At 36.5% G+C, this 57,671-nt stretch carries 57 protein-coding genes and 2 pseudogenes; 21 read left to right on the top strand and 38 right to left on the bottom strand.

The window, feature by feature from the left end; genetic code table 11:
* Positions 1–13: 13 nt before the first annotated feature.
* From FHL06_RS06440 to FHL06_RS06410, 7 genes are all read right to left on the bottom strand, one after another.
* Positions 14–1,006 carry an SIS domain-containing protein gene (locus FHL06_RS06440; RefSeq protein ID WP_153385407.1) on the bottom strand — a complete coding sequence of 331 codons (993 nt, stop codon included), beginning with the start codon at positions 1,004–1,006 and terminating at the stop codon, positions 14–16.
* 28 nt (positions 1,007–1,034) lie between these two features.
* Positions 1,035–1,859 carry a PfkB family carbohydrate kinase gene (locus FHL06_RS06435; protein ID WP_153385406.1) on the bottom strand — a complete coding sequence of 275 codons (825 nt, stop codon included), beginning with the start codon at positions 1,857–1,859 and terminating at the stop codon, positions 1,035–1,037.
* Between the two features lie 11 nt (positions 1,860–1,870).
* Complete coding sequence (locus FHL06_RS06430; RefSeq protein WP_153385405.1) at positions 1,871–2,593, bottom strand: GntR family transcriptional regulator; 723 nt, start codon at positions 2,591–2,593, stop codon at positions 1,871–1,873.
* Between the two features lie 43 nt (positions 2,594–2,636).
* Complete coding sequence (locus FHL06_RS06425; RefSeq protein ID WP_162000150.1) at positions 2,637–3,371, bottom strand: ATP-binding cassette domain-containing protein; 735 nt, start codon at positions 3,369–3,371, stop codon at positions 2,637–2,639.
* Positions 3,358–4,020 carry an amino acid ABC transporter permease gene (locus tag FHL06_RS06420; RefSeq protein WP_153385404.1) on the bottom strand — a complete coding sequence of 221 codons (663 nt, stop codon included), beginning with the start codon at positions 4,018–4,020 and terminating at the stop codon, positions 3,358–3,360. The genes FHL06_RS06425 and FHL06_RS06420 overlap by 14 nt, the downstream gene beginning before the upstream one ends.
* 24 nt (positions 4,021–4,044) lie before the next feature.
* Positions 4,045–4,854 (bottom strand): transporter substrate-binding domain-containing protein, encoded by an 810-nt coding sequence (locus tag FHL06_RS06415; protein ID WP_153385403.1) that lies wholly within the window; start codon positions 4,852–4,854, stop codon positions 4,045–4,047.
* A gap of 525 nt (positions 4,855–5,379) precedes the next feature.
* The gene (locus FHL06_RS06410) at positions 5,380–6,369 is read right to left on the bottom strand and encodes a choloylglycine hydrolase family protein (protein WP_153385402.1); all 990 of its coding nucleotides are present in this window, start codon (positions 6,367–6,369) and stop codon (positions 5,380–5,382) included.
* Between the two features lie 165 nt (positions 6,370–6,534).
* On the opposite strand from FHL06_RS06410, the gene FHL06_RS06405 reads away from it, so the two are divergent.
* Complete coding sequence (locus FHL06_RS06405; RefSeq protein WP_153385401.1) at positions 6,535–7,479, top strand: Dyp-type peroxidase; 945 nt, start codon at positions 6,535–6,537, stop codon at positions 7,477–7,479.
* Positions 7,480–7,815: 336 nt separating this feature from the next.
* On the opposite strand, the gene FHL06_RS15115 is transcribed toward FHL06_RS06405, so the two are convergent.
* On the bottom strand, positions 7,816–7,968 hold the full coding sequence (locus FHL06_RS15115; RefSeq protein WP_420360960.1) for a DUF6095 family protein: 153 nt from the start codon (positions 7,966–7,968) through the stop codon (positions 7,816–7,818).
* Between the two features lie 189 nt (positions 7,969–8,157).
* Between FHL06_RS15115 and FHL06_RS06400 the strand changes: the two genes are divergently transcribed.
* Positions 8,158–9,267, top strand: a complete 1,110-nt coding sequence (locus FHL06_RS06400; RefSeq protein WP_153385400.1) for an SLC13 family permease — start codon at positions 8,158–8,160, stop codon at positions 9,265–9,267.
* Positions 9,268–9,400: 133 nt separating this feature from the next.
* Positions 9,401–9,703 (top strand): hypothetical protein, encoded by a 303-nt coding sequence (locus FHL06_RS06395; RefSeq protein WP_153385399.1) that lies wholly within the window; start codon positions 9,401–9,403, stop codon positions 9,701–9,703.
* Between the two features lie 340 nt (positions 9,704–10,043).
* Here the strand turns inward: FHL06_RS06395 and FHL06_RS06390 are convergent, their stop codons facing one another.
* The 10 genes and pseudogenes from FHL06_RS06390 to FHL06_RS06345 form a co-directional block, all read right to left on the bottom strand.
* Positions 10,044–10,598, bottom strand: coding sequence for a ClbS/DfsB family four-helix bundle protein (locus tag FHL06_RS06390; RefSeq protein WP_153385398.1), 555 nt, complete (start codon positions 10,596–10,598; stop codon positions 10,044–10,046).
* 146 nt (positions 10,599–10,744) lie between these two features.
* The gene (locus FHL06_RS06385) at positions 10,745–12,154 is read right to left on the bottom strand and encodes a C69 family dipeptidase (RefSeq protein ID WP_153385397.1); all 1,410 of its coding nucleotides are present in this window, start codon (positions 12,152–12,154) and stop codon (positions 10,745–10,747) included.
* A gap of 30 nt (positions 12,155–12,184) precedes the next feature.
* A pseudogene (gene sdaAA / locus FHL06_RS06380) lies at positions 12,185–13,050 on the bottom strand (L-serine ammonia-lyase, iron-sulfur-dependent, subunit alpha).
* Between the two features lie 11 nt (positions 13,051–13,061).
* The gene (gene sdaAB / locus FHL06_RS06375; protein ID WP_153385396.1) at positions 13,062–13,733 is read right to left on the bottom strand and encodes an L-serine ammonia-lyase, iron-sulfur-dependent subunit beta; all 672 of its coding nucleotides are present in this window, start codon (positions 13,731–13,733) and stop codon (positions 13,062–13,064) included.
* 551 nt (positions 13,734–14,284) lie between these two features.
* A complete protein-coding gene (locus FHL06_RS06370; protein ID WP_153385395.1) occupies positions 14,285–15,712 on the bottom strand; it encodes a C69 family dipeptidase in 1,428 nt (475 codons plus the stop codon).
* 36 nt (positions 15,713–15,748) lie between these two features.
* Positions 15,749–16,108 (bottom strand): PqqD family peptide modification chaperone, encoded by a 360-nt coding sequence (locus FHL06_RS06365; RefSeq protein ID WP_153385394.1) that lies wholly within the window; start codon positions 16,106–16,108, stop codon positions 15,749–15,751.
* Positions 16,109–16,120: 12 nt separating this feature from the next.
* Positions 16,121–18,034: an OPT/YSL family transporter gene (locus FHL06_RS06360; protein ID WP_153385393.1), complete on the bottom strand. Its 1,914-nt coding sequence runs from the start codon at positions 18,032–18,034 to the stop codon at positions 16,121–16,123.
* A gap of 459 nt (positions 18,035–18,493) precedes the next feature.
* Complete coding sequence (locus tag FHL06_RS06355; protein ID WP_153385392.1) at positions 18,494–18,673, bottom strand: hypothetical protein; 180 nt, start codon at positions 18,671–18,673, stop codon at positions 18,494–18,496.
* Between the two features lie 2 nt (positions 18,674–18,675).
* Positions 18,676–20,016: a PTS sugar transporter subunit IIC gene (locus FHL06_RS06350; protein ID WP_153385391.1), complete on the bottom strand. Its 1,341-nt coding sequence runs from the start codon at positions 20,014–20,016 to the stop codon at positions 18,676–18,678.
* 27 nt (positions 20,017–20,043) lie between these two features.
* Positions 20,044–21,426, bottom strand: a complete 1,383-nt coding sequence (locus FHL06_RS06345) for a glycoside hydrolase family 1 protein (RefSeq protein ID WP_153385390.1) — start codon at positions 21,424–21,426, stop codon at positions 20,044–20,046.
* A 174-nt stretch (positions 21,427–21,600) separates the two neighbouring features.
* Here FHL06_RS06345 and FHL06_RS06340 point away from each other — a divergent pair, with 174 nt between their 5' ends.
* Positions 21,601–22,320: a GntR family transcriptional regulator gene (locus FHL06_RS06340; protein WP_153385389.1), complete on the top strand. Its 720-nt coding sequence runs from the start codon at positions 21,601–21,603 to the stop codon at positions 22,318–22,320.
* Between the two features lie 50 nt (positions 22,321–22,370).
* On the opposite strand, the gene FHL06_RS06335 is transcribed toward FHL06_RS06340, so the two are convergent.
* The gene (locus tag FHL06_RS06335; protein ID WP_153385388.1) at positions 22,371–23,393 is read right to left on the bottom strand and encodes an LCP family protein; all 1,023 of its coding nucleotides are present in this window, start codon (positions 23,391–23,393) and stop codon (positions 22,371–22,373) included.
* A gap of 152 nt (positions 23,394–23,545) precedes the next feature.
* Between FHL06_RS06335 and FHL06_RS06330 the strand changes: the two genes are divergently transcribed.
* Positions 23,546–24,034: an isochorismatase family protein gene (locus tag FHL06_RS06330; protein ID WP_153385387.1), complete on the top strand. Its 489-nt coding sequence runs from the start codon at positions 23,546–23,548 to the stop codon at positions 24,032–24,034.
* A gap of 38 nt (positions 24,035–24,072) precedes the next feature.
* On the opposite strand, the gene FHL06_RS06325 is transcribed toward FHL06_RS06330, so the two are convergent.
* Both FHL06_RS06325 and FHL06_RS06320 read right to left on the bottom strand, forming a co-directional pair.
* Positions 24,073–24,342, bottom strand: a complete 270-nt coding sequence (locus tag FHL06_RS06325; protein ID WP_153385386.1) for a hypothetical protein — start codon at positions 24,340–24,342, stop codon at positions 24,073–24,075.
* Positions 24,343–24,454: 112 nt separating this feature from the next.
* Positions 24,455–24,778 (bottom strand): thioredoxin family protein, encoded by a 324-nt coding sequence (locus tag FHL06_RS06320; protein WP_153385385.1) that lies wholly within the window; start codon positions 24,776–24,778, stop codon positions 24,455–24,457.
* A gap of 166 nt (positions 24,779–24,944) precedes the next feature.
* Here FHL06_RS06320 and FHL06_RS06315 point away from each other — a divergent pair, with 166 nt between their 5' ends.
* Positions 24,945–25,214, top strand: a complete 270-nt coding sequence (locus FHL06_RS06315) for a metal-sensing transcriptional repressor (protein ID WP_153385384.1) — start codon at positions 24,945–24,947, stop codon at positions 25,212–25,214.
* Between the two features lie 252 nt (positions 25,215–25,466).
* Here the strand turns inward: FHL06_RS06315 and FHL06_RS06310 are convergent, their stop codons facing one another.
* Positions 25,467–26,744 (bottom strand): L-cysteine desulfidase family protein, encoded by a 1,278-nt coding sequence (locus FHL06_RS06310; protein WP_153385383.1) that lies wholly within the window; start codon positions 26,742–26,744, stop codon positions 25,467–25,469.
* 162 nt (positions 26,745–26,906) lie between these two features.
* A complete protein-coding gene (locus FHL06_RS06305; protein ID WP_153385382.1) occupies positions 26,907–27,416 on the bottom strand; it encodes a MerR family transcriptional regulator in 510 nt (169 codons plus the stop codon).
* A gap of 98 nt (positions 27,417–27,514) precedes the next feature.
* On the opposite strand from FHL06_RS06305, the gene FHL06_RS06300 reads away from it, so the two are divergent.
* On the top strand, positions 27,515–28,354 hold the full coding sequence (locus tag FHL06_RS06300) for an oxidoreductase (RefSeq protein WP_153385381.1): 840 nt from the start codon (positions 27,515–27,517) through the stop codon (positions 28,352–28,354).
* 61 nt (positions 28,355–28,415) lie between these two features.
* Complete coding sequence (locus FHL06_RS06295; RefSeq protein WP_153385380.1) at positions 28,416–28,979, top strand: sugar O-acetyltransferase; 564 nt, start codon at positions 28,416–28,418, stop codon at positions 28,977–28,979.
* Positions 28,980–29,269: 290 nt separating this feature from the next.
* Here FHL06_RS06295 and FHL06_RS06290 read toward each other — a convergent pair whose 3' ends face one another.
* A complete protein-coding gene (locus FHL06_RS06290) occupies positions 29,270–29,971 on the bottom strand; it encodes a VIT1/CCC1 transporter family protein (protein WP_153385379.1) in 702 nt (233 codons plus the stop codon).
* Positions 29,972–29,986: 15 nt separating this feature from the next.
* Positions 29,987–30,676 (bottom strand): VIT1/CCC1 transporter family protein, encoded by a 690-nt coding sequence (locus tag FHL06_RS06285; protein ID WP_153385378.1) that lies wholly within the window; start codon positions 30,674–30,676, stop codon positions 29,987–29,989.
* 201 nt (positions 30,677–30,877) lie between these two features.
* On the opposite strand from FHL06_RS06285, the gene FHL06_RS06280 reads away from it, so the two are divergent.
* The 5 genes from FHL06_RS06280 to FHL06_RS06260 all read left to right on the top strand — a co-directional run bounded on the left by FHL06_RS06280 (position 30,878) and on the right by FHL06_RS06260 (position 34,262).
* Positions 30,878–31,336 (top strand): Fur family transcriptional regulator, encoded by a 459-nt coding sequence (locus tag FHL06_RS06280; RefSeq protein ID WP_153385377.1) that lies wholly within the window; start codon positions 30,878–30,880, stop codon positions 31,334–31,336.
* Positions 31,336–31,755 (top strand): arsenate reductase/protein-tyrosine-phosphatase family protein, encoded by a 420-nt coding sequence (locus tag FHL06_RS06275; protein ID WP_162000149.1) that lies wholly within the window; start codon positions 31,336–31,338, stop codon positions 31,753–31,755. Before FHL06_RS06280 ends, FHL06_RS06275 begins: the two co-directional genes overlap by 1 nt.
* Before the next feature lie 127 nt (positions 31,756–31,882).
* Complete coding sequence (locus FHL06_RS06270; protein WP_153385376.1) at positions 31,883–32,788, top strand: metal ABC transporter solute-binding protein; 906 nt, start codon at positions 31,883–31,885, stop codon at positions 32,786–32,788.
* Between the two features lie 5 nt (positions 32,789–32,793).
* On the top strand, positions 32,794–33,462 hold the full coding sequence (locus tag FHL06_RS06265) for a metal ABC transporter ATP-binding protein (protein ID WP_153385375.1): 669 nt from the start codon (positions 32,794–32,796) through the stop codon (positions 33,460–33,462).
* A gap of 2 nt (positions 33,463–33,464) precedes the next feature.
* A complete protein-coding gene (locus FHL06_RS06260) occupies positions 33,465–34,262 on the top strand; it encodes a metal ABC transporter permease (RefSeq protein WP_153385374.1) in 798 nt (265 codons plus the stop codon).
* A 231-nt stretch (positions 34,263–34,493) separates the two neighbouring features.
* Here FHL06_RS06260 and FHL06_RS06255 read toward each other — a convergent pair whose 3' ends face one another.
* The 3 genes from FHL06_RS06255 to FHL06_RS06245 form a co-directional block, all read right to left on the bottom strand.
* Positions 34,494–34,772: a helix-turn-helix domain-containing protein gene (locus FHL06_RS06255; RefSeq protein ID WP_153385373.1), complete on the bottom strand. Its 279-nt coding sequence runs from the start codon at positions 34,770–34,772 to the stop codon at positions 34,494–34,496.
* The gene (locus FHL06_RS06250; RefSeq protein ID WP_153385372.1) at positions 34,762–35,145 is read right to left on the bottom strand and encodes a type II toxin-antitoxin system RelE/ParE family toxin; all 384 of its coding nucleotides are present in this window, start codon (positions 35,143–35,145) and stop codon (positions 34,762–34,764) included. The genes FHL06_RS06255 and FHL06_RS06250 overlap by 11 nt, the downstream gene beginning before the upstream one ends.
* 169 nt (positions 35,146–35,314) lie before the next feature.
* Positions 35,315–35,752: a Fur family transcriptional regulator gene (locus FHL06_RS06245; protein WP_153385371.1), complete on the bottom strand. Its 438-nt coding sequence runs from the start codon at positions 35,750–35,752 to the stop codon at positions 35,315–35,317.
* 140 nt (positions 35,753–35,892) lie between these two features.
* On the opposite strand from FHL06_RS06245, the gene FHL06_RS06240 reads away from it, so the two are divergent.
* From FHL06_RS06240 to FHL06_RS14675, 8 genes are all read left to right on the top strand, one after another.
* Positions 35,893–36,585, top strand: a complete 693-nt coding sequence (locus FHL06_RS06240) for a response regulator transcription factor (RefSeq protein ID WP_153385370.1) — start codon at positions 35,893–35,895, stop codon at positions 36,583–36,585.
* Positions 36,582–37,958 (top strand): sensor histidine kinase, encoded by a 1,377-nt coding sequence (locus tag FHL06_RS06235; protein ID WP_153385369.1) that lies wholly within the window; start codon positions 36,582–36,584, stop codon positions 37,956–37,958. The genes FHL06_RS06240 and FHL06_RS06235 overlap by 4 nt, the downstream gene beginning before the upstream one ends.
* Before the next feature lie 390 nt (positions 37,959–38,348).
* Positions 38,349–39,851 (top strand): AMP-binding protein, encoded by a 1,503-nt coding sequence (locus FHL06_RS06230; protein ID WP_153385368.1) that lies wholly within the window; start codon positions 38,349–38,351, stop codon positions 39,849–39,851.
* A 2-nt stretch (positions 39,852–39,853) separates the two neighbouring features.
* Positions 39,854–40,660 carry an ABC transporter permease subunit gene (locus tag FHL06_RS06225; RefSeq protein WP_153385367.1) on the top strand — a complete coding sequence of 269 codons (807 nt, stop codon included), beginning with the start codon at positions 39,854–39,856 and terminating at the stop codon, positions 40,658–40,660.
* Between the two features lie 11 nt (positions 40,661–40,671).
* On the top strand, positions 40,672–41,382 hold the full coding sequence (locus tag FHL06_RS06220) for an ABC transporter ATP-binding protein (RefSeq protein WP_153385366.1): 711 nt from the start codon (positions 40,672–40,674) through the stop codon (positions 41,380–41,382).
* A gap of 343 nt (positions 41,383–41,725) precedes the next feature.
* The gene (locus FHL06_RS06215) at positions 41,726–41,956 is read left to right on the top strand and encodes a hypothetical protein (RefSeq protein ID WP_153385365.1); all 231 of its coding nucleotides are present in this window, start codon (positions 41,726–41,728) and stop codon (positions 41,954–41,956) included.
* A gap of 97 nt (positions 41,957–42,053) precedes the next feature.
* Entirely contained in the window at positions 42,054–42,869 is an 816-nt protein-coding gene (locus tag FHL06_RS06210) for a MerR family transcriptional regulator (protein WP_153385364.1), read from the top strand.
* Between the two features lie 91 nt (positions 42,870–42,960).
* The gene (locus FHL06_RS14675; RefSeq protein WP_162000148.1) at positions 42,961–43,869 is read left to right on the top strand and encodes an alpha/beta fold hydrolase; all 909 of its coding nucleotides are present in this window, start codon (positions 42,961–42,963) and stop codon (positions 43,867–43,869) included.
* Between the two features lie 52 nt (positions 43,870–43,921).
* On the opposite strand, the gene FHL06_RS06200 is transcribed toward FHL06_RS14675, so the two are convergent.
* The 10 genes and pseudogenes from FHL06_RS06200 to FHL06_RS06155 form a co-directional block, all read right to left on the bottom strand.
* Positions 43,922–44,905 (bottom strand): aliphatic sulfonate ABC transporter substrate-binding protein, encoded by a 984-nt coding sequence (locus FHL06_RS06200; RefSeq protein ID WP_153385363.1) that lies wholly within the window; start codon positions 44,903–44,905, stop codon positions 43,922–43,924.
* Positions 44,902–46,419 (bottom strand): AMP-binding protein, encoded by a 1,518-nt coding sequence (locus FHL06_RS06195; RefSeq protein ID WP_153385362.1) that lies wholly within the window; start codon positions 46,417–46,419, stop codon positions 44,902–44,904. Before FHL06_RS06195 ends, FHL06_RS06200 begins: the two co-directional genes overlap by 4 nt.
* Entirely contained in the window at positions 46,376–47,578 is a 1,203-nt protein-coding gene (locus tag FHL06_RS06190) for an acyltransferase (RefSeq protein WP_153385361.1), read from the bottom strand. The genes FHL06_RS06195 and FHL06_RS06190 overlap by 44 nt, the downstream gene beginning before the upstream one ends.
* Before the next feature lie 117 nt (positions 47,579–47,695).
* Positions 47,696–47,893: a hypothetical protein gene (locus FHL06_RS06185; RefSeq protein WP_153385360.1), complete on the bottom strand. Its 198-nt coding sequence runs from the start codon at positions 47,891–47,893 to the stop codon at positions 47,696–47,698.
* Positions 47,894–48,430: 537 nt separating this feature from the next.
* A complete protein-coding gene (argH, locus tag FHL06_RS06180; RefSeq protein WP_153385359.1) occupies positions 48,431–49,813 on the bottom strand; it encodes an argininosuccinate lyase in 1,383 nt (460 codons plus the stop codon).
* Positions 49,810–51,050 (bottom strand): annotated as a pseudogene (locus tag FHL06_RS06175) (argininosuccinate synthase). Before FHL06_RS06175 ends, argH begins: the two are co-directional and overlap by 4 nt.
* A gap of 131 nt (positions 51,051–51,181) precedes the next feature.
* Positions 51,182–53,488 (bottom strand): glycoside hydrolase family 65 protein, encoded by a 2,307-nt coding sequence (locus FHL06_RS06170; protein WP_162000147.1) that lies wholly within the window; start codon positions 53,486–53,488, stop codon positions 51,182–51,184.
* 196 nt (positions 53,489–53,684) lie between these two features.
* Positions 53,685–54,494: an SDR family NAD(P)-dependent oxidoreductase gene (locus FHL06_RS06165; RefSeq protein WP_153385357.1), complete on the bottom strand. Its 810-nt coding sequence runs from the start codon at positions 54,492–54,494 to the stop codon at positions 53,685–53,687.
* A gap of 16 nt (positions 54,495–54,510) precedes the next feature.
* On the bottom strand, positions 54,511–56,841 hold the full coding sequence (locus FHL06_RS06160; protein ID WP_153385356.1) for a glycoside hydrolase family 65 protein: 2,331 nt from the start codon (positions 56,839–56,841) through the stop codon (positions 54,511–54,513).
* 222 nt (positions 56,842–57,063) lie between these two features.
* Positions 57,064–57,258 carry a RodZ family helix-turn-helix domain-containing protein gene (locus tag FHL06_RS06155; RefSeq protein WP_153385355.1) on the bottom strand — a complete coding sequence of 65 codons (195 nt, stop codon included), beginning with the start codon at positions 57,256–57,258 and terminating at the stop codon, positions 57,064–57,066.
* Positions 57,259–57,671 lie beyond the last annotated feature (413 nt).

Raw genomic sequence — 57,671 nt, 5'->3', positions numbered from 1 at the left:
TATTTTTGTACTTCTAATAATTTTCTAGTTTCCACATATATCTTCTTTTACTCAAGGGATGCTTTCTAGCTTTACTCAATTCTTCAGCATAGACACGCATTGCTCCCGTCAAAACTAAAGGATCGAAGTAATCGACTACTTCAGAATCGATTTTGCTGTCCAACCAGAAATCTTTTGCATCGATAACGGTATATTTGGCATCGAATTTTTGGAAAAACTCTAAAGCTCTGGCAACCAAGTGTCGAGTCTTGCCATCGGACATAAATAGTAAATATGGGGCATCTTTTACTGTCAATTCAAAGGGACCATGGAAATATTCGCCACTGTCTAAGATTGGACTTGCAATCCATTGCATTTCCATGAAAATGAAATTAGCTGTTGAATAGCCAACTCCAAAATTAGGGCCACTGGCCAATATAAAAATTGTTTTCTCATTTTTATACTTCTCACCAAAGTCTTTTGCGGATTCTTTAACATTGTCAGCTGCAAAATTAGTAATACTATCGACGACCTTTAATCCATCAAGCATTTTTTGATATTGATTGAATCCTTCGACAGCTTCCAAAATCTCCACTGCAAATCCTAAAGCATCCTTTTGCTTGGCTGCTTTAGAAGCATAGTCTTCAAAGAAAGCATGTACGATTGTAAAATCAGCATCTTTAGTCAAGGAAGAATCGGCCAGATGAGTGAGGGCCACTGTTTGACAGCCCCATTTTTTAGCATTTGAAACAGCGTTAACGGATTCTTTAGTAGTTCCACTTAAAGATGCAACGACTACGACTGCCGTTTTATCTGCCAAATTAGGTCTTGCATAATTGAACTCATTAGCTTGGATTGACTGAACTTTTAATTTATGAGCATTTTGCTTCAAAAAATAAGTTGCTCCGTAAAGTTCTGAAAATGATGCTCCACATCCAACAAAGAAAATACTCTCCAATTCAGGACTCTTACTCATTATTTTATTTACCATTTCTTTTAAATCTTTTTGTGATGTATATTCAGTCATTATCTTCCTCCATCTAATATGTAATATGTTATATAACGTTATATTTAAGCGGCAAATCTCGAGCATTTCCAAACGAACCTGCCCTTTGAACTTGCTTAGCTGCATAATCAGTTGCCATTTCTAAACAACTGTCTATATCTTTATTACTAAAGTACCCAATACTAAAAGCTGTGATAAATGCATCCCCTGCACCCATCGTATCGATTGCTTTTACTTGTTTTGCTGCTTGCTCAAAAGCATGCCCATTATGATAAAAAATTGCCCCAAGGTTTCCTCTCGTTATCAAAATATCGGTCATTTCAAATTTTTGAAACATTTGAACCTTTTCTTCAATAGTTGTCCTTGCTAAATCTCCAACTGAAAAACAGGCTAAATCAATATTCTTAGCAACTTTTTTATAGGCTTCAAAATCAGAAAAGTCTGAAAAATCATAAACAACTTGTGCTCGAGTAATCATTGGCAAGTATTGGTCTGATTGTCCATTGATATTAAAATGGGCCACATCGAATCGATTAATATATTTAATATCAGCTGGGCTTAAATCTAAGCCGTTCTTCAAAACTCCCCCACGATTGCTGTCGATAAAAACGCGATCATTATCCTTCAATGTGACACGCGAATGGCCATTTTCACCAATAATCGTTTTACTATGAGAGAAATCAACATTTAATTTTTTTAAAACAGATTTCGCATATTCAGCAATTTCGTCTGTTCCAAACACGTCTACAAAGGCTGACTCAATGCCAAAATCAGTCGCGAAGTTAGCAAAATTTAGCGCATTCCCTCCAAGATACATTTTTTTCTGGTCTAAATACATATCTACTACATTATCGCCAACGCCAATCACTCTCATATTTTCACCTTCTATTTGGAATCAACTGTAAAGCTGACTTTATTCGGGTCGTAATACATAACTGAATAATAAATTGGAATATCTTGGTCATCATATGCAATGCGTTCCAATTGATATAGCGGTATTCCTAAATTACCGTGAATCAATTGAGCAACTTTTTTTGTTGCAAAGGTAACGTTAATTATTTGATGACTCCGATTTTCAAAAACTCTGTAATCATTTCTCAACAAATTACTTATTGAGGTTTTATCAGAAATTTTCGTCTTCAAGTCCGGATATTTAGAAACGTCATAATAAGCAATTTCATATCCTTCATTGTTCTTTTCAAAATGCATCACTCGTTCAACTTTTAAAACAGCTTCATCTTTTTCAATCCCTAAGTTATGGGCAATTTTTGAATTAGCTTTTACAAAGTTCAAATCAACAACTTTTATTGATGGAGCAATGTGATTTCGTAACATAAAGTTCGTATAACTATTCAGTGATAATAGATTGCGTTTAACTTTATGAATGTTAACAAAGGTCCCTTTGCCTTGTTTTTTCGTCAAATAATTTTCATCAACTAATTCATCTACTGCCCGCCGAATTGTAATTCTGCTAGTGTTAAACTCTTTTTCCAATTCGTGTTCAGCAGGAATTTTACTTCCTACTTCATAAATACCATTAGATATTTTTTTGATTATTTCATTTTTTACTTGTTCGTATAACGGAATAATGCTTTCTTTATTAACCATTTATATCACCATTTATTTAATATATTTTTCACAATCATTCCGGTTAAGTATACAAAATTTTAGAAAGAAAATCCTGTGTCCGAGGATTTTTAGGTGAATTAAAAACTTTCTCAGGCGTGTCGTCTTCTAGGATTTTGCCATCATTTACAAAAATCACTCTATCGCCAACTTGACGCGCAAACCCCATTTCATGCGTGACAACTACCATGGTCATTCCAGTTTTAGTCAAACCTTTCATAACTTCTAGAACTTCTTCGACCATTTCTGGATCAAGAGCTGAAGTTGGCTCATCAAAGAGCAAAGTATCAGGTTCCATAGCTAATGCTCGAGCAATTGCAATTCTTTGTTCTTGTCCACCTGATAGGGATGAAGGATAAGCATCGATTTTATTCACTAAATCTACTTTTTGCAAAAGCTCTTTTGCTTTCTCAACTGCTTGTTCTTTGCTTTGCTTTTTTACGACCATTGGTGCATGGATGATATTATTCAAAACTGTATAATGTGGAAAAAGATTGAAGTGTTGAAAAACCATGCCGATGTTTTCTCTCGTTTTTCTGACAATTTCTGGTTTGATTTTCCCAGATACCGACTGACCATTTACTAGAACCTCGCCACTAGTCGGTTGTTCCAACAAATTCAAGCACCGTAATAAAGTACTCTTGCCTGATCCTGATGGTCCGATAATTACAACCACTTCACCATCATTAATTTTTAGATTAATATCTTTTAAGACTGCATTGCTTCCATATGATTTGTTTAAATGTTTAAGTTCGATCACTGACCTTCATCCTCCTTTCAATCATGCTCAAAACTCGATTCAAGCTCCAAGTTAAAGCTAAATATAATAATGATGCGACAATCATTGGCTCCAATCCTAAGGCTGTTGACCCTCTGACGGTTTGTGCTTCAAACATTAAATCAGCAATTCCTAAGACTGAAACCAATGACGAATCTTTGACGTTACCAATAAATTGATTTCCTAAAGCTGGCAAAATATTTTTGAAAGCTTGAGGTAGGATAATATCTTTCATCGTCTGCCATTGAGACATTCCTAAACTAAGGGATGCTTCCATTTGACCGATTGGCAATGATTCGATTCCAGAACGAATGATTTCTGCTATATAGGCTGCTGAGTAAAGTGTTAGAACCACGACTCCAGTCATAAAATCTGGAATTTGTAATCCTGTGACGATTGGTAGGCCAATATAAACAATGTAAATTTGAATCAATAGTGGCGTATCTCTGATGAATCCAATATATGCTTTAGCTAATAATGAGATAATCCAAATTTTTGAACGTTTCATAATCGCCAAGATAATTCCTAAGAGAAAACCTAAAATAATTGAAATGATGGCTAATTCAACCGTGACTACAACGCCTCTAACGAATAATTGCCAATAGTTTCCTAAAAATGAATAATTACCCATAATTGATACACCTCGCTTAGCTGTCTAATTGGTAGGTACGTTTTTGGCAGCTTGTTGAACCCATTTTTCATAATTCGATTTGTTACTGGAAACGACCTGATTGACTTTCTTGATTAAATCCTTTGTAGTGCTCTTTGACATTGCCACCGCAGCTCCTGAGCTTGCATCTTTATGACGCCAACTAGTCATGGCCAATTTCGGATTTTGTCGTAGAGGAATAGTAGCCGTTGGTACATCGATTGAAAAAGCATCCACCTTGTTATTATTGAGTGCTAAAGCTAAATCCGTTACTTTTGAGAATTTCGTCAATTTTGCATTGGGGAACTTCTTTTCAATCATTGGCTGCTGCGTAGAGTTATTAACGACGGCAATACTAGACTCGGATAAATTATTAATGTTCTTATTATATTTATTCAAATCACTCTTCCTAACTACCAAAGTATTCGTACTACGGAAATAAACTTTTGAAAATGTTGCACCTTTCTTACGTTCTGCTGTAGGACTTAAGGAAGTTACCAACATATCAACCTTTCCAGATTGAACTGCTGGCAAGAGGCCATCCATATCCATTGTTTTGATTTTATATTTAACGCCTAGTTTTTTCGCAATCTTTTTAATCAATTTAACATCGGCACCTTTAGTCTCTTGCTTGCCATCTTTATTAACTTGATATTCATATGGTGGATTGGAACTGATCATTCCGACCGTTAAAGTACCTTTATTTTGAATCTTCTTTAATGATGAACTGCTGCTATTTGAATTGCTTCCACAGGCTGTCATGAAAACTAACATTACCAATAAAATAGAACCAAGATACCAAAACCTTTTTTTCATACTTTAAATCTCCCTTCCAACTAACATAACGTTATATAACGTTATTTATATTGTGGATTATATTCTAATTATTTTTTAATGTCAATCTAATTTTAAATTTCAACAATTATTCTTGTAATCACCGAAGAATAGGCGTTTATAGCCTTGTCAATTTTAAGCCAGCTTCAAATAAGATTAGCCAAAAATTAGACTAATTATCTTAAATTAGATATTTTTTAATTTAAAGAGTATAAAAAAAGGAACCTCAACTTTTACGATGAGGTCCCTTCATCAAGCCCTCATTTGATAAGCAAAAATAGGGCTTGACATATCAATTGTCTAAGTCCTACTTCAAATCAAAATGACGAGCAAGGTTACTAATACATTACAACTACTTTGATTTTCATTAAACATAATTAATAACCTCCTTATTGAATTGTGATTATAGTAGCACTTATTTTTTTATCTTCAAAATCTTTTTGGCACAAAAAAGCGTCATATCAATTCAGATTACACTGATATCACGCTTTCTTAATTATTATTTTTTTAATTCAATGCCTTAAATTCTTGATTCATATCTACTGGGAATTCTTTTGGTTCCTTTTGATTCTTGATCAAGTTATCAGTTAATTCAATCGAATAAACTGTTCTATTGCCATATGGCACGAAGTACATAACTTTGTTCGTCAAATCAAGCACTGTTTGATATTGAGTGTAGCTGGCTTCCCCATCTTCTTTGAGGTTAACGCCACGAGGAATAGTTACGCTATCGAGCATATGTAAAATTGTATTTACCGCTTGCTTGGCATCTTTTGGTTCTTCAGTTGCATTGCGAATAAATGCTGTTCGAACAAAACGGTCAACTGCAGTGAAGCCTCCGGGCAATCTGAACGTACCATTTTGTCCTAAAGGAATAACTTCTTGGTCGCCAAATGTTTTAGCACCAAAGTTAGTTGTTTGAGCACCTAAATAGTTAGCCAAGTTAGTCTTATGCCAATTGTAATCAGGTGTATTCGTCATCACGCCTACTTTATCTTCTTGAAGAGTCAAGCCATTTCCTTCTGGTTCAAGAATATAGGTGGCTCCTGTAGCATCGCTGAAAATCCAGTGAAGTGGTTGATTTTGTCCCATAACGCCACTATTTGATTCAATCAAGTGAACTTGTTTGAGATTTTCTTTCAAATCTTCAATTGACTTGTTATTACCCAAGGCCCAAAGAATAAATTCTTCAGCAACTAAATTGATTTCACCATCTGTTGGTTCTGTTTCATATTTAGCAGCGTGAGAGAAGTATAATTCTGCAGCAGACAATCCGTATTCATTGAATCCATCAGCTACCATATAGTTATTGCCGTATTTAGCACCGGTTCCCATAACGGCGTAATCTGCGGTATATGTTTTATTATCATAGGAAGAAATCCATTGATATTGTTCTGGCAAAAAAGTTGGTCTGCCATTTAATTCAAAGGCAAAATCCATTGTTCTTGCCAAAAATTTTGAGCCGTCTAAAGCTCCTAAACTAAGACTAGTACACATATTTCTGTACTTCCTTTCAGGAATTATCAAAAAGCAATTATTAATTTAATTATTCGCCAATTTAGGAACATAATCAAGAATTTTATTTTGCAGATTTTAATTATAACAATTGAATTTATAGTATGATAAGCTAACTGTGTATACAAATATTCTGGAGGTAAATTCATGACAGTCGACATAAAAAAAGCTCAAGATGTTTACAAAGATGCCGGTGAAAGTGTCATCTTCACAACATTGATGCTAAACCATAAAGATTTGCAAAAAGAAAAAGATGCTATCGCAGAATTTTCCGATATGTCTAATTCGATTATTAATAGTATGAGAATTCGTGACCCCGAAGCTCAAGCTCACATTGCTTGGGGATTTGGATCAGATGCTTGGGATTATCTTTTCCCAGACGCTCCAAAGCCAAAAGAACTAGAAAACTTTAAAGAAATAAAAGGCCCTAAATATACAGCTGTTTCTACACCTGGCGACATCTTCATTCACGTACGTTCCAAGAAAATGGCCGTCTGTTATGAATTAATGGACCAATTTATGGGTATTTTACGCCCTATCACTTCAGTTGAAGATGAAACTCACGGTTTCCGTTATATTGAAGGTCGTGCCATTATCGGTTTTATTGATGGAACTGAAAATCCAGCTGGTATCGAATCAATGGATTACACTTTGATCGATGATGATGAAGACCCAGAATTCGTGAATGGTTCTTATGCTTTTGCTCAAAAATATACCCATAACATGGATGCTTGGAAAAAACTTAAAACTGAAGATCAAGAAAAAGCCATCGGACGTCACAAATTTTCTGACCGCGAACTAGATGATGATGAAAAATTACCAAATGCCCACAATGTTGTTTCTAAAGATGAAGAAGGCGGCGTTGAACATAAAATTGTCAGAATGAACGTGCCATTTTCAGACCCTGCAAAGGATATCACCGGTACTTACTTCATTGGCTACTCAAAAGGTTTTGCTATTACTAACCGTATGTTGAAAAACATGTTCACTCAAAGTGACCGTTTGTTAGATTTCAGTACGCCAATTACCGGTAACCTGTTCTTTATCCCATCTAAGACAACTTTAGAAAAAATTGCTGATGGCGATTATTAATTAAATAATAAATGTTTCCTGTGAAACATTGTTTCATACAAAAAAATAGGAGAAATATGTCAAACAATGACATGTCTCTCCTATTTTTACGATTCATTACTTTTTATTTGGACTAAATCGCCACAAACTCTTTACAAATAGCAGTGATAATAAAACTAGCAACGCTCCCGAAAAGACCAAGGATATGCGTCCTAGGAAAAATCCGGGATCTACGGTCATCTCGACTACACTTAAGAGCATTGAGACTAAAACCAAAAGAGATGTACGTTTCAAAATCATGGAAATCCCTCCCCTATTTGATAGTTCGATTATACCAATTACAAAATAAATTGACCATTATTTAGGAAAAATTAGGTAAATTCCTGCAAAAAAGACAGCTACTCCAATTATTAGAGTTATGTAATAAATTAACTCTTTTTTAGCTTTGAATGAGATACTCATAATTGCTATTCCTAAGATAAACATTATTATCGATAAAATAATTTGCATTTATAATCCTCGCTTGTGATTGAAATTTAGTATACTATGGTTGCAGTATAATGGACTTTTTATAAAAATATTTTTTGAAATTAATAAGTTTTAGAAGTTTATTTTGATTTTTTTGTATAATTATCTTTTTTAACAGTACTTTTATCTTTATACTATATAAGGTACTTCTTTTTTGTAGGGGAAACGTAAATGGCTGTATTAAAACGAGTATTTTCTGATAAAGTATTATGGATTGCCGGGGCAGCAGCAATCATTACTTCTATCTTCATAAGTCCACCGCAATTGATGGACATTAACTGGAAAACATTGGCATCGATACTTTCTATGATGATTATAATCCAAATTTACGATTATTTGGACTTTCTAAAATATTATGCCGCGTACATGACACATAAAGCCAAGACCACGCGACAAATGATCTTCATGCTAGCTTCCTTATCTTTTTTTGGAGCGATGTTCTTAACTAATGATGTTACAATTTTAACCTTAGTTCCACTGTTTTACCAACTTTCTAAACGAATAAAAGTTAATCCTATTCTACCAGTAATTATCATTGCAATGGCAGCAAATTTAGGAAGTATTTTTACTCCGTTCGGAAACACGCACAACTTGTTCTTATTGACACATTTCAACCTTGGCATTAAACAATTCTTTATTATGTCGACTCCAATCACAATCGTAACTTTTTTGGCGGTATTTCTGATTACCAGATTTTTCCCCAAAGATCCAATTGAATTGACTGAATTGCCTGCTGTCGAGTTGAATATTCCTAGTTTGGCTTTAACGGTTGCCGTAACAATCGTAATTTTCTTAGGGATATTCTCCGTTATTCCAATGTGGGGATCTTTGATTGCAGCTTTATTGTTAGTAATCTTCATTAATCCTCATATTTTGCAGTCGGTTGACTATTCGATTGTACTGATTTTCATGTGTTTCTTTATTGCCGTTGGTAATATCAACCGTGAACCAGCAATCGTCAATCACTTGCAACAATTTATTCAAACAAGAACTAGCACTTATTTGACTTCAATTATCACTAGTCAATTTATCAGTAACGTTCCTACGACTATCTTAGTTTCTAAGTTCTCAAAATATGTTCATGCCATCTTCTTAGGCTCGAACATTGGTGGGCTTGGTTCTGTTGTAGCTTCACTTGCTAACTTGCTAGCTTTTAAACAATATCGTTTCTTCTTTAAGAAAAATCCTGGTAAGTATCTCGCAATGTTTGCCATTATTAATTTCACGATGTTAATCATTATCGGTACTATTGGATTCTTCTTAATTGATTTTGGACTATAAACTACCCACTCTTATTTTAAAGAGTGGTTTTTTTTCAAGCTAATTTTTAAAAAAAGTATATACTTTTACTGAGAAAAACGTTTACATAGTCTAAATATTGTTGGATAATTGTTTTAAAAGGAGTTAATTTATTATGAAATTATTATCTTCCATTGTAATTAATTTGATTGGTATTCTAATCATTCTCGTCCCATTATGGTTGATTGGACGCAAGAATACTTCTATTTCGATGAAACCATTTAAAGATGGCTTTTACACTTATGCTTGGGCGTTTGAAAGCAATAAATTAAAACTTTTGCACAGCTCTACTTATGCTAAGGGGTCTTTGATTGGTACGCCTCAGGGGCAGAGATTTGAGATTAAGGATGTTTCTTCTTCTAAGTTTTTGTTTGGGTTTCAGGAGAGGTTTGATTTTGTTACTGAGAGGGTTCAATAGGTTTTTGGGGTTATTTCAAGGTTAGAAGCTTTGAAATGGCCTTATTTTTTTGTGGAATAACCATGGGCCTATTTTTAGATAACCATGGTTTTTCTGCTGCATAGTGGAAACGAGCTCCACAAGCCAGCTACTTCCGGTTAAGCCTATTTCCCAAACTGCTCGCACAGTACGCGAGCACTTCGTGAAATTGTCTTAATCCTCGGTAGCTCCCGGGCTTGCTGCGCTCTCTTAATAACAAAAACCCCAATCAACTTGCCTATATATACTACAAGCAAATCAATTGAGGTTTAATGTTAAAGCCTGAAATTTAAGTCCGTATTCCTCTACCTTCATTTCAGTCCTATGAATTAACAGCATTTTTCTTGTCTCTAAGATTAAAGTTCTTCCACTTGCGAACTTGGCGGCTGTAATTATTGAATGGTGATACTGCATTGATTCTGATCCATTTTGCTACTGGCCACATGGCTTTGGTCGTTGCCCATTTACGCTCTCCGGGTTTGAATAATTCATCATGTGACATATCGGAAATCCAGGAAATCAATTCGGCTACTACGCTTCCAAGTTCTGCTTTCTCATTTTCAATACCGTTGGAACCGTATTTAATATTAAAATCGTGGTACAACTGACGCATTTGATCCCACTTGTATCCGGGAGTTGGGGTTGTAATCTTTTCCCCACCTGCTTCGGCTTTTTCCCATGATAAAATCATATTAATCCAACCAACTTGATATGAGAGCATCTCTCTTGGTGTTTTATCTACTTGATCAATTCTTTCATCAGCGACATCATCGCCAATACCCTCATACTCATCAATGAATTTATGATAACTCTCTTTAATCTGGTCTATCAATTCTTCTGAATTTTTATATACCTGCATGCCTTCGCTACCTTTCATCGATTTTGTTCCCACAACGGGGAAGTCCCAATATCTATTATAGACTCGAAACTGTCACTTTGGGGAAAAAAAGCTCATGATATATCAAAAAAGTAGTGAGAAAGCGTTTTAATTGTGTTATATTAGTTGGTTATGCAAAAAAATCTTTATAAATTGGGGTCCATTTTGAAAGTTAATCGGGATAATTCTGTCCCTTTCGTCACTAAATCAGCTAGATGATTTTGAGTTGCTTTGTCAAAATGTTCAATGATTTCTTTATTTTTGCTCGTCAAATATTCAGTTAATTGCTCCACTGAATATTTTGGTGCTTCATTCTCTACTGAATGAATTTTTGCTCGAGCCCACTTTGACAGTTTGATTTGATAATCCAAATTGTCTTCAACGAAAGCTTGATAATGGCTCTCAACTACAAAAGCTAAAGTTTCGTACAACCAATAGGCACTTTTCAAATCTAATTTTTCTGGTACTATGCGATATGATTCGTCAGTATCATTAGCATTGGTAAAGAACGGTACATAAGCAGAAAAACTTGGAATACCATAAGCTTTCCATTCGATGGCTCGAGAATCTTTTAACTGTAAGATATGAGAATTAGCTGTTCTTGATAAGGAAATGGCCCGATAGCGATTTTTATCTTCCTCATTACCACTGCCTAGAGGATCAAATTTCGTTTCGTTATAATGCGATTTCAAAATTCTTTGGATATCTTCCAATGAAATTTTCTTTTCAGGCTTTCTTATAAATGGCAAGTCTGATGATTCCGGGTCTTGTTCAATTGAAGGATTCAATAATTTTTGACCGTACCAAACACGTGGCGTGTTGTAATGGCGGTCTTTTTTAGTATCTGTTCCGAATATATGACGAAAATTCCAGCCAGAGAAATCAGGGTTCAAATTATACTTTTCGACAAATTCTTCAATTCCAGACGACCAGATATAATTCTTCGAGTCGTCGAAATCAATGTCTTCAATTCCAATCTGATTAGCCGCTACTGCATAACAGTCATCCGGAATTCGAATTGCTACAAAATGGTGCCCTGTGGCAATTTCCATGTACCAAACTTCATTTTTATCGCTGAATAAGACGCCATTTCCTTCAGCCGAACCAAATTTAGCAATCAATTTGCCTAAATACTCCACGCCAGCTCTAGCAGAATCGATATAAGGCAAAACTAAGGTCGTGATTGAATCTTCTGCCACGCCATTTTCAACCAATGGATCATAGGCGAGAACTTTTTCGTTGGCAAACACGCTTTCAGTTGCGCTCATCGCCACATTTTTTTCGTTGATACCATCTTCTTCATACAGGCCTTCGTCTTGATTAGCATCGGGAGACGAAGTGTAACGCAAGCCCTCACTTGGCAATTGAACCGTTAAATTATTGTATGGCGAGACATATGTTTCTTTTCGATTATGAACTTGTGGCTGGACAAAAAATTTCTTAGGCCAATTGGCAACGTAATTATCCTCATTTCTAGCTATGTAGGTTGCTCCATCTAATGAAGCTTTCTTACCTACTAAGATAGAAGTACAAGCAGCGTGTTTGTGTTGTTTCATAGTGCATCCCTCTTTTAAAATTAAAAAATATTATTCACCGAAAATATCTTTTTTCAGTTTCAAAGCTGTTGGCGTAGTAGCTAAACCACCTTCAGCTGTTTCCTTAAAAATAGATGGCATCTGTTGTCCAACTTTGTGCATTGCTTCGACTACTTCATCAGTTGGTATAACACTTGTGATTCCTGCTAAAGCCATATCGGCTGAAATCATCGCTTGAGAAGAACCCAAAGCATTACGCTTTACGCAAGGAACTTCTACCAAGCCAGCCACAGGATCACAAACTAGTCCCATCATATTTTGCAAAGTAATTGAAACTGCTTCAGCTGCTTGTTGAGCACTGCCGCCTTTAGCACAAACTAAAGCAGCTGACGCCATAGCTGAAGCTGAGCCGACTTCTGCTTGGCATCCACCTTCTGCTCCAGCAATTGAAGAATTATTGGCAATCACTAAACCAAAAGCTCCAGCTGTAAACAAAAAGTCAACTTGTTGTTCGCGAGTCATTTTTAAGCGGTCTCTGACAGCTACTAAAACTCCAGCTAAGACCCAGCACTACCTGCAGTCGGCGTCGCACAAATCAAGCCCATCTTAGCGTTGACTTCATTGACCGCTACAGCATTTCTGGCTGCTTCAAGAATCGGTTGTCCGCTTAAAAAGTCGCCTTTTTTGATATAAGCATCCATTTTTTTAGCATCGCCACCAGTTAAACCAGTTACTGATCTAACGCCAGCAATTCCTTCCGCAATCGACTGTTCCATAACTTTTAAATTGCGTTCCATTTGTGAACGAATAAATTCTTTTGAACGGTTTGTATTTTCCATTTCCGTTTGAACCATCAAGTCGGCAACAGAATCATAATCAGCACTCTTTTTAACTAACTCTTTAATTGTATAAAACATTGTCTCATCCCCTATTCAAAGTAAGTGGCATTATCCACGTTGGGCAATGCTTGGAGTTTTTTCAAAATATTTTCCTTGTCATAGCGTTCATCGACTTCAAGTATCATCAAAGCCTTTTCGCCCTTGGCTGTTCTGGTAACGGTCATCGTACCGATATTGATATCGAATTCGGAGAACACTTCCGTTACTTTGGCAATCATCCCAGCAATATCTTTATGGACAGTAATGTATGTTGGCGTGCCTAAACTCAAAGACATCTTAAAACCATTGATTTCAGAAATTTGGATATTTCCGCCACCAATGGAGATTCCGGTAACTGATAATTGATGGTCTCCTTTGACCAAATTGATTTTAGCGGTATTAGGATGATCGACTTTATCGCTTTTAGGTACGAAAGCTACCTTGATTCCTTCTTCATAAGCAATCTTCAAGGAATCGGATAATCTTCTATCGTCTGGTTCCATTCCTAATAAACCGCCGACAATGGCTACATCGGTTCCATGACCGCGATAAGTTTTAGCAAAGGATTCGTAAAGATCGATAGTGATTTTTTCTGGCTTTTCGCCAAAGATATCGTGAACAACTTTGCCAATTCTGGCTGCTCCGGCAGTATGGGAACTGCTGGGTCCTATCATAACTGGACCAATGATATCGAAGACACTTTTGAAACGGATATCTTTCATGATTATTTACCTCGGTTTTTCTTGTTTTAGTGATTTTTTTATATATTATTTATAAGTTTACAATTTTTTTGGTTTGAGGTCATTGTTATTAGTTGGAGTTTTATGGACATTTTAGATAGTTGGAATTGTCTTATGGACGTGTTTTATTATGGGCTTTGTGGAGATTTTTAGACATAGAAAAAACACCTAATCTGGATTTATCTCTGTTATTTTTGGAGATTTTTTGGGATTGGGTGTTTTTTTTGGTTTGGTTTGGTATTTTTTGGTTGGAGATTCGTTTCGTTTTGCTGATTTTTGGTGAAGCGTTTTGAAGTTATCAAGTCTTATTATGTCTAAAATTCCTGATTTTTTGCTTATTAACGGAAATTTGCTTTGGAATTTTGAATTTTTAATAGCTCTAAACTGATTCGCTTCTTTGCAGCATAGTGGAAACGAGTTACACAGGGGCAACTCATTGCGGCTAAGCCTATTTCCCAAACTGCTCGCAAAATGCGCGAGCACTTCGTGAAATTGTCTTAGTCCTCGTGAGCTGGGCGCCCCTGTTTCACTCTCTAGAGATTTGGATCCATCTTAAATGTCAACTTGGACAGCTCCGTTCCTTGTGTTACCAAATCTGCTAGGTGTTTCTTTGTTTCTTCATTATAATGTTTAACTATTTCATGATTTTGCTCTGTTAGGTATTCTGTTAATTCTTTACCTTCCATTTTCACTGCTTTTTGGTCGACTGCATCGATTTTTCTTCTGGCCCATTCTGATAAGGCTTTTTGATAGTCTAGGTTTGGTTCTACGAATTCTTTGTAGTGTGATTCTACTACCATTGCTAAGGCTTCATATAACCAATAGGCGCTCTTTAGGTCCATCTTTTCTGGTGTATAGCTGTATGATTCGTCGATGTCGTTGGCGTTTGTAAAGAATGGTACTTGTGGGCAGAAGCTTGGGATTCCAAAGCCTGTCCATTCTACTCCGGCAGCTCCATTCTTGTCTGAGTCTCTCATTTGCAAGATGTGTGAGTTGGCTGTTCTTGATAGTGAGATTGAACGATATGTTTTCTTGTCGTGCTCGCTGCCGTTTCCTAGTGGGTCATACTTTGTTTCATTGTAGTGTGACTTCAATAGGTATTGAATATCCTCAACTGAAATTTTCTTTTCAGCTTTTCTGATAAATGGCAATTCAGCTGATTCTGGGTCTTGTTCAATCGATGGGTTCAAATAGCGTTGTGCAAACCAAACACGTGGCGTGTTGTAGTGGTGGTCTTTTTCAGTATCTGTGCCAAAGATATGTCTGAAGTCCCAACGGTCGAAGTCTGGGTTCAAGTCATGCTTTTCTACGAAGTCTTGGATGCCATCAGCCCACATGAAGTTTTCGGGGTCGTTGAAGTCAATGTCTTGAATGGCAACTTGATTAGCAGCTACGGCATAGCTGTCATCTGGAATACGTACGGCTACCCATTGGTGTCCAGTAACTACTTCCATGTACCAAACTTCGTCTTTGTCGTTGAATTGCAAGCCATTTCCTTCGGCTGAACCATATTTAGCAACTAACTTACCTAAATACTTTACTCCATCGCGAGCGGAATCGATGTATGGCAAGACTAAGGTTGCTAAGGAATCTTCAGCTAAACCATTTTTAACATATGGATCAAAGGCTAAAACTTTTTCATTGGCATAAACACTTTCGGTAGCACTGACACCAACATTTTTTTCGTTAAAGCCATCCTCTTCGTTTGGTCCAGTACTTTGGTCAGCGTCAAGCGTTGATGTATAACGATAGCCACTTTCTGGATAAGGTGCTGTCATCTTATTATATGGTGAAACATAAGTTTCTTTACGGCCTGAAACAGCAGGTTGAACGATAATTCTTTTTCTATAAATAGCATTCAAACGGTCTTCATTTCTGGAGATGTAAGTTGCTCCATCCATTGAGGCCTTTTTACCTACCATGATTGATGTACATGCTGATAATTCGATGCGATCTGTCATTTTTAAATCCCCCAGTAAATTTTTATTCTTATTTCATTATGAAACTCGTTCAATTAAATGGTCAACGTCTTCTATTTGTTGTAAGAAAAGTATCAATCTGGTATAGCGATACTTATCGGTGTCAGGAAACTTTTCGGCTAGTTCCTTGCCAATCTCATAAGCATTTCGATGTCCATTAACCTTGGTGAAGACGTAGCTTCCATATTCATCCATCTCTAAATAAGATTTTTCAGGAATGTGAACGTGTAATTTCCGGAAAAATTTTTGAATGGGATGATCTTGTTTTCTCACAATGGTAATGATGCCTGCTTTTCTTTGATAAGTTACTTCAGGGTTCTTCTTAAATACCATGTGCTTTAAATCTTCTTCAGTTAATTTAGGACGACGCTTTGCCATTTAACTTACCTCCTACTTGGCTTCTTTTTTAATATTGACCAAAGGTAGAATAATTGAAACGATTAAAACTGCCAGTAATATTAAACCAACGGCGTTGCTGCCAGCAAATCCTGTTGGCGTCTTGTCGCCTAATACGTTGGTTACGTGCAAGATTATTCCGATGAGTCCAATGATTGAACCTCCGGCGATTAATCCTGATGAAAGACTGATACCGCTTTGAACTCTTTTATCTTGTAATTGTTTATCTTTAGTAATTTTTTCAATCAACATTTTAATCAAAGCACCGACTAAAATAATTGAAGTAGTCGAGATTGGTAGATAAAATCCTAAAGCGACAGTCATAATTGATAGTCCCAGCATCCAACAAACGACCGCAATAACGACACCGATAATAATCATAATCCAAGGAAGATTTCCTGACATGATTCCGGTTGTCAATGTTGCAATCAAGTTAGCTTGTGGCATACCAAATGGTGGATTTGAACCGGTAATCTTCAATTGTGGTTCGAGAATTACAGTCATTCCGACCACGATAATGACACCGATCATAGCGGCAATCATGAAATACTTCATCATTTCATTTTTATTGCCACCGATAACGTAATTTACTTTTTGAGTCTGCATGTAGGCACCACCAACAGAGATGGCTGTAACGATGAAGACTCCAAATAATAATAGAATTTGATTATTAGCATTGCTAGTCCAGCCAAAGATGACGAAGACTAAAGTCATAATAACTAAAGAAGCAATAGTCATACCAGATACAGGCGCATTGGAACACCCAATAGTACCAGCTAATCTGGCAGATACGATAACGAATAACAAGGCCAAGATAATTGAAAGGATTCCACCAACGATTGCCATGGCAATGTTACCAGAGATAAAGAAACCTACGACAAAAATTGCAATAACAGCAATCAATAATGACCAAATTCCTAAGAGATTACGATCATCATTGTTGCCATTTCTAGCATTTAAAGTCTTCTTGATTGAAGTAATGATAACTGGAATCAACTTAACGGCACCAACAATTCCACCGCAAAGCATCATACCAGCACCAATATATTTCGAATATGATCCTGCGACTTGGTCGACGCCCATTTGATTGACGGCAACACTGACATCGTTCCAATCCTTAGCATGATTGCCAGCCATTTGGGTAAAGTTAGCAATCAGTGGCGTGATACCAAAATTCGATAGCACTGAACCAGCAAACATTGTCAAAGCAACATCTAAACCAACAACGAATCCGATTCCGGCTAACATTGGATTAACTTCAGTCGACATCTTCCAGCGATAAAACGAATTACCAACATAGGTGATGGTACTGTTAATCCAACCGAACACTTGGGTCGTGAACAGAGTCAAGACTCCACCGATACCAAAGCCGATTCCCATAAATTTCAAGGAATCCCCTCCGGCTTCGGACGCTACTAAAGCTTCTGAAATGGCCATTGATTCAGGGTAGACCAATTTTCCATGCTCTTCGACGACTAAATAATTTTGAACTAATGAAGACGTTCCAATCGCAAAGAGTACAGCCAAGGCCCCAACTAAAACCCCAGCAATGAAATTGATTCGACCACCGATAACAATAATGGCGGGCAAGACGTAAATCATTCCACTGGCAATTGATTCACCACCACTGGACATCCCTTGGAGAAGGTTCTTGCCGAGGATTCCCTTCTTTTTTGCAAAAGCAGCAACTAATCCTGAACCAATAATTGATCCTGGTATCCCTGCAGCAACTGTCAATCCAGCTTTCATCCCTGAATAAGCAGTCGATGCGGCGAAAATCACTGCCAAGATGGCACCCATAATCATAATAATCGAGTTGCCACCATGATTATCTTTATCAGTCACATATGGAACGTATTTCTCCCCAGAAATTCCTCCATATGCTGACTTAGACAGGCTCTTTTTCATACAAAATGCCTCCTACTTATACTTAAAAAGTAAGCATTAATTTAATCGAATAAATTAAAATTCTTTAGAAATTACGCCCTCCTTTTCTCTTTTTCATTCCAATTCCAATGTTAACGGTTGCAATAATTAAAAACAATATCTTTTTGTGACCTTTGTCACATTATTTCGACTAATTTCCTTAAAATATCATTTTTGTTTAATTACCGTAAACACCTGTCTTTGAATAGTATAACAGATTGCCTTTATATCAATCATTAAGAGCTTTCTAATCTAATTAGTAATTCCAATCAATTTCTTAAAACTTGTGAGATAATTTACAAACGTCATCGATTTTTACTAAATATTTAGTTCAAAGTTTTACTCTTTTACTCTCAAAAATTATTTTTTATTGATTAAAACTCATTTTTTAATTAAGTATCAAAAAATGGCAAAATTCTATATAGAATTTTGCCATTTTTATTATTTAATTTTTTTACTCTGCATCTTTTTATTTTGCAATGAATTGTACAAAGAAATAATAAAGAGGATTGCAATTGCAAAGGTGCTTACGGTTGTGATGCTCAACCCAAAATTTACTAGGTCAAATAATCCTAAAAGAATCAAACCAGCAATGGCGAGATAACTGAACCAAACTTTCATAATTAAGCCTTAGGGTCCAAATTCATTTCAGCTTGCTTTGCAGCAACACGTTCACTGATCTTCATAAATGGAAGATATAAGAAAACACCAATTGCTAGGATAATGACTTGTAGGATAACGGCCCGCCAATCACCGGCTGTCGATAGATATGGACCAATCAAAGGCGGCGTTGTCCATGGTACTAAGACGACTGTTCTTGATACCCAACCTAGAAGCGTTGCGTAGTATCCCATCAAAGCACCAATAACTGGGAATAATACGAATGGAATCATCAATGGTAAGTTGAAGACGATAGGATAACCAAAAATCATAGGTTCGTTGATATTGAAAATACCAGGTGCCAACGATAGTTTAGCAACATCTCTACCAGCTTTAACTTTACTGAAGAGAAGAATAGCGATAATTAAAGAAATTGTTGAACCAGAACCACCAACTAAAACGTAGTTTGATACGAAAGAAGTAGTGATGATGTTAGGAATTTGTGCATGGTGAGCATAAGCTAACATATTTTGGTTCATATTGATCAATACCAGTGGATCCATCAAAGAACCTGAAATAACTGTTTGGTGAATACCCAAAGTAAAGAGGAAGTTAGCACAGAAGTAAATGACACAAAAGCCAACAATACTTGTGTTAAATCCACGAAGTGGTTCTTGAATCCAATCCTTGATTAAATTGATCAAATCGGCGTTGAACAAACCAGCTAATAATGCAGCAATCAAAGCAAAGATTGACATCAAAATCAAAGCAGGAATCAAAACGCTGAATGATTGACTAACTGCAGGTGGAACATTTTCACCTAAATTAATCTGTAATTTTTTGATACCAGCTAATTTGATAAAAATAGCCGTAGCCACAAGTCCGACGATGATACCACCGAACATACCTTGTGTACCAGTATTTAGATAACTCATACCACCAGTAACAGTGTGCATGGTCTTACCGTTCATACCAGCTAAAGAAATAGAACCAGGCATCATGATGAATAGACATGCCAAAGACATGGCAGAAGCCGCAATCGGATTATTGAATCCTTTATTACGAGCCAACATGAAGCCAATCATAGGTGCAACTAAGACACCGGCAACGTTCAAAGTACCATTTGATATGGCATTACCAAAAACTTGAACTTTTGCTAAAGTAGCACCCTTGAATAACCAAACGAAAACCGTGTTATTAAGCAATGTACCTAAACCAGCGATAATAAAGACTGGCAAGATAACAGCGAAAGCATCACGTAACGATCTTAGATAAACCCAATTACCAACTGTGACAGAAACCTTAGTGAATTTATCTAAGAAAGAATCATGTTCTAGTTTTTCTGATGTTGATTCACTAGCCATAAAATTCGCCCCCAGAATATTTTTTTACTACTTTAAATCTGATAAATCTGAGCCATTAGTTTTAATAACGTGTTGCAACCACCAATAGCTCTTCTTTGGAACACGTTTCATATCTTTCAAGTCATGGTTAGTTCGGTTGACATAAACCGTTCCATAGTGCTTGTCCATATTGCCGCTGGAACTTGGGATATCAATTAGGCCCCATCCTAAATAACCGATAACTTCGACGCCATCCTCAAAAATAGCATCTTTCATAGCTTGAATATGCTCACGATGGTATTCAATGCGCTCATCGTCTTGAATCTCACTACCATCGAATTCTTCACGTAAACCAATTCCATTTTCAATTGGAAACATTGGGACACCGTACTCGTTGTAAACCTTAGTTAAAATATCTCTAAATCCTAAGGGATCGATTTGCCAACCAAATTCCGATGATTTCAGATATGGATTCTTTTTTACGCCCTTATCAAGGTAATAATTAGGAATAGTTCCTTCTGGAACAAGATCTGAACTAATCGTATCGCTCCTATAATAGCTAAATGCAATAAAATCTGACGTCACTTTTACAAGCGCCTCATCATCATTCAACTGATAATCCATATCAATCTGATGGTTTTTAACAAAGGTCAAAACTTCCTTTGAATAACGTCCAAAGACAAAGACATCCAACAAGTCGCGATTCAAAAATTCATTGATTTGACGAGCGTATAAGATATCTTTGGGCTTTGGAGAAGCTGGATACACTTCGCTATAAGCTAACATCCCCCCAGTCTTGCAATCAGTTTGTTCGTGAATATAGTTAACAACGCCAGCATGAGCCAACATAACGTGATGACTGATTTGATACAATTCATCAATTGTTTTATCACCCTTCAAATAACCAGCAATCCTAAATGCGCCGCTAGTGTGATAGAGGTTTCGTTCGTTAAAAGTAATCCAATACTTGACTCGGTCACCAAAACGCTTAACCATTTCAATTCCGTAACGAACAAAAGCGTCCACCACATGACGTGATAAAAAGCCGTTATATTCTTCTGCTAAGTGCAGTGGCATATCGAAGTGATACAGGCAAATCATTGGCGTGATGCCACGTTTTAGTAACGCAGTAATCAGCTTGTCATAAAACTTGATTCCTTCCTCATTGAAATCCCCATCACCCATTGGATTAACGCGACTCCATGATATTTGGAAACGATAGAAATTCATCCCTTCTTTTGCCATCAAATCGAAATCTTCGTTGTAACGATGATATTCATCAATAGCATCATGCCAATCTGACGCATCCTTTGTGGCGGGTCTGACATCGTAAACCGACTTGCCTTTTCCTCCGATATCAAAAGCACCTTCAGTTTGCATGCTGGAACTCGAGTTGCCCCAAGCAAAATCCTCTGGTAATTCTTCCGTCATATTACACCGTCCTTTCGTTTATTTATCTTTTGAATACGCTTTCATTATACATCGCTTTCGACCTATGTAAATACTTATTTTATAAAAAGTATATACTTTTATTTAAGGGCAGAAAAAGACTAATAAAAATGCTAAACTTAGTAGGAAAAACTATCGAGAAAAAAGAGAACAATTATGGCATATAAATATAAAGAGGTCGCTGACAAATTACGCCAGCAAATAAAGACTGGCAAATATGCGCCTGGGGAGCTGATGCCAGATCAAAATCAAATGGCTCGAAATTTCGGTACTACCCGCATTACTGTCCACAAAGCTATTCAACAGCTAGTCGTTGAAGGGATGGTTTACTCAAAGCGTGGTGCTGGTACTTTTGTTCGCAAAGATTATAAAATCGATAAAAGCGAATTTGGAGTTGTTTCCCCAATCGACAAACCTTTGGGAGCTACCAGAACCAATGAGGGCAAAAAAGTTACCAGTAAAATCGTTGAATTATCAGCCCGCATCCCTACTAAAAAAGAAGCTGAACAACTATTGATTCCAGACACCGAACCAGTTTATGTGATTCGAAGAGTCCGTTACGTCAACAAAGAAGTTTTTGCTTATGAGCACACTATCATGCCCACTTCTATCACGACCTTAACCGACGATATTTTGAAAAAATCGATTTATGGACATTTACAAAGCGAAGGCCTAAGCATTGAGGGCTCTCATCGAGTGGTCAGTGCCAAAAAAGCTGATCAAGATGACATTAAAACTGGCATTGCAAAAGAAATTGGCGAACCCGTTTTAGTCATCAATCAATTAAGCTATCTTGATGATGGTCAACCATTTGAAATTTCTGAATCGCATTTCCCTTATGAGCACAGTCAAATAATCGCTGATGTCACATTATAAAAAATACTCCACAACACTTAGATTCTTCATCTAAATGTTATGGAGTATTTTTAATATGTATTGTTGCTGTAATAAGTCTTATCTAATCCATAAGTCTTATAATCAGTATTATCTTCATCATTGAAGAACGATTTATTTTTCGCATTCAATTTGGTTTCCGTGTTGTCTAATGTAGCTGAATCAAGTCCTAAATTAGCACGTAACTTATCTGAAGCCTGTTGGAGCGTTTGCGTAGGCAAAACTTGATACGAACTTTGATTGATCCAAGCCGTCTGTCCTTGCAGCTGATTGAAGCTCATCGATTTAGAAGCATTATGATACTTCAAAATAATCTGGTCGATTTGACTAGTCGTTAAATCAGTATTGATATCTGAACCTAACGATTTAATCAAATCAGGCAATTTAGCAAGATACTTAGGCTGCTCAAGTTTTTTGACGACCGCCTTTAAAATTTGTTGCTGACGAATTTGACGACCATAATCTCCACGTGGGTCTTGATACCTCATCCGTGCATAAGTTAAAGCTTGTTTGCCATTTAAGTGATGCGTTCCTTTAGGAATCGTTATCCCATCAAATGACACATTGAGATCACTCTTGACAGTCACGCCACCGACGAAGTCAACTGTTTTTTCTAAGGCTTTCATATTGATGGCTACATGATAATCAACTGGAACGCCTAAGAAACTGCCCACTGTCTTTTTAGCCATCGTTGCCAAACCAATATTATAAGCAGCATTGATTTTTTGAACATTCTTTTCCTTATCTCCGACCATTTCAGCTAGAGCATCACGAGGAATCGAATAGGCAACAGTCTTTTTCTTAGCTGGATTCAAGGTCAAAAGCATCATCGTATCAGAATTCCCTCGATCGACTCGGCCATCAGTTCCTGTATCGGCCCCCAATAAAAGAATTGAAAAAGGCTTACCCTGATTGATTTTCTTGGAAACACTGGAGTTAGCTGTATTCAATGAATTTAGCGATTGTTGGGTTTTATAAACAAAAACTCCACCAATTGCTAAAGCCACTAAAACAACTGCTCCGAATAATATAGAAATAATTTTTAATTTTTTCATATTGTTTTCCTTATATTTTAGTAAACTTCATTATAAATCACACCCTTCTATATCGGCAAATTTCAAAAAGAGACATTTTGCCATAATATCGCTTTCATATAATAAATAGCAATGTTACGCTCGCTTTAGGAAAAATTTAAGGAAGTGAGCTCATGTCAAAATTAGCACAAGCACTGATTGTTCTCGATTTTCAAAAAGCACTTCAATATAGTTATGACTTTAAAGGATTGCTCAAAAAAGTTAATGACCGTATTACTTTATATCGACAAGCTAATTTACCAATTATTTTTGTACAACATCATGATCAAAACGTTGTTCATGACAGTGATCTATGGAAGTTCCCCAAAGAATTGGACAAACAAAAAGAAGACCTAATCGTAGAAAAATCTCACGACAATGCCTTCTTTAAAACGAATTTGAATGAACTGTTGATGCAAAATAGTATTCGGACCCTTGAAATTTGTGGTGCACAGACAGAATATACCTGTAATGCCACTATCGTCATGGCACATGGATTAGGTTACAAGATTTTAATGGAGCACGATATGACGACAACTTTTGACAACGATTATTTAACAGCTGAAGATACGATTTCATTTTTTGAAGAACTTTGGAGCAAGCGTTTTGTTGAGTTCCAATAAAAAGTAAAAAAGCCGCTCAATTCGGCTTTTTTGACTCGTTATGCATAAGTTGCTCCACTGTGAATCAGTTCGTAACCATTCAAATTCAAATCGCCTAAAATTTGATTGATTACTCTGTCAGGAAATTCTGCTCGGTCTTTATGAACTAAATAGAATTTGGATAAGTCATCTGAAATAATCCAATGTCCAATCTCGGTTAGCTCTGGATAGTCGTTAGGATTGAAGTCGACTGACCGGTCGAAATCGATTGTGATTATCTCACCGTCGTCCCATCTAAAAAATTTACTCGTCACTGGTAAATTTATCATCATCACGCACCCTTTCATCTTAATGTAACCGTTTCCATGAACCATATTAACACCTTTTGAGCAGAAAAAAAGCGTGAATCTTATTTTGCAGATTCACGCCAAAAATAATTTTTTACATAAACTTCTCTAAAGCCATGCGGAACTTAGCTTCTGGTTGGTAACCAACGAGACGTCCGACAACATTGCCGTCTTTTTTAACGATAAATGTTGGGATTCCTTGAATACCGAAATTATTAGGAGTATCAGGGTTGTGATCAACGTTCATAGAAGTGAACTTAATCTTATCCCCTAACTCATCTTTTGAAGATAGCTTCTCCAGAATTGGGTTCATCATTTTACATGGAGGACACCAATCAGCATTAAAATCAGTGATTACAAGTCCCTCTTTTGTCTCGTCATTGAATGTCTTATCAGATAATTCTGTAATATTAGCCATCATTCAATCTCCTTCTCATATCTTTATACTGATAATATACCCCCTAGGGTAAAATGACGCAACTATTTTGATTTTATAGGACCCTGTGGAAAAATAAAGCAATTATTTGCTACCCGTTACCCATATGGGTATAATTGTAACAACAAATCAAATTGGGAGGTTAATTATGGCACAAACACAAGAAGAAATCGCAAGCAAAAAAATCGTCAGTCGTCTAAAAAGATCCCGCGGCCAATTAGACGCCGTATTAAGAATGATGGACGAAGAAAAACCCTGTACCGACGTTTTAATGCAATTATCAGCAGTTAAATCAAGCGTTGATAAAGCGATGAAGTTAGTGATCGCCCAAAATATTAGGAAGAACTCAAATTGTCATGATGAAAAACAATTGGAAGAATTGCAGAAGTCATTGGATTTGATGTTGAAAACAAAATAGAGAGCGGAGCAGGGGCGCTCAGCCCACGAGGATTAAGACAATTTCACAAATTGCTCGCGCACCTTGCGAGCGATTCGTGAAATAGGCTTAACCGGAATGGGTTGCCCCTGTGTAGCTCGTTTCCACTATAAAACTAAAACCAGTGGTTATTAACAAAATAACGCATGGTTATATAAATATATAATTTAAACAGTAAAAACAAGCGGCAGCAACCCTAAAGAGGTTACCACCGCTATTTTTATACAATAAATCTCAACTCTTATTCATCATAATATCCAAAATAACCGGATCAGTCTCCTTCAACCCCTGACTACCCAGTTCACCAATCCCCCGAATAGTCTCATCAACATCGTTGCAAACCAATCCATTGCTACTAGGAACAACAATCCCCTTCATAGCCAATTTCATCCCACGATACATCGAAGAAACCGAGCTAGCAACTTTCATTGCACAAGAACAGCCTGCCCCATCGCAGACCATCCCTACCGAATCTCCTGCCATATTCTTGATTGACATAGAAGCAGTTTCAAAGTCACCGCCTAACAAATAACAAGCACCAACGCTTGCACCCATAGCAGCTGAATCTGCCGCGCAAAAGGCTGAAAGCACTGGCAAAAAAGCGTGAATGTAAATTGCCGTCAGATGCGATAAAGTTAAAGCCCGAATCAATTTTTCCTCAGAAGAATTATTTTCTTTAGCCACGACCCAAACGGGAACTGTCGCTGAAATCCCTTGATTTCCAGAACCAGAATTGGACATTGCTGGTAAAGTTGCACCACCCATTCGAGCATCTGAAGCAGCAACGGTATAAGTCAAAATTTGATTTTCCAAAGTAGCTTTCCCAGAATCTTCAACTAATGAGCGGCCTAAGTTCATCCCATATGAATTCGTCAAGCCTTCTTTTGACAAAGCCACGTTTAAATCAGCGGATTTTTTCATGAAGGCAATTTTTTCTAGTGGAATTTCCATTGCAAAATCCCAGATATTTTCGAATTTTTGCGTCTGCATGTAAAGTTTCAAAGCTGATTTAGCATGAGGCTTAGGACGATCTTTTTCATATAATATTTGGTCATTTTTAACTATTTTAAAAATATTCGTGTGGTCATCGGCAATATAAACTGTCACGCTATCTTTACCACTGACAACTGTCACATCAACATACAAATCATCATCAACTTTAGCTAAGCTAACTTTGACTTTTCCCGAATGTGCTAAGGTTTTGATTTCTGGCAGGTCACTATTTTTTATCTTAGAAATAACTTTTAACTTGGCATTGGGGTTACCAACTAGAGCACCAGCTGAAGCGGCAATTTGCAGGCCTGGCTCTTTAGTTCCTGGAACCATGACGGCCATTGCATTTTTCATGATATTTAAAGAAACATGCACGTCGATTTTATCTACTTTTTTAGATGGCAGATATTTTGCACAGACGGCCGCTCCATATGCTACGGCTACCGGTTCAGTACAACCAGTTGCTGGTACTACTCCTTCGTGCAGTGCTTCAATAAACTTTTCAAATTCTCGCTTCATTGTTAAAACCTCGCAGTCTAATTACTTTTGTTTATTTTTGTAATCGCTTTCAGTATAACAATTGTTGGGAGATTTGGGAATGTTGATTTTTAACTCATAAGACTAAACAAAAAATCACTACCCGTCTCTTAGGTAGTGAAATAATTAAAACTTAGCATCAATTTATTTATATTCTGATTGATACTGCTCTTGATATTCAATTAATTCTTTAATATCTTGACACTTTGATAGAGCCGCTTGATATTGTTCATGAATATCGGGATTTACCCTTTCACCCTCATCTGTATCGACCATATGAACTTCCTCAGTACCAGCCTGCAATGAAGTTTTAAAGTACCACATTTTATAATGTAAAAAGTCTAATTGATCTTGTAAATTTTCAATTTGATTCTTTACTGATTTTTCTTCGTTATTAAGTAAATCATATCTTTCCTGAAGAGTAATATCACCTTTCATACAAAGATTAATGAAATGGCGAATCTCTTTAATAGTCATTCCACATTTTTTCATACAATCAATTACTTCTAAAAAATTAAGGTCATTATCTTTAAATGAACGTCGACCAGCTTGATCACAATCAACAAATGGCAATAATCCATTTTTATCATAAAATCTTAAAGTAGACGTTGGTAAATTCAATTTTTTAGCAACATCGCCAATTAAATATCGCAAAATATTTCAATCCTTTCTTGACTTAAACCATGGTTTAAGCAGTATTGTAGCACACGTAATTAAGAAATAATTATTTAATTAGGAAGGAATTTATTAAAATGAATAAAACATGGTTAGTAACCGGTACGCATACTGGTTTTGGAAAACAATTAGCAATTAAATTAGCACAACAAAAGAATGTTAATTTAGTCGCTACTTCAAGAAAGCCAGGTCAATTAGATTATTTGGATCAATATGATCATGGTCAAATCATTAAAGTTATTCTCGATGTAACTAATCATAGTCAAGTTATTGATGCAGTTAATTCAGCGATGGACCATTTTAAACAAATTGATGTCTTAGTAAACAATGCCGGAATAGGCTATTTTGGTACTTTTGAGGAATCAGCAATTGATGAGGCTAAATATATGTTTGACGTTAATGTTTGGGGGCTAGTCGATATGACTCGTCAAGTGCTTCCAATCATGCGCAAACAAAAATCGGGAGCAATTGTAAACTTTTCATCCATTGGCGGACTTTATTCATTCCCAACACTTTCTTTCTATCATGGAACAAAATATGCTGTTGAGGGAATCACTGATTCAATCCGCAAAGAGGTCGAAGGTCTTGGTATCAAAACTATGCTAGTAGAACCCAGTGGATTCCGTACTGACTGGGCGGGACGTTCTTCACATAAAACTCTACCAACTCATGAAGACTATGAACAATTTGTTGAATTTATTAATCAAAATGCAACTGGTGCACACCATGAACCTGGTGATCCACAAAAAGCTGCTGAAATTATCATTGATCAAGTTGTAAATAACTTTGACAATCTACCTATGCATCTACCTTTGGGTAAAACTTCTTCAAACCTTGCGATTAAAAAGTACGAAGAACTTTTGAAAGAATTTAAAGACTTACGTAAAATTTCATTGTCAGCAGATCAGCCGGAATAAGGTTAGAATTGATTATGGAAATACAAATGGTTTCAATATCCGTAAAATAGGAGAGATATAAATGGCTAAGAGTGAATTACAAAAGCTTGAAGATGGTGAATGGTATAAATTAACTGACCAAGAAGTTGCTAATAGAAAGATTAACTCCGCAACTTTATGTCGAGATTTTAATGCTATTCCAGAAAATCAACCGGATAAGCAAGAGGCTAAAGCTCGTGAAATTTTTGGTTCGGCTGGTAAAAACTTGATTGTTCATAGTCGATTAAATGTAGATTATGGTAAAAATATTCATATAGGTGACAATTTTTTATCTAACTATAACTTAACTATTTTAGATATTGCACCAGTTAATATTGGCGACAATGTTTGGATTGGTCCAAACACTGATATTTATACTGTTAATCATCCATTGACTGCTAAAGGTCGCAAACAGCGACTTGGAATTGGTAAAGTTGTTAACATTGGTAATGATGTTTGGATTGGCGGCCACTGTACAATTTGTCCTGGAGTTACTATTGGCAATGGTGCGGTTATTGCTGCTGGTGCTGTTGTAACTAAGGATATTCCTGATAACGTTTTGGTTGGTGGCGTTCCAGCTAAAGTTATTAAAAAGATTGAACAATAACTAAAAGTATAATTGTGTTTAGATACATTAAAAGAAGCTGAACTCTTAATGGGGTTCAGCTTCTTTTTTGGTTTTGATGATGATAATTTTTTCTTTGGGGATGTTTTTAACTTTAATAACATACGGTTATTTGCTGTATAACCATTGGTTCTGGCTATATAGTGGAAACGAGCTCCACAAGCCAGCTACTTCCGGTTAAGCCTATTTCACGAATCACTCGCAAAGTGCGCGAGCAATTTGTGAAATTGTCTTAATCCTCGGTAGCTCCCGGGCTTGTTGCGCTCTCTGTTCTACAACATCAATCCAACTGAATAGTGAATAGCCATAGTAATCAATCCAACGATAATATTTCTTACCATCGCTGTCTTGACTAATCCATCACCTAACTTAGCACTTAAATATCCTGTCAAGGCAACTGATAGGGTTACGGCTAATATTGTGCCGGGCCATTTGATTGAGGCTGGCAATAGGGTCATGGCTACTAACGGAAAGATTCCACCTGCTGAGGCTGATACTAGTGATGAAAAGGCTGCATCCCAGGGGCTCATGTAATGTCCTAATTGTAGGTCATACTTAACTCGGACAACGGTTCCTAAGGCATCTTTTTCCATTAATTCTTTCGCAATTTTATCGGCAGTAACTTGCTTAACGCCACGGTCGACGTAATAGGCTGCTACTACTTCTAATTCATCTTGATAATTAGTTTTAATTAGGTCGCGTTCTTTTTCGATAGCGGCTCTTTCTGTATCTTTTTGCGAACTTACTGAAGCATATTCACCTGAAGCCATTGAAAAGGCACAAGCTAGCAAGTCAGATAATCCGGCAATAAAGATAGTGAAGGTGTTGGTCGTTGCTACGGCGACTGAGAACAAGACACCGACAACGGTCAAGATACCATCGTTTGATCCTAGAACACCAGCACGGAGAGTATTGGAACGTTCGGCCATAGTTTTCTTTTGTTTTTTAGGTTTAGTCATAGTCACTGATTTCATTTTTCTTCCTCCCTACTAGTGTGCAAATAGCGAACCAATTGCAAAGGTTACGAACATTGTTAAAAGTCCGGAGACAACGTTTCTAATAACAGCTTTGCCTCGTTTAGCTCCGCCAAGGGTTGCGGCAGCGTATCCGGTAATTACTAAAGCGATGATAACGGCGATGACAGTCGCAATCATTCTGATATTTTCGGGAAACATCGTGATTGAGACCAATGGCAAAATCGAACCGGTTGGGAATGATATCATTGATGCCAACGCAGCTGAGATAGCACTAGTCTGCTCTTTAGGATTAAAACCATATTTTTCACGAACAGCAACATCTATCGGATCATCGCTTAACATTTCGGTAGTGGCTTGAGTTGCTAATTCATTGGAAATCCCAGTACTTTGATATTTATCACGAATCGAATTGAATTCTTCTTCATAATGCCCATCTAAAGCGGCTGATTCTTTTTCAATCGCACGCTTTTCACTATCACGTTGGGTACTTACAGAGACCCACTCGCCCATTGCCATTGAGATAGTACCGGCTAACATTCCGGCAATCCCTGACAAGAAGATAGCGTGACTGTTGCTTTGGGCTCCAGCAACACCGATAACAATTCCGGCAACTGAAATGATTCCATCATTAGCGCCCATGACACTGGCACGCATAACATTGATCTTTTCAGCTAAACTTTGTTTCTTTTTTTCTTTAGGCATTTAGCTCACTCCTTAATTGTATCTCAGATTGGAATGGTTCTCATCTGCTAACGAGTACATAATAACGCAGGCTTTCTGAAAAGTAAACAATTAGTGACATAAAAGCGATTTCAGCAGAAAAGTCTTCTTTTCTTGGAATTATCATATATTTAGTAATATAATCAAGCTGTAATGATTCTTAGATAGAAAGGAAGATTGCTCATGGCTAGTAATGCCGTAATGGAAGAAACGTTACAGGTCTTGAAAGAACACAAATTAAGAGTCACGCCACAACGCCACATTATTTTGGCCTACTTAGTTAGCCATCATAATCATCCAACAGTTGAGACAATCCGCGACGATGTGGGCAAAGAACTACCTAACGTCGGTTCATCTACGATTTATAATACCTTAAACACCTTTGTTGACCATCATTTAGTCGTTGAACTTCAAAACGGTGACGGCAGTACCCACTATGATTACTTTGGTACTCCCCACTATCACGCTATTTGCACGAACTGTGGACGTATTGTCGATGTTACGTATCCCGGTTTTGGCGATACCGAAAAAAACTTTGAAGAAAAGACTGCTGAACTATCTGGATATATGATTTCCGGCAATCATATGGAAGTTTATGGTCTCTGCCCTGAATGTCAAATCAAATTAGGAATTAAAAATTAGTGAAAAAAACTATCTACTTTATTTGTAGTGGCAATGCCTGCCGTAGCCAAATGGCTGAGGGCTATGCTAAAAGTTTCCTACCTGATTGGGACGTCAGAAGTGCCGGAATCAGAGCTGATGGACTCAATCAAAGAGCTGTTCAAGCTATGTCAGATGATGGAATCGATATTTCAGATCAAAAATCACAAGTAATCGATGAAAAGTTTATGCAAGAAGCTACAATTGTTATTACTCTTTGTGGCGAAGCACGTGATAAATGCATTATTCCTCAACACGCTCGCTGGTTGCATTGGCCTATAAACGACCCTGCACTAGCTTCTGGCAGCGAAGAAGAAATTGCCAAAGCTTTTATTGAAGCTCGCGATGAAATCAAACAAGACGTTTCTAAATTAGCCGATTATTTAAAGAAGCAACTTTAGTCAGAATCACAGAGTTCTCTGTGGTTCTTTTTTTGTTTTTATTCAAATGATAAATTTTATCATTTACATTTTGATGAACTTACATTAAGATTAAATAGTAATTTTTATTATTAAGGGAGAAAAATCTATGTTTAAAAAGTACCGAATACTTTTTGGAATCATTCTTATCTGCAGTCTGTTTTTAGCATTTTTATCAGGCTGCTCTAACAAAAAAGTTTCAAGTTCTTCACAGAAGCTAAACATCATCACCACAACCGATTTTTATGGCGAAGCTGCTAAAAAAGTCGTCGGTAATAAGGGAACTGTTACTTCATTGATCAACAACCCCGCTATCGACCCTCACGACTACGAACCAACGACTGATACTGCTAAAAAAGTTAGTAAAGCTGACATCACGGTTGCTAACGGTTTAGGTTATGATTCTTGGATGAACAAATTGAACAAAAAATCTGATGATTCCTTCATTAAAATAGGTGAAGACGTCATGCACAAAAAAACTGGCGACAATCCTCATATTTGGTACAATCCTCAAACTATGCCTAAATATACGCGCCTCTTAGCTAAAAAATTAGCCAAGAAAGATCCTAAGAATAAACAATATTATGAAAAGAACGCTCAAAAATATATCAACTCGTTAAAGCCTGTGCAAAACGAATTAACTAAACTCAAGCAACTGTCAGAAAAATTGCCTAACAAAAATGTTTATGTCAGTGAACCTGTTTTTGACTATTCAATTTCTGCTTTAGGCTTCAAAGTCACTAACAAGAGTTTTGAAAAGGCAGTTGAAAATGGTACTGATCCAACACCGTCTGAAATCAAAAAAATGCATCAAGGCATCAAAGACAAAAAAATTGCCTTCTTCGTTCTCAACAGTCAAACTGACAGCAAACTTGTTAATAACTTAGTAAAAATGGCAAAGAAAAATAACATCCCCGTTCTCAAAGTGACTGAAACTTTGCCTAAAGACAAAACTTATCAAGAATGGATGTTATCGCAATATCAACAATTATCTAAAATTTTACAAAGAGAGTGAACAAATTGATTAGAGCACAAAACTTAACTAAACGATTTGGTAATCAATTAGTTTTTCATGACTTAAATTTTCAAATCAACGATGGCGAATTCATCAGTTTAATTGGACCAAATGGTTCTGGTAAAACAACGCTAGTTAAAATCCTCATGGGACTGGAAAAGAAATCAAGTGGCGAATTATTAATCGATTCCAAACAAACGATTGGCTACGTCCCCCAATTTCGCAACATCGACTTAGACTATCCTTTAGATATTGAACAATTTATTCGTCTCAATCTAAAATTTACGCTCAGTCCTGCTAAAAGAAAAAATGGCAATGAAATGATCAAGACAATCTTAGAAAAAACTGGTTTGACTAACTTAAAGAATCGTCCTTTAGGTTTAGCTTCTGGTGGCGAGAAACAAAAAGCTTATTTAGCCCAAGCACTTTTAAATGACCCCAAAGTTTTAATTCTCGACGAGTCAACAGCCAGCCTTGACGTAGAAGTGAAGTTACAGCTGATGGACCTAGTTCAAGAGTTAAATCGAAAATATCATTTAACAGTTATTTTCATCAGCCACGATTATGATTTAACTAAAAAGTATACTAAACGAGCTTTGTTATTTAAAAATAAAACATTGACTGAAATTTCAGCTCAAGATATTTCAGAAGACATGTTTGGGATGGAGGCTTAAAAATGTTTGAATATGAATTTATGCGTCAAGCCTTCATTGCTAGTACCTTTATCGCAATTACAGCCGGTATCGTCGGCGTCTTCGTTGTTTCTAGAAATATGTCCTTTTTATCGCACACTCTTTCAGAAATTGGCTTTGCGGGAGCATCGTTTGGTATTTTAGTGGGCATCTCTCCTTTAGCTGGAATGATTCTGTTCACTTTAGTCAGTTCAGTCGCGGTCGGAAGTCTAAGTAGCGAATCTTCCAGAAGAGAGGCCTCAATCAGTGCCATTTCTTCACTCTTCATTGGTTTAGGGATTCTTTTCCTATCGCTTTCTTCTGAATCAAGCAGTTATGCAACAAACATTCTCTTTGGAAGCATCGTCGGTATCAGTGCTAAAGAAGTTCAACAATTATTGATTTTAGCTTTGTTTGTAATTTTTATTTTCGTAATTTTTTACAAACCATTAACTTTTGATTCCTTCGACCACATCGGGGCTCAAGCTTCAGGATTAAAAACGCGTTTGCTTTCGATTGCCTTTTTAGTAACTTTAGCTTTGAGCGTCAGTATCGGTGCCCAAATCGTTGGTTCTTTGTTAGTCTTCGTTTTACTAACACTTCCCGGTGCCACAGCAAAATATTTAGTTCACTCGATTCCAAAACTCATTATGGTGTCAGTTGGATTATCTTTAGCAGGCGTTTGGTTAGGACTTTATCTAGCCTTCATCACTAATTGGCCCGTTACTTTCTTCATTTCAGCCTTTGAAGTTATCGCCTACTTCTTAGGTTTGACTTATAAGAATTGGAAACTCAATCATTAATAAAGAAGGCTGGTCATAACATGGTCAGTTTTAAAACATTAAGTAAAATGTCTCCTGGTAATTGAACTTTATTACTAGGAGACATTTGTTTTAAGCACAAAAAGCTATATTATGTTCCGCGTTTCAAGTTTAGGAGCAGAAATAGTTATATCTCAAACTCTTTTTAATTAATATTTGAAGAAATAAAAAACCTCCCTCTGAATCACAACAATTAGGAAGGTCTATCTCAACTTAAGAAATACTAATTTTTAATTTTTTGCCCATTACTGATGCGAGTATTGATAGTTTATCTACACTAATATTATGACCAGTTTCAATTCGAGCTATCGTTGATTGTGGCATATGAGCTTTTTGAGCAAGTTCACTTTGAGTCCAACCGAGCTCTTCTCTTGCTGTCAACAATGCAACAGCACTATTCATTTGATCATTATATTTATCAAATTCTTTTTTAAATTCTGGATTCTTTAAATCTTTTTTTAATTCTGAATCAAAACTAATATTATTTTTCATTAATATTCTCTCTTTCGACAATCTCTTTATATTCTCTCCTCAGCAATTTAGCATGTTCAATAACTCGAGGCGGTGTTTTTCCTGTTTTTTTAGTAAATCCATTGGTAAGCATGTATTTATTGTTAATAATATGAAAATATAAGACTCTTTGAATATTACTTCCAAGTTTTGATCTCACTTCATATAAGTCATTATCAATCTTTTTAACCCATTCCATCCTTTCGGAAATATAGAGACCATGTTCTTCGATATTGTATATTGTTGCCTTTAACTTAGCTAAATCTTTTAGTGGTAAACTACCATAAAATTCTCTAACTTCATTTTTGCCATCTGGACGTATATATTCTTCAAATTTCAACTTATATTTTTTCATATAGTTATTATAGCATATATGCTATTAAAGACACATGTTAAGGCTTATTTACAATCCTATATTTTAGTGTCCCCCCATTCTCTTTATGTCAAGAATTTCAAGAATAGATAATCCAAAAAAAAGTTCCAAGTCAAAATTGAATTCGACTTGGAACTTTTTAAATTGCTTATTAATTTTCGACAGCTAATTTCTTCGTGCATTCTGGGCATAAACCATAAACCTCAATTGCGTGACCCTCAACTGTATATCCTGGCAATTGATCAGTGAAGAACTCCATTGGACAAGCCTTAAGTTCAGTTACCTTGCCACAATTTTTACAAACGAAATGGTGGTGATGACGGTGTCTGAAATCACACTGATATTTAACTAGCGTATGATCTTTTTCTTGATACTCGACCAAACCGATTTCAGAGAACTCTTTGAGATTTCGATAGATGGTGTTATTGCTCATCCCTGGGTAAAGTTTGCGCATATAATTGACGATATCATTGATGGAAACGTATTGAACGGTAAATTTGCCTAAGTAATCCAACAAATCTGTCCGTTGTTTAGTTACTTTATAATTATTTTTTTTGAGAATTTCTATTGCTTTTTCCACGAGTCTCATTCCTTTTTTCTAATCATTTGTAGTGTACCATAATTAGTAATTATTACGCATTAGAAATGTTTTTAGTTATAATTAAGGTAAATTTGCTACTATTTGCTAGTATATATAGTAGAAACTATTGGTTGGGAGATTTGTTGTTAATGAAAAATACAATTTTAATCGTTGAAGATGAACGTAGTCTTTCAAGTTATGTCGGGAAAGAATTAGAATTTGAGGATTTCAATGTCATTATCGCTAACGATGGCGTTGAAGCCTTAGATTTGTATGAAAAAAATCAAAACAAACTCTTGTTGATCCTTTTGGACTGGATGTTACCAAAATTAGATGGTATGGAAGTTCTCAGAAGAATCAGAAAGAACGACCAAGTCCCAGTTATTGTCATGACCGCTCGAGATTATGTTGGCGATAAAGTTGCTGGTTTAGATAACGGTGCTGACGATTACATCACAAAGCCTTTTGAAATCGAGGAGCTCTTAGCTCGGATTCGTGTAATCCAACGACACGTTGAACACATGACAGAACCTGAACAAACCTATCAAGTAGCTGATCTGACTTTAAATACCAAATCGCATCAAGTTACACGAAATGGCGAGAATGTTCAATTAACTAGACGTGAATACGACCTCTTGCTCTTTTTCTTGCAGCATACTGGACAAGTCTTCACGCGTGATGAGTTACTCGACAACGTCTGGGGAAAAGATTTCCTTGGTCAACAAAATGTTGTTGATGTTTATGTCGGTTACCTTCGTGGAAAAATTGATGGCAAAAAAAATAAACCGCTGATTCAAACGATTCGCGGCGTTGGCTACTCACTTGAGGATGTTATCGAATGAACAAAAAAGTAGCGCCTACTTATCAAGAACTGATTAACAATGCCATCAGAAAACTAGTTATTATCATTACTGTGTCAATCAGCATATTGATTTTAGTCGTCGTAGGTATTCAGCGCTATTCACAAACTGTCAGGGATGCGCAAGGTCAGATGATGAGTCTTTATCGAGCTAACATCGATGATATTCCAAGTTTTATCCATTGGAACAATCAGAATAACCGTCACACGCGCCAAAATACGGTCATTCGTGTTAAGACGAAGCAGTCCTCTATCACGGCATCTTCTAGTCGCATGGGGCCTGATATCATCACGACTTCAGCTTCTAAAAAATTTATCAATCAACATAAGTTTAAAATTTTACCTGGTCAACATATCGTTTATGTCCAAGGCTACGGATTATTCTTATTCTACAAAAATTCTGAAGATGGTACGACTTATCAACTTTGGGCTAGTTTAAATAATTTAATCAGTAGTATGATTTTGCTTTTGATAATCATTAGCATCATCACCTTCATTACTTTAGGCTTTGGAACCTGGTGGGCAGCACAATTATCTGCTAAGTTAAGTTCGCCAACAATTGCTTTAGTAAATGAAACGAGAAAGAAAATTAAAGATACTGATGCTGACCAGCCAACTTTGCAAGTTCCTAAGAGTCCTCAAGAAATCAGTGAACTTGGTCATGTCTTCAATGAATTGTTAAAGACGCAAAATAAACGTCTGCAACGAGAACGGGACTTCGTTTCCAATGCTTCTCACGAATTGAAGACGCCAATCGCTGCCATTCGTGGAAATATTAATTTAATTAAGCGTCACGGCGATAAGCATCCCGATGTTATCCCTGAATCGCTTGGTTTTATTGATGAAGAATCATTGCGGATGCAAAATCTAATTAAGAACCTCTTAGATTTATCAAGAGCTGACCGAGCTGAGCTGATTTTAAAGGATGTTGATTTCTCTAAATTAGCTCAAAATATTGGTACGCAATATCAAAAGACGATTGCTCAGCACTTGAAATTAGAAATCGAACCAAATTTACATATTTCTGGAAACGACGATACTTTGAAGCAAATCATCGTCGCTTTATTGGACAACGCTAATAAATATTCTTCGGAAGATAAGCCGATTACTTTGAGTTTAAAGGAAGTCGATGGCAAAGCTCGTTTGGATATTGCTGATTTGGGAATCGGTATTCCTGATGATCAAAAGAGTTTGATTTTCCAAAGATTTTATCGGGTCGATGTTTCTCATTCTACTGAAATTAAAGGTAGTGGTTTGGGATTGTCGATTGTTTCGCAGTTGGTTAAGTTGAATAATGGAACGATTGAGGTTTTGGATAATCAGCCTTGTGGTTCTATTTTTCGGGTTTGGTTTTAGGATTGCTTATTATTATTTATGAGTCTCCTTTTTGGGGGCTTATTTTTTTTACTATGATTTTTTGATGGATAACAATTGCTCCCATGCTGCATAACCATACCCTTTCTGCTGCATAGTGGAAACGAGCTCCACAAGCCAGCTACTTCCGGTTAAGCCTATTTCCCAAACTGTTCGCATAGTACGCGAACACTTTGGAAAATTGTCTTAATCCTCGGTAGCTCCCGGGCTTGTTGCGCTCTCTTGCTTTCTAAGTTTTTCTTATATAAACCTTATCAAACCTAAGTAGTTCCTTCTCATAAATCCTTGTAAACTATGTTTATTCAATGAAATAAATAAACTAATAAAAAATAATGATTTATCGTAATGAAATGAAAGGACATGGTACTACTTATGTCAGAACTTACTGAAAGATTAAACCAACAATTGCTTGCTGGTGCTTCTCGTCCTTTGATGCAGGATGCAAAGGCGCACTGGTACTCTGGTAACGAGCTTAACTTAGAAAAAAATGTTTGGAAGAATTACTGGAAGAACAAGGGTATTGGTCACAATGATATTGTTTTGATTGCTTTGACTAATTCAGTTTCTTACACTTTGGTCACTCAAAGTTTGTGGGAGATTGGTGCGATTGTTCAACCTATCAATCCTAAGACTACTGAAATTCAAATTAGCGAATTGGAAAATCAATATCACTATTCTGCTATTGTCGTTAACAGCGATGTTTCACAGATGAAGTTTTTGGAGCCTACTTTCTCCAGTCAACCTCGTTTGACTACTTTGCATGAACCTGAGGTTCAAATTTATGTTCGTAACAAACATGTGGCTCATTTAATTGATGATCCAGATGATGACCAAATCGGTCTTATCATGCACACTTCTGGAACTACTGGTAAGCCCAAACGTGTTGGTTTGACGCATCGTCAATTGTTGGCTGGTGCTTTTAATGTCATCGATAGTGAGGAGTTGACTGAAAAAGACAGTACTTTCATCTTAATGCCAATGTTCCACATCAATGCCATGGTCATCTCCAATTTAGCAACACGTTTATCTCATGGACAATTGCTCTTTAGACCAAAGTTCAGTGCTCACCTCTTTTGGAAAGAAGTTGGCGATGAAATGGTTACATGGGTGTCACTCACTCCAGCAATCGTTGCGATTCTTTTGCAACGTGAAGAAAAGCCGGCTGAAAACAACTTGCGATTTCTCAGAACTGCTTCAGCCCCTCTCTTACCAAGTATTCACAAAAAGTTCCACGAAAGATTTAACATTCCCTTAATTGAAAGTTACGGTATGACTGAAGCTGCGGGTCAGATTGCACAAAATCCACTCGAAAAGCCTATTCAAAATACTGTTGGAACAATCCATAAGATTGAAATTAAGATTTTAGATAAAGATTTAAAGGAACTTCCTATTGGTTCTGTTGGTGAAATTGCCTTAAAGGGCGACAACATCATTACTCACTATCTCGACCCTCAACCTGAGGCCTTTGACAATGGATTCCTTTTGACCGGAGACTTAGGTTCACTTGATATCAATGGTTACTTAACGATTGCTGGTCGTAGCAAGGAAATGATTATCCGTGGCGGTGAAAATGTTAATCCTCTTGCCGTTGAAAACTGCTTAGTCAATTTGAAATTTGTTAAGGAAGTCGCCGTTGTTGGAACTCCTGATTTGATTTACGGTGAAACTGTTACCGCCGTTATTGTTCCTAAAGAACAGACTAAAGAACATCAGCACCAACTTGCTTTGTTGAATGAATTAGCAAATGAGCAATTATTACCTGTTGAACGTCCCACAAAATACATTTTTGATATGAAATTACCTAAGAATGCTACTGGGAAAATTCAACGTACGCTTCTAGCTCAAGAAGTGACTCAACAACTTAAGGAGGCTTAAAAATGCAAAAATCTGTCACTTTAGATAGGAAAAAATCTTTTCACCTTCCAATCAATAAACTCTTACCATTTTTGATACCGATACTTGTTCTTTTATTATGGCAAATCAGCAGCAATTTAGGCTGGTTATCCAGTTCTGTCTTGCCTTCACCAATTGCAGTAGTTCAAGATGGCATCAAATTGACGATTTCAGGCGAACTACCTAAAAACTTAAGTATCAGTTTATATCGGGCCACAGTTGGTCTTTTGATTGGTGGTGGAGTTGGCTTTATTCTAGGATTTGTTAACGGAATGTCTCACACTTGCCGTTTACTATTTGATTCATCGATTCAAATGTTTCGTAATATCCCTCATTTAGCCCTTATCCCCTTAATCATCCTTTGGTTAGGAATCAATGAATCAGCTAAGATTTCTTTAGTTGCCATTGGTACGATGTTCCCAATTTATATCAACACTTTCCACGGAATTCGTTCTGTTGATTCAGATTTGATTGAAATGGGAAAATCTTATGAATTATCGAAAAAACAATTATTTTTCAAAATTATCTTTCCAGCGGCTTTACCACAGATTTTAGTTGGTATCCGCTACGCTCTAGGCGTGATGTGGACCACATTGATTGTTGCTGAAACAATTTCTGCTGATTCAGGTATCGGTTATATGGCTAATAATGCCGAAGACTTCATGGATATGGAGACAGTTGTCTTATGTATCGTCGTCTATGCTATCCTCGGAAAAATTTCTGATTTAGTCGCTAAAGGTTTTGAAAGTCTCTTATTAGATTGGCAAAATACTGGAAGGAGCAATGTTTAACGAGTGAACCAATGATTACTGTAAAAAATTTAAATAAAATGTATGATAATTTAACCGCATTACACGATATTGATCTAACTATCAACCAAGGTGAATTCGTAGCCTTAGTTGGTATGAGTGGTGGGGGTAAAAGTACCCTCTTGCGGTTGATTGCCGGACTAGAAAAACCTACTTCCGGTTCAGTTTCTATCAACGCTGATGATTCAAAATCATTGACACGAGTTATGTTTCAAGAAGATAGATTGCTTCCCTGGATGTCCGTTTTAGACAATTTATCCTTTGGTTCAAAGGATAAAAATACTAAAGCGCATGCCGAAGAATTATTGAAGCTAGTTGAATTGGAAGATTACGCAGATCACTTCCCTAATCAACTATCTGGTGGTCAAAAACAACGTGTCGCCTTAGCCAGAGCTTTGATGACTAATCCTAAGATTCTGCTATTGGATGAACCTTTAGGTGCCTTGGATGCTTTGACTAGACGTAAGATGCAAGATCTTATTTTAAACATCTGCAAGAAACAAGCATTGACTACCATCTTAGTCACTCACGATGTTGAAGAAGCTGCCCGCATGGCCGATCGTATCATTGTAATGAAGAACTCAACTAATTCTTATGAAGAAGATTGTCCTAAGAATCGCAATGCTGGTCAAATCGGTATTGTAGCCGATCGTGTCCTAGGTGAGATTTTAGACGAAAAGAAAACCCAAAAAGAATCTGCTTAATAGTTTCTTCTTAAACTTCGATTAGTATAAGATTCCGTCCTCCATAGCAAAGAAAATTTGGCAAAAGCGATGTGGGCACGACTTTAAGCCTTTGCCAAAATCGGGCAAAGTCTTAAAGCTCGGCCTTATTCTAAACAATAAATTGTTAAGAATAATTTCACATCTGAGCCAATTTTCTTTGCTATTCCGGACTGGATAGTGGTTTTATTTTGATAACAAACAACAAAAATATCTATTTGGATAACAGTTTATCGACTATATCTAGATAGATATTTTTTTGCTTTTGAATTGCTTGAAATAAACAATAAATGACGTTATCCAGTCGGGAGTGGCAGCTTTGTGGATGCTCAGTACTGAAATTTCACTTAGCGATTTATCGCTTAGTGAAAGACCAATCTTTGAGACAATTCCCGGTTTTGGAATTGGCTTAAAGTTGCGTCCAGTACGTTCCAGCGTCCACAAAGCAGAACGGACGACGGAATCCTGTACTAACTTAAGAATCAAAGAACAAGTCTTAATGGGCTTGCTTTTTTTGGTATTTTTTTATTTAAATTATTATTATTTTCTAATGTAAACTTTAATGTTTTAATTATCGATTAAGAGACTTTTCTAATAAAAGCTATGGTAAACTATGAGCTATCGAAATTGCCACGCTAAGGAGAAATTCTTTAATGTTAAAAATCAGCGAATTTGCTAAACTTGCTCACATCACTAGACGTTCTTTGATTCTCTACGATAAAAACGAATTATTTAAGCCTGCCATGGTCAATAAAGAAGGTTATCGCTTCTATGAATACGAGCAAGTTAATGAGTTAGCGACAATTCTAACTTTGAAAAAATTAGGATTATCGATTGCAGAGATTAAAAATATCAAGCAACAATCTGATATTTCTAATGACTTGTTGTTAAAATTAAAATCTCAAGTCAACGACCAAATCAGCGATTTGTTAAAGGTCAATACTTTTATCGACCGCAAATTGCTTAAAACAAGTGCTCCTAAAAAAGACTTCTATCAACCCTTTGAAGTCATTCATCAAGAATCTTTTTTCTGGCGTTCCAATATCTCAGACAATTGTTCTTCGCGACAAATTGCCAAAATCTTTTCTGAATTTCACAGTCATTTGGAACAATTCATGGGTATTAATGGAAATTACTCCGGTTTTATCATTGATTTGCCTAAAGCAGGCGAAGATAAAACTTTAGAGAACACTAATTTCAATCTCATCAAAGAAGCCACGATTCCGATAAACGACAACTTTATCACGACTATCACTCGCCCTGCTGGCAACTATTTAGCAATTGATATCCCCAGTCACTCTGGAGATAGCTGTCACAATCTCAAAAAGGGTCTCTCTATTTTAGAACAGTTGATTGAAGACAGAAACCTAGCAGTTGAGAAAAAGCTCTGGCATCTCAATTTAGGCAAGAATTCATCCCTACCCGATGCTCAAAATATTATTCGTTTGGAAATGCTGATTCGTGACTAACTGCAATTATTGCTCTTTTTAGTTGCAATCAAATTACCAACTGGCTTATTATTACGGGGCAATAATAATTTCAGTTAGGGATAATTCAACTGTGAAAAAATTTACGAAAATTACACTCTCGATTGCTGCTGGTGCAGTAATTTCTGACGTCATCATAAGTGATCTGTTATTCAATTATGCTTTCAACAGAAACGGCTTTAGTATTCGAGTCAAAAACACTTTAAGTCCTAACAGTCGTTGGTTCATGGACCAAAAACAAACTATCTGGGAACAAACTTTGCCAAACGGTCTTAAAATTCGTGCTCGCTTCTTGCCAGCTGACGACAAATCCTTTAAGACAGTAATCGTAGTGCACGGCTTTGGCAGTTCCAGTAAATACATGGGTTCATATGTGCGGATGTTTCACGACGCCGGTTATAACGTTTTAACTCCAGATTTACGTTCCTTTGGACTAAGTCAAGGCCAATATTCTGGTTACGGATTTCAAGACCGACCTGATATGGTCAATTGGATTAAACTGATCAATCAAAAATTTGGCAATAAATCAGAAATTGGCTTGTATGGCATCAGTATGGGAGCTTCCACTGTCATGTATGCTTTAGAAAAACCTCTGCCAAATGTTAAATTTGCGATAGCTGACTGTGGCTATTCTTCAATTTCTGGAGAATTGTCTTACCAATTAAAGGATATGTTTCACTTGCCAAGTTTTCCCATCATCCCTACGACAAGCCTCTTGAGTAAACTTTTAGCTGATTATAACTTTTATCAAGCTGACACGAAAAAATTTTTAAAAAATAATCTGGTTCCCTTATACATTATCCATGGAGCTGAAGATAAATTTGTTCCTACTAAAAATGCTTATCAAAATTTCAACTACAATAAAGGTCCTAAGAAACTTTGGATTGTTAAACATGCGGGACATGCGGGATCTCTTACTCAAAGCAGACAAACTTATATCGACAATGTCACAGCTTTTGCCAAAAAATATTTTTCAAACTAAAAAGGAGTTCTATCTGGTTAGTTAAAAACTACCAAATAGAACTCCTTTATTTTTACTTGTAATCGCCTGTATCATCAATTTTTACTTTATTATCAATCAGATTTTCACTATAGAATAAATCAGCAATTTTTTGCTCTTCTTTAGCATACTTACTGCTCATCTTCGAAATTCCATAAGTTCTTCTATTAACCATTTTCTTAACAACTGATTTAGAAACTTTCAGCGATTTACTCATCATATCGATTAATTCACTGTGATTATTATTAGCCCATTTCATATCTTCTTCGAGATATTTAATCAAATATTTCGAAACCTTCGTATTTGATTTAGCGTAACTTTGTAAAGCTAAGATGTAATCACGGTTATTAGTAATACCTGTTCCATCAGTCAGCATCTTACCATTTTGTGTCAACTGATCTTGAGCTGTGTATGGATCCCAAGTTGCCCAGGCATCGACTTTACCTTTAGAAAAGGCAGCACTGGCACCAGATTGATCCATGTTGACCCAAGTGATGTCATCAGCACTCATACCAGCATTTTCTAGAGCTGATAATAGCATGTACTGAGAACTAGTTCCTTTAGTATAAGCAACTTTCTTACCCTTCAAAGCCTTAATTGAGTCGATTCCAGAATTCTTTTTAACTAGGATTCCTGAACCTTTAGCCTTCGAATAACCAGCAGCGACATAAGTTAATTTCGTACCAGTTGATAAAGCAGAAACTGGTGGAGTATCACCTGTTCTAGCATAGTCGATACTGCCGGCCTTTAGGGCTTGCATCAAGGAACTTCCATCTTGGAATTGTTTCCAATTGACAGTGTAGCCTTTAGCCTTCATCTTTTTAGCAAATTCGCCACGTTCTTTCGCGATATCGAAAGGATCGCCCTTTTGATAACCGATTGTGACTTTCTGCGTATCAGAACCAGAAACTGAAGCTCCAGCATCAGTTTGCGTAAAGCCATAGATAGCGACTGCGGCCCAGAAAATTAAGACGACACTGATTAATAATTTTTTTAGTCTGCGTTGTTTTTTTCTCATGCACCTCTACCTACCATTGTTGTCATAACTTGTTCACGTAATTTTAAACGGATAACCTTTCCAGTTGCATTACGAGGATAATCGTCAACAAAGAAAATTCTTGTTGGTTGTTCGTATTTTGCCAACGTTTTTTTAGCGTGATCTTGGATTTTTTGACGTAATAAATCATCATCTTGTTGTCCGCGAGGAATAATAACAGCTGTTACAGCTTCACCATATAAATCATCCGGCGTTCCAATAACAGAAACCTCTTTAACAGCATTCAACTGGCTCAAAGCATTTTCAACTTGTGCTGGTGCAACTTTTTCACCGCCACGACTGATGATGTCCTTCTTACGACCTTTGACGAATAAGTAACCATCTTCATCGAAATATCCTAAATCACCAGTGAGAAACCAGCCATCTTGAAATGAATCAGGATGTGGATCTAAGTAGTCGCTGATGACGTGATCGCCACGAACGACAATTTCACCCGTAATGTTGCTTTCTTGAGCAATTTTTCCATCGACCATGATTTTGACATCGGTCTTAAATGGCTTACCTGCGGAACCAACCTTTGGAGCGTCAAATGGATTAATCGTGCATTGACTAGCAGTTTCAGTCATGCCATAACCTTCCAAAATTTGTGTGTGGAAACGAGTTTGAAAGGCGGTCAACTTATCTAATGGCAAGGCAAACGATGAACTTCTAACGAAACGTAAGTTGATATCATCGCTATAACTTTCATTAGCTTTTTTATTGATCAGTAAAATATTAACGATGGTTGGGACAACTGAGACCCAAGTAACGCCATTATTACGTACTTGATTCCAAAATCTGGAAGCACTGAATTTCTTTGAAATAACGATTTTTCCACCAGATAAGCGAGTTGAAAGAATCGATACAGCTTGAGCATTGATATGAAACATTGGCATAACTACCAAAGTTGTATCTTCTGGCGTCATCTTGTGACTTTCGATATCATGTTCAAAACCATTTAAAAGCAAGCGATGCGTAATACCGACACGTTTAGGCTTACCGGTCGTCCCGGAAGTATTCATAATCAAGGCCAAATCGTCTTCCGCAGGAATTTGTTCATCATGGCCAACTAAATTACGGTCTCTAATAAGTTTTAACATGGGATAAGTTTGTAAATCTAATGTCGTAACACTGGCTAAACGGTCTTCTAAAACGGCATCAACTAAATCATCGCTGACAATCGATAAAACATAATCATGTTCATTTAAGGCTTGCTTCAATTCCTCTTTAGGAGTCGTTGCAGAAATTGGATGCATGATTGCTCCAACTTCCCAGATAGCTTGCGTAATTACAGGATAAGCTGCGGTATTAGGTAAACAGACCAACACCACATCACTTGACCCAACGTGTAAATCGACTAATTCGTCGCGGACCTTTTTAACATCTTGAGTAATTTCATTGCCGTTAAACCAACGACCTAAAGTTTCATCTTTAATAACTTTTTCATTAATATTATTCTCTAACTGCTTGTTTAATTGCTTCGTTATTTTTGACATTTTTTCTTACTCCTTTATTGATGTGCCACTGTGGACGTCCAATCAATACTCCAAATGGTGGAATCTTGTAACAGAACCACGAAATCAAAAATGATCCGCCGAGTACAAAGGCATATCCTAATGGAAGCAATAGTAGTGTCACGATTGAAGGCAACTTAACGACACTAAGGATTCCATACAAGAATGTGATAGGAATCGTTTGAACTAAATAGATTCCAAATGAGACTCTCGACATGTTCTTGACCATTCGATCTGCCCAAGCTGGCAATCCATGATGTCTAGCATGAGCGTATTGACGTCCAATCCAAAAAACAAAAACAATCATGAATGTGTCATAGATAAAGATAAATGGTTGGTGAATCGATTCAGTTGCTGACATGCTCAAATGTAATATATTGATATTTCCAAAGAACAAGCCAACTGTACCAATTGCTAAAGCTAGAGTTGACCAACCGATAACTCGGTGATTCTTTTCGATGAATTTATCGACTTCGTTGTAGTGAATTGCTACGAAAGCTCCAGCAATGAAGTAGAATTCATAAACTAAAACATTTAATCCATAGGCTCTAAACAAGTACCACCAATTGTCACGATCGACACCTGGTAACCAATACTTGATTCCAATAACTAATAACAAATGTATGATGGCACTAGTTACTAAAATAGCCATATGATGGTTCTTAAGTTTCTTAAACATGTAGATCAGTAATGGGAAAATCAGATATAACTGGAAAGTTACCAAAATATAGTACATGTAATATTTATTACCATGAATTATGGCATCCCATAAGTTCTGAAAATAATTAGGCCAATTTAACGCGACTCCAGCCGTAATGGTCGTAAACCACATCATGATGGCGTTCCAACCAATATAGGGAATTCCGACATTGATATAACGTTTTCTCCAAAATTTGAACCATTGATGTTTTCTATTGTAATAATTAAGCACTAAAACTAGACCTGTAATAAACATGAAGCCCATTCTAGTAAAGTGAAGCATCAAGTGACTTGCTTCTAAGAACAATTCACTTCCCGACCCACTGCCAACATTGTTTTTAAAAGCAGTAGTTGTATGGTTCAACAGCACACCACCGATAAAAAGAACACGCATCAGGTCGACCTCATATAAATATTTCTTTTTCTTTTTTACTTCTGACAAAAGGCCACCTCTGTTACTTTTCTTACTTTTCTAAATCATATATAAGTTATAGCATCCTGACACCGCTAGGTCTTGATGAATAGCTAAGGTTAAAATAAGAAATTCTTAGATACATCTTTAGAAAGCAAAATAAAATTCTAAAAATATCATTGTTTTTTTAGTTAGGTTAATGTTAGATGTCGTCGTCCGTTCTGCTTTGTGGATGCTGGAACGTACTGGACGCAACTTTAAGCCAATTCCAGAACCAGGAATTGTCTCAAAGATTGGTCTTTCACTAAGCGATAAATCGCTAAGTGAAATTTCAGTACTGAGCATCCACAAAGCTGCCACTCCCGACTGAATAACGTCTTTTATTGTTTATTTCAAGAAAATTCAAATCAAAAAAGCATTCAATGTAGATATACAGTCGATAAGCTGCTATCTGCATGGGATGCTTTTTGACGCTAACTACATTTTTAGTTTATTCCATAATAAAACAATTTTTAAATTCCAAAGAGATTAAGATGATTATTATATCTTCCATATGTCATTCCATAAAAACCATAATGTACGAGATTTATTGAGTTTACTTTATTCTATAGTCCCTAATATTCAGAACCTTTTGGTTTTTTCTATATCCAACTATCAAAAAAGAGAACCCTATAATATAGGATTCCCTCTTAATTACTTGTAAAAAATAAAACCACTATCCAGTCCGGAATAGCAAAGAAAATTGGCTCAGATGTGAAATTATTCTTAGCAATTTATTGCTTAGAATAAGGCCGAGCTTTAAGACTTTGCCCGAACTTGGCAAAGGCTTAAAGTCGTGCCCACATCGTTCCAGCCAAATTTTCTTTGCTATGGAGGACGGCATCAAATTTCCAATTCTTTTTTAGCCTGCTCAATTTGTTCTCGAACTTGCTTAAAACCTGTACCGCCATAAGAATTTCTTCTTTCGACAGCTACTTCTGGTTTCAAAACCTGATAAACATCTTCTTCAATCAATGGTGAAATTTCTTTAAATTCTTCCATTGGAATATCTTGAAGATTTTTACCATTTTGCAGCCCCTTTAAAACTAACTGACCAACGATTCCGTGCGCTTCACGAAAAGGTATCCCTTTAGTTGCCAAGTAATCAGCTAATTCAGTTGCATTGGAAAAGTCATGCGTTGTTGCTTTATACATTTTATCTTTATGAACTTCAATCGTTGAAATCATTCCATTAAAGACTTTTAAAGCTGGCAAGATTGTTTTGACGGTATCGAAGACGCCCTCTTTATCTTCTTGCAAATCTTTATTATAAGCTAATGGCAAAGATTTCATTGTTGAAAGCAGTCCCATTAAATGTCCAAAGACCCGTCCACTTTTTCCACGAATCAATTCAGCCATATCCGGGTTTTTCTTCTGCGGCATGATTGAACTACCGGTCGTATACTTATCGCTTAACTCAAGATAATCAAATTCATAACTGACCCACATACTCAATTCCTCACAGAATCGTGACAAATGGAGCATCAAAATTGAAGCATTGCTCAAAAACTCTAATGCAAAGTCTCGGTCTGACACTGCATCGAGTGAATTCGTATAAACATCCTTAAACCCTAATTCTTTAGCCGTAAATTCTCGATCGATTGGAAAGGTCGTTCCAGCTAAGGCAGCTGCACCTAAAGGCGAAATATCGGTATGCTTTTGGTTGAACATGAAGCGCTCAACATCCCGTTTCAACATCGAATAATAAGCCATCAAGTAATGACCATATGAAATTGGCTGGGCGTGTTGCAAATGAGTGTATCCCGGCATAATCGTTTCGACATTTTCATCAGCTAGTTTAACAAGTGTTTTTTGAATCGTTTTGATTTCTTCAATAATCTTAGGCAACCTTTTTTTGACATACAGGTGAAAATCAGTCGCTACCTGGTCATTTCTTGAACGACCTGTATGCAATTTTCCAGCCACCGGGCCAATCTTCTCTGTCAGAATGCTTTCAATATTCATGTGGATATCTTCATTTTCGACAGTGAAATGCAGCTTTTGTTGATGAAGATCCTTTTGAATATCTAGCAATCCGGCAATGATTTGGTCGCTATCAGTTTGATTGAGAATCTTAGTTTTCTTAAGCATTTTGACATGGGCTAAGGAACCTTCGATATCTTCATCAGCCATCAACTGATCAAAATGAATCGAAGCTCCAAACTCATCTACCCAAGCATCGGCTTGTTGGGAAAATCTGCCACCCCAAAGTTTTTCGGTACTCATTGGTTTACTCCAGTTTGATGACTGACTGTTTTTTTACTCTTAGCTTTTTGAGTTACTTGAGCTGAAACTTGTGTTGGCAAGCCCCAAAGTTTGATGAATCCTTGAGCAGCTTCTTGGTCGAATGAATCGGCTGAAGTATAAGTTGCCAAATCTTTATCATAAAGTGAATTTGGTGATTTACGTCCTTGAACTAAGACGCTACCTTTAAATAATTTCAATTTAATAACTCCATTGACGGTCTTTTGACTTTCATGCAAGAAAGCCAGCAATGAATCCATCAGTGGTGAGAACCACAAGCCATTGTAAATCGTGTCGCTCAATTCTTTTTCAATATAAGGCTTGAAATGCGCCAAATCACGTTCCAAAGTCAAATCTTCCAACTCTTGGTGAGCCTTCAACAAAACCGCTGCAGCTGGTGTTTCATAAACTTCACGGGACTTGATTCCAACCAAACGATTTTCGATATGGTCGATACGTCCAATTCCGTTATCACCGGCAATGACATTCAATTCTTGAATCATATCTGAAAATTTCATTTTTTCGCCATCTAATGAAACGGGAACGCCTTTTTCAAAAGCAATCTCAACGCTAGTTGGTTGTCTGGCGTCAATTCGATAGGCTTGGTGATATCAAAGGCATCTTCTGGAGCTTCATTCCAAGGATCTTCCAGCACGCCACATTCATTAGCACGACCCCAAATATTGGCATCGATGGAATATGGAGAATCCAAATCAATTGGAATAGGAATATTGTGTTCCTTAGCGTACTCGATTTCTTCTTCACGTGACCAGTGCCAATCACGAACTGGTCCAAGAACCTTCATTTCTGGTGCCAAAGCGTGGATAGCAACTTCAAAACGAACTTGATCGTTGCCTTTTCCGGTACAGCCATGGGCAATGGCAACTGCATCATTTTCTTTGGCAATTTCAACTAATTTTTTACTAATAAGAGGTCGGGAGAGAGCAGAGAGAAGAGGATAAATACCTTCATAGAGGGTATGTCCTTGTAAAGCTACTAAAGCGTAATCGTCAGCGAATTCATCAAGTGCATCAATCGCGATAGCATCAACTGCACCGGCATCGATTGCCTTAGACTTAATAAAATCTAAATCTTTTCCTTCGCCAACGTTAATGCAACAAGCAATTACGTCATAACCTTTATTTTTTAACCACGGAATGGCAACTGATGTGTCCAATCCGCCTGAATATGCTAGTACTACTTTTTTTGTCTCTGTCATAATATTGTTCTCCCTTTATTAGAAAAAAATTAATGTATGGAAATGATAATAGCACCTTATATTTTATTTTTCAACCATTAAATTAGAATAAAATTAAATGTTTTAATCATTTTTAATAAAGGTAGGTTTTACTAAAGTTCAATTGTCAGTCTTTCATCAGGTTCTAGTTGATAAATTCTTTTTTGATGAATAAATTTGACCCGACCATCAGCGACGATTGAAAAGTGCCGATGAGTTACTAAAATATTTAATTTCTTAGTTTGCCAAATTATAGAATAACGTAAATAATTCCAAGTCTTAGGAATGTGTGGTTGAATCCTTAAATTATCATGGTCGATTCTAACGCCGCCAAATCCTTCAACCACTACCTTCCAGACCCCGGCAAGTCCAGCCATATGCAGTCCCATAATAGAAGAATCCATATTCTTGCCTAAATCTATTTGACAACTATTTTCAAAGTAATCAAAGGCACGGTTGTATAATCCTAAGTCATTTGCCAAAATAGCATGACTGGAAAATGATAACGAAGAATCGTGGGTTGTCTTAGGCTCATAATAATCCCAATTCTTATCCAACACTTCTTTGGAAAAATCATCTTCAAAAAGCAACAGCAGTAATAGAACATCTGCTTGCTTAGTTACTTGCAGCTTATCCAATTGCTTGAGGTCAAAGTCCTTAAATATGTCAAAATTCTTGTTAGTCTTCTTATACTTGTCGATATTGATTTTCTTATAAGACAAATAGTCATCATCTTGGGGAATGACCGAATCAGCATTAGGAGCTGGCACATAAAGCATGGCCGATTTCAAAATTAGACTTCTAAATAATTTTTCTAAATTAATTTTTTTATTCAACTTTTCATAAGTTCTCAAGTCATTTTGTCGCAAATCCGAGATAATCTCAGCACCCTGTTTCATGCACCAATGTGCCATATAATTTGTGAACGCATCATTTGAAGCGTGTTCCTTATACTCATCTGGTCCAATCACGTCAGTAATTTCATAACGGTTCTTCTCATTGTTCCAAGTAATGCGACTAGCCCAAAATTTGGCACATTGCAAAATAATCTCATAACCCATTCGTTTAGCAAAAGTTTGATCATTCGTTGCTTTCAAATATTGTGTCACGCCAAACGCAACATCTCCAGTTACATGTTGTTCTGTCGAACCGGATAATATCTTCATTGGCTCGCCCGTGATGATATCCGCATTGCCCCACAAAGGAGCCGATTCAGCATCAGTTGGCATTGCAGCTTCCCAAGGATATTGAGCACCTTGATAGCCACCTTGATGAGCCTTTCTTTTAGCACCAATCAAGCCCAAATATCGATAGATCAAAAGATTTTGAGCAAACTGAGGGATATTGAACATAAAAAATGGCAACATAAAAATTTCTGTATCCCAAAAGGCATGGCCTTTATAACCTTCTCCAGTCATCCCTTTAGCACCAATATTCATCCCAAAATCATGAGGCATATTAGCTAGCAATTGATAACGAGCAAAGTTCACCGCAATTTGTGGCTTATTATTGTGAGCTGAAATTTCAACTAGACAATCATTCCAAATAGTTTCATCCCAAACTTGACTCGATTGTCTCAACAATTCCTGATAATCCATGCGTCCAACCTGTTTCAATTCTATCAACGAGTCTTCAGAAACATTTTTTTGCAAATCCTTATCGGTGCTAGAAAAAACCGTCGCATATTTGATGAAGACTAATTCTTGATTCTTGACCAAATCGACTGAATAATTAGCAAAAATCTGACGCCGGTTAATTTCCAAATGCGGATTTAAGGACAATTCTTCTTCATCCAAAAAAAGTCGATGATATTCCGTCAAAGCAAATTTAACTTGTGACTGTTGCGTGTGTGTCTGCATCTGGACAAACCGAGCATTGAAGAGCCGTTTAGTACTTTCAACAAAATGTTGCGTACCAAAATTAGTCTGCTGTCCATCGATGCCTGATTTTATTTGGAGACGAATATTTCTATTTAATGGCGTTACTTCTACTTTTGAGACAAAGAGGTGGCAATCAGCCATCGAGACAAAGCGACGAAACTTAAAATGTAATTTGATATCTTCAATTTGCCAATCAAAAGATCTTACAATTTCACCATTTTTTAAATTTAATCCCCGAGAATAATTAGTAACTATTCCGTGATTCAAACTCAATAATTTACCATCGACTTGAATCTCCATATTGACGATATCAGGTAAATTAGGCAATTCTGTGGCTTCATCTTGGAACTTGTCAAAAGAACCCATGACGAACATGTCGCGCTTTTCATTCAAGTAACGTTCCTCTAGAGCACCACGGATTCCTAAATAACCATTGCCTTGAAACATTAAGGATTCGTATTTACTCAGATGACGTATATCCGGAGCCTTGACACCAATCCACCAATCATCATCATTTCTTGTATCTATTCCGAATAACATCTTACTCACCCCTTTTGTCTGTATTATTTGTTTAAACATATAATATTTTGTACATTAAATATAGTCGCCTGATTTATAAAAAACAATTAAAAGAATCTCGTTCAGCAATCCTTTTTGTCCGCAAAAAAATAGCATCTATCAAGATAATCATTGAAATTATCCTAATAGATGCTATTACTGTTTTATAAATTTACTTTTATTTCATTAATTGATTCAAAATGCTGCGATATGTATGTGGCATTGCTTTTGCAATCATAACCATGCCATGATCGACTATTGAATTGAAATAACGACGTTTTGGTTTAACATCCGTTGCTGCTCTATAAAAGACTTTTGCCAAATCTTCTGAACTAGCGCTCGTTTTTAATTTTCCAAACAGACTATCCAACTTGTCGACCATATCAGAATATGGCGAATTGTCGGCTAGATTTTGACGTGCATTCTCTAGAGCGATTTTACTCCATTCAGATTTAGTCATCCCAGGTTGGACGATGACTGAACGAATCCCAAAGCGACGAACTTCTGAATCCAAGACATCGCTCCACATATTGAGACTAGCTTTAGTTGCATAATACCAACCACCTAATGGACTGTAAACATTAGCGCCAATTGAAGAAATATTCACGATACGACCGCTTTTTTGACGACGCATGACAGGTAAAACTAATTGTGTCAAATGACTGGCCGCAAAAACATTCACATCAAATTGCTGCTTAGCTTTTTGTACAGGGACTTCTTCGATTGGGCCAAATTCTCCATAACCAGCATTGTTAACTAAAACATCGATTCGACCTTGTTCTTTCACTGTTCGATCCACTAAAGCACGAACCGAAATTTTATCAGTCACATCTAGCTTTTGAGTGTGGATGCCTAACTCTTGCAAGTCTTGCAAGCGTTCAACACGTCTAGCTCCACCATATACTTCAAAGCCTTTTTCTTTGAAATATTTAGCGCTGGCCTTACCCATTCCCGATGATATTCCGGTAATTATTGCAACTTTAGTCATAAAATTCCTCCAAAAACTAAACTTCAGCGATAACTGGTAGCGTGATTTCTATTTCTGAGTTAGCCGGAATCTGGTATTCCTCACCAAAACTAATAAAATTGATTCCTTTACCAATTACTTCGACTGCTAGTTTGTCATTATTTATTTTTACTTTTAAAGCGCTGCCATGCCAAGTTATTTGATACTCCAAACCATCCCAAGCAAGAGGCAAATGTGGTTCAATCTTCAGTTTGCCATTTTCGATTCTAACGCCACCGAAACCTTCGACAGTCATGTTCCAAACTCCACCGCAAGCTGCCATATGCAATCCTTGAGCAGCTTTGCCAGCGTGAATGCCTAAATCGGTCTCACAAGCTCTTTCATAAAATTTATAAGCCGAATCATCAAGATTCAAATCACTCGCTAAGATTGAATGTGTCGACAATGATAACGATGAATCATGCGTCGTCTTTGGTTCGTAGTAATCCCAATTGCTTTGTTTGACCTCATCGCTGAAAAGATCGCCAAACAAATAAATCAATAGCAAAACATCAGCTTGTTTAGTGATTTGCATCTCATTGATTTGTGATAAATTATAATCTTTAAAAATGCTGCTTAGTTGATTGTTGACCTGATAACGAGATACATCGATTATTTTTTTATCCAAATATTGATCATTTTCAGGAATTACACCATCTGCATTTGGCTGTGGCAGATAAATCTTGTTGACCTTAACTAACCAATCAGCATAATTTTTGGTCAAATCTAATTTAGTATCCAATTTTTCATAAAGATTTGGATAATCTGTCTTTATTAGATTGTAGACTTTGATGGCTTTTTGCAGACACCAACGTGCTGTGTAGTTAGTATATGCATTATTATCAACATGTTCTTTATATTCATCTGGTCCAATCACATCATTGATTTCATAACGATCTTGATTACGATTATATTCTAAACGACTGCTCCAAAATATGGCTGCATCAAGAATCATTTCATAGCCCATTTTTTGAGCAAAATTTTGATCATTTGTTGCATTGATATAATCCATTATTGCAATAACGACATCGCTTGTGACGTGCTGTTCGATAAAACCTGACCAAATTTTCATTGGTTCGCCAGTGACAATATCAGCGCTACCCCACAATGGAGCACTTTCGCCATCATCTGGCCAAGCTGCTTCCCAAGGGAATTGGGCTCCGCGATAATTATTGAACTGAGCTTTTTTATGAGCACCTGCTAAACCATGATAACGATACCTTAGTAAATCGTGAGCTACGTTTGGCATCGTGAAAATATAATATGGCAACATAAAGACTTCTGTATCCCAGAAAGTATGGCCTTTGTAGCCTTCGCCAGTAATTCCTTTAGCACCAATATTCATTCTGGTATCACGAGGAGTATTAGCAGCCAATTGATATCTAGCAAAATTAATAGCCACTTGAGGACGAATATCTTTAGCCGAAATCTTAACAGTATTCTTTTGCCAAATATCTTTTTCCCATACTTTAGTCGATTTTCGTAATTGTTCATCATAATTAAAGGCACAGTTTTGCTTTAATCTTGAAACTGATTTTTCAGCCATTGTCTTTTGATCAACATCTCGATCGATACTAGTATAAACACTGGCATACTTTGTCATTGAAAAATGTTGACCCTGGTTCAAATGGATATCGTAGTTCGCAAAAATCTGCCGGCGACCCATATTGATAAAAGGCTTCTCGCTTAACAATACTTCGTCAATGTAGACATTATGTCTGGCATTAAAGACAAATTTGATGTGTGACTGTTGCGTCTCTTCCATCAACTGTAAGTATTTGTCCTCATAAAGTCGTTTGTCGCCTTCCATCAAATGCTGAGTTTCACTGTTAGATTGTTGTCCATCAATACCCGAACGTACTTGAATGTTCAGATTATCTTGGTCTGAAGCAATTTCAACTTTTGAAACCAATAAATGCTTATCAGACATCGAAATAAATCGGGAATACTTGAAGTCAACTCTCTTACCATTGATCAGCCAACTGAATTTCCGAACTAATTCACCATTCTTCAAATTCAAATATTTGTGATAGCCCTTTATTTGACCTTTGGCTAAAGATAGAGTTTCGCCATCAATCTTAAATTCCATATTCAAAAGGTCAGGTAAATTAGGTAATTCAGTCACTTCGCTAGGAAATTCATCAAATGTTCCGCTGACGAACATATTCCGCCGTTCATTGAGCTGACGCTCCTCAGATGTAGCTCGAATACCAAAATAGCCATTGCCTTGAAACATCAAGGTTTCCATTTTATTAGCCATTTCAGCATCAAAATTATTCGTACCAATATACCAACTGTTCTTGTTATCTGTATCTACGCAAAATTTCATTTCTCATCATCCGTTCTTTCGAAATCAGTTATTTCGAATTATTTTGCCTCAATACCGGTAATGTCGATAACATAAATGTCCTCAAAAATATTGTAATCGCTTTACGATAAAAAGTCTTCTAATATAAATAAAAAATCTCATATCGATAACGATACGAGATTTTTGTTTATACTCTATTATTATTTTCCTTGAGATTTTTCAAAATCAAATCACGCAATTCATTCAAATCAAATTATACAAATCTGACAAAACAAATAATAATTCACCATCTAAAATCTTATTCTTGTCTGTTTCGATGGCACTTAAAACTGAAGTTGATGTTGAAAAATTATAATCAGTTTTGACAGTGTCAACAACTTGTTGCAAGGTTAATTCTTTAAAAAATCTTTTAGTACGTAAATATCTTCCTATTGTCATGCGTCAAATATAACCTATACCTTTCATATATGATATTTTAAGCTCGAAAGATAACCTCAGAACTTAATATAGCATTCCCTCCAGTAAGAAATATACCAAATGAAATTATTTTCCTTATTAAGGTGTTTTCATTAATCTTTCTTAAAAAAGATAGTATCAGAAGTTTCTTAGAGAAACCTTAAAAATTATTTTTAAAAGGAAGTATTACCTATTTTTATTAAAAAAATCAATTTTTTTATTCAGTGATTGACAATTTATAAAAAAATAGATTCATTTGGAATATTCCATTCGAAAATTACAAGAACAAGTTAGCCACTTGTCCAAAAATAAATACGAAATATATCAGTACCAGAAAAGTACATTTCTAAACTCCACAGAAACTAGTGAATAGTTCCCGTGGAGTTTTGTAGTTT

Source organism: Companilactobacillus halodurans (assembly GCF_009600985.1).
GTDB lineage: Bacteria > Bacillota > Bacilli > Lactobacillales > Lactobacillaceae > Companilactobacillus > Companilactobacillus halodurans.
This window is presented reverse-complemented; position numbering and strand designations above follow the sequence as displayed.

Excerpts from the sequence above, each read along its gene's own strand:
- FHL06_RS06210 (WP_153385364.1), top strand. The coding sequence starts at position 42,054 with ATGTTAAAAATCAGCGAATTTGCTAAACTTGCTCACATCACTAGACGT.
- FHL06_RS06165 (WP_153385357.1), bottom strand. The coding sequence starts at position 54,494 with ATGACTAAAGTTGCAATAATTACCGGAATATCATCGGGAATGGGTAAG.
- FHL06_RS06220 (WP_153385366.1), top strand. The coding sequence starts at position 40,672 with ATGATTACTGTAAAAAATTTAAATAAAATGTATGATAATTTAACCGCA.
- FHL06_RS06215 (WP_153385365.1), top strand. The coding sequence starts at position 41,726 with ATGCTCAGTACTGAAATTTCACTTAGCGATTTATCGCTTAGTGAAAGA.
- FHL06_RS06340 (WP_153385389.1), top strand. The coding sequence starts at position 21,601 with ATGGCATATAAATATAAAGAGGTCGCTGACAAATTACGCCAGCAAATA.
- FHL06_RS06355 (WP_153385392.1), bottom strand. The coding sequence starts at position 18,673 with ATGAAAGTTTGGTTCAGTTATCTCGCCATTGCTGGTTTGATTCTTTTA.
- FHL06_RS06155 (WP_153385355.1), bottom strand. The coding sequence starts at position 57,258 with ATGACAATAGGAAGATATTTACGTACTAAAAGATTTTTTAAAGAATTA.
- FHL06_RS06440 (WP_153385407.1), bottom strand. The coding sequence starts at position 1,006 with ATGACTGAATATACATCACAAAAAGATTTAAAAGAAATGGTAAATAAA.
- FHL06_RS06420 (WP_153385404.1), bottom strand. The coding sequence starts at position 4,020 with ATGGGTAATTATTCATTTTTAGGAAACTATTGGCAATTATTCGTTAGA.
- FHL06_RS06260 (WP_153385374.1), top strand. The coding sequence starts at position 33,465 with ATGTTTGAATATGAATTTATGCGTCAAGCCTTCATTGCTAGTACCTTT.
- FHL06_RS06430 (WP_153385405.1), bottom strand. The coding sequence starts at position 2,593 with ATGGTTAATAAAGAAAGCATTATTCCGTTATACGAACAAGTAAAAAAT.
- argH (WP_153385359.1), bottom strand. The coding sequence starts at position 49,813 with ATGAGTACCGAAAAACTTTGGGGTGGCAGATTTTCCCAACAAGCCGAT.
- FHL06_RS06315 (WP_153385384.1), top strand. The coding sequence starts at position 24,945 with ATGGCACAAACACAAGAAGAAATCGCAAGCAAAAAAATCGTCAGTCGT.
- FHL06_RS06280 (WP_153385377.1), top strand. The coding sequence starts at position 30,878 with ATGGCTAGTAATGCCGTAATGGAAGAAACGTTACAGGTCTTGAAAGAA.
- FHL06_RS06225 (WP_153385367.1), top strand. The coding sequence starts at position 39,854 with ATGCAAAAATCTGTCACTTTAGATAGGAAAAAATCTTTTCACCTTCCA.
- FHL06_RS06385 (WP_153385397.1), bottom strand. The coding sequence starts at position 12,154 with ATGAAACAACACAAACACGCTGCTTGTACTTCTATCTTAGTAGGTAAG.
- FHL06_RS06410 (WP_153385402.1), bottom strand. The coding sequence starts at position 6,369 with ATGTGTACTAGTCTTAGTTTAGGAGCTTTAGACGGCTCAAAATTTTTG.
- FHL06_RS06240 (WP_153385370.1), top strand. The coding sequence starts at position 35,893 with ATGAAAAATACAATTTTAATCGTTGAAGATGAACGTAGTCTTTCAAGT.
- FHL06_RS06160 (WP_153385356.1), bottom strand. The coding sequence starts at position 56,841 with ATGAAATTTTGCGTAGATACAGATAACAAGAACAGTTGGTATATTGGT.
- FHL06_RS06295 (WP_153385380.1), top strand. The coding sequence starts at position 28,416 with ATGGCTAAGAGTGAATTACAAAAGCTTGAAGATGGTGAATGGTATAAA.
- FHL06_RS06270 (WP_153385376.1), top strand. The coding sequence starts at position 31,883 with ATGTTTAAAAAGTACCGAATACTTTTTGGAATCATTCTTATCTGCAGT.
- FHL06_RS06350 (WP_153385391.1), bottom strand. The coding sequence starts at position 20,016 with ATGGCTAGTGAATCAACATCAGAAAAACTAGAACATGATTCTTTCTTA.
- FHL06_RS06245 (WP_153385371.1), bottom strand. The coding sequence starts at position 35,752 with ATGAGACTCGTGGAAAAAGCAATAGAAATTCTCAAAAAAAATAATTAT.
- FHL06_RS06300 (WP_153385381.1), top strand. The coding sequence starts at position 27,515 with ATGAATAAAACATGGTTAGTAACCGGTACGCATACTGGTTTTGGAAAA.
- FHL06_RS06320 (WP_153385385.1), bottom strand. The coding sequence starts at position 24,778 with ATGGCTAATATTACAGAATTATCTGATAAGACATTCAATGACGAGACA.
- FHL06_RS06230 (WP_153385368.1), top strand. The coding sequence starts at position 38,349 with ATGTCAGAACTTACTGAAAGATTAAACCAACAATTGCTTGCTGGTGCT.
- FHL06_RS06345 (WP_153385390.1), bottom strand. The coding sequence starts at position 21,426 with ATGACGGAAGAATTACCAGAGGATTTTGCTTGGGGCAACTCGAGTTCC.
- FHL06_RS06185 (WP_153385360.1), bottom strand. The coding sequence starts at position 47,893 with ATGCTCAGTACTGAAATTTCACTTAGCGATTTATCGCTTAGTGAAAGA.
- FHL06_RS06390 (WP_153385398.1), bottom strand. The coding sequence starts at position 10,598 with ATGAAAGGTAGCGAAGGCATGCAGGTATATAAAAATTCAGAAGAATTG.
- FHL06_RS06370 (WP_153385395.1), bottom strand. The coding sequence starts at position 15,712 with ATGACAGATCGCATCGAATTATCAGCATGTACATCAATCATGGTAGGT.
- FHL06_RS06200 (WP_153385363.1), bottom strand. The coding sequence starts at position 44,905 with ATGAGAAAAAAACAACGCAGACTAAAAAAATTATTAATCAGTGTCGTC.
- FHL06_RS06310 (WP_153385383.1), bottom strand. The coding sequence starts at position 26,744 with ATGAAGCGAGAATTTGAAAAGTTTATTGAAGCACTGCACGAAGGAGTA.
- FHL06_RS06415 (WP_153385403.1), bottom strand. The coding sequence starts at position 4,854 with ATGAAAAAAAGGTTTTGGTATCTTGGTTCTATTTTATTGGTAATGTTA.
- FHL06_RS06290 (WP_153385379.1), bottom strand. The coding sequence starts at position 29,971 with ATGAAATCAGTGACTATGACTAAACCTAAAAAACAAAAGAAAACTATG.
- FHL06_RS06435 (WP_153385406.1), bottom strand. The coding sequence starts at position 1,859 with ATGAGAGTGATTGGCGTTGGCGATAATGTAGTAGATATGTATTTAGAC.
- FHL06_RS06360 (WP_153385393.1), bottom strand. The coding sequence starts at position 18,034 with ATGAAAAAGAGCCTGTCTAAGTCAGCATATGGAGGAATTTCTGGGGAG.
- FHL06_RS06330 (WP_153385387.1), top strand. The coding sequence starts at position 23,546 with ATGTCAAAATTAGCACAAGCACTGATTGTTCTCGATTTTCAAAAAGCA.
- FHL06_RS15115 (WP_420360960.1), bottom strand. The coding sequence starts at position 7,968 with ATGCAAATTATTTTATCGATAATAATGTTTATCTTAGGAATAGCAATT.
- FHL06_RS06285 (WP_153385378.1), bottom strand. The coding sequence starts at position 30,676 with ATGCCTAAAGAAAAAAAGAAACAAAGTTTAGCTGAAAAGATCAATGTT.
- FHL06_RS06235 (WP_153385369.1), top strand. The coding sequence starts at position 36,582 with ATGAACAAAAAAGTAGCGCCTACTTATCAAGAACTGATTAACAATGCC.
- FHL06_RS06405 (WP_153385401.1), top strand. The coding sequence starts at position 6,535 with ATGACAGTCGACATAAAAAAAGCTCAAGATGTTTACAAAGATGCCGGT.
- FHL06_RS06335 (WP_153385388.1), bottom strand. The coding sequence starts at position 23,393 with ATGAAAAAATTAAAAATTATTTCTATATTATTCGGAGCAGTTGTTTTA.
- FHL06_RS06255 (WP_153385373.1), bottom strand. The coding sequence starts at position 34,772 with ATGAAAAATAATATTAGTTTTGATTCAGAATTAAAAAAAGATTTAAAG.
- FHL06_RS06395 (WP_153385399.1), top strand. The coding sequence starts at position 9,401 with ATGAAATTATTATCTTCCATTGTAATTAATTTGATTGGTATTCTAATC.
- sdaAB (WP_153385396.1), bottom strand. The coding sequence starts at position 13,733 with ATGAAAGATATCCGTTTCAAAAGTGTCTTCGATATCATTGGTCCAGTT.
- FHL06_RS06400 (WP_153385400.1), top strand. The coding sequence starts at position 8,158 with ATGGCTGTATTAAAACGAGTATTTTCTGATAAAGTATTATGGATTGCC.
- FHL06_RS06365 (WP_153385394.1), bottom strand. The coding sequence starts at position 16,108 with ATGGCAAAGCGTCGTCCTAAATTAACTGAAGAAGATTTAAAGCACATG.
- FHL06_RS06325 (WP_153385386.1), bottom strand. The coding sequence starts at position 24,342 with ATGATAAATTTACCAGTGACGAGTAAATTTTTTAGATGGGACGACGGT.
- FHL06_RS06250 (WP_153385372.1), bottom strand. The coding sequence starts at position 35,145 with ATGAAAAAATATAAGTTGAAATTTGAAGAATATATACGTCCAGATGGC.
- FHL06_RS06195 (WP_153385362.1), bottom strand. The coding sequence starts at position 46,419 with ATGTCAAAAATAACGAAGCAATTAAACAAGCAGTTAGAGAATAATATT.
- FHL06_RS06170 (WP_162000147.1), bottom strand. The coding sequence starts at position 53,488 with ATGTTATTCGGAATAGATACAAGAAATGATGATGATTGGTGGATTGGT.